62 protein-coding genes (2 of these 62 running past the window's edge) are annotated in these 56,386 nt (G+C 48.0%); 35 read left to right on the top strand and 27 right to left on the bottom strand.

All coding sequences use genetic code 11. The features are described 5' to 3' along the window. Positions 1–683, bottom strand: partial view of an AraC family transcriptional regulator gene (locus tag P2H89_RS10775; protein WP_275826742.1) — the 5' portion only. It extends 322 nt beyond the left edge of the window; 683 of the gene's 1,005 nt are visible here — the first part of the coding sequence; the start codon lies at positions 681–683; the stop codon falls past the left edge of the window. Between the two features lie 95 nt (positions 684–778). On the opposite strand from P2H89_RS10775, the gene P2H89_RS10780 reads away from it, so the two are divergent. Together P2H89_RS10780 and P2H89_RS10785 are read left to right on the top strand one after the other, a co-directional pair. Continuing rightward, positions 779–1,387, top strand: a complete 609-nt coding sequence (locus P2H89_RS10780) for a hypothetical protein (protein ID WP_275826743.1) — start codon at positions 779–781, stop codon at positions 1,385–1,387. Between the two features lie 78 nt (positions 1,388–1,465). After that, complete coding sequence (locus tag P2H89_RS10785) at positions 1,466–2,224, top strand: hypothetical protein (protein ID WP_275826744.1); 759 nt, start codon at positions 1,466–1,468, stop codon at positions 2,222–2,224. Here P2H89_RS10785 and P2H89_RS10790 read toward each other — a convergent pair. The 6 genes from P2H89_RS10790 to P2H89_RS10815 form a co-directional block, all read right to left on the bottom strand. Beyond that, positions 2,194–2,385: a hypothetical protein gene (locus P2H89_RS10790; protein WP_275826745.1), complete on the bottom strand. Its 192-nt coding sequence runs from the start codon at positions 2,383–2,385 to the stop codon at positions 2,194–2,196. The genes P2H89_RS10785 and P2H89_RS10790 overlap by 31 nt on opposite strands. A gap of 40 nt (positions 2,386–2,425) precedes the next feature. Beyond that, positions 2,426–3,142 carry a response regulator transcription factor gene (locus P2H89_RS10795; protein WP_275826746.1) on the bottom strand — a complete coding sequence of 239 codons (717 nt, stop codon included), beginning with the start codon at positions 3,140–3,142 and terminating at the stop codon, positions 2,426–2,428. Continuing rightward, positions 3,114–4,127 carry a histidine kinase gene (locus P2H89_RS10800; protein WP_275826748.1) on the bottom strand — a complete coding sequence of 338 codons (1,014 nt, stop codon included), beginning with the start codon at positions 4,125–4,127 and terminating at the stop codon, positions 3,114–3,116. The genes P2H89_RS10795 and P2H89_RS10800 overlap by 29 nt, the downstream gene beginning before the upstream one ends. 170 nt (positions 4,128–4,297) lie before the next feature. Next, positions 4,298–4,993 carry a LytTR family DNA-binding domain-containing protein gene (locus tag P2H89_RS10805; protein WP_275826749.1) on the bottom strand — a complete coding sequence of 232 codons (696 nt, stop codon included), beginning with the start codon at positions 4,991–4,993 and terminating at the stop codon, positions 4,298–4,300. Then, positions 4,993–6,018: a histidine kinase gene (locus P2H89_RS10810; RefSeq protein WP_275826750.1), complete on the bottom strand. Its 1,026-nt coding sequence runs from the start codon at positions 6,016–6,018 to the stop codon at positions 4,993–4,995. Before P2H89_RS10810 ends, P2H89_RS10805 begins: the two co-directional genes overlap by 1 nt. A gap of 16 nt (positions 6,019–6,034) precedes the next feature. Then, positions 6,035–7,261 (bottom strand): acyltransferase family protein, encoded by a 1,227-nt coding sequence (locus tag P2H89_RS10815; protein WP_275826751.1) that lies wholly within the window; start codon positions 7,259–7,261, stop codon positions 6,035–6,037. Between the two features lie 190 nt (positions 7,262–7,451). On the opposite strand from P2H89_RS10815, the gene P2H89_RS10820 reads away from it, so the two are divergent. The 5 genes from P2H89_RS10820 (at position 7,452) to P2H89_RS10840 (ending at position 11,251) form a co-directional block, all read left to right on the top strand. After that, entirely contained in the window at positions 7,452–8,438 is a 987-nt protein-coding gene (locus P2H89_RS10820) for a pyruvate dehydrogenase complex E1 component subunit beta (protein WP_275826752.1), read from the top strand. Positions 8,439–8,514: 76 nt separating this feature from the next. After that, positions 8,515–8,931, top strand: a complete 417-nt coding sequence (locus P2H89_RS10825; protein ID WP_275826753.1) for a DUF3592 domain-containing protein — start codon at positions 8,515–8,517, stop codon at positions 8,929–8,931. Next, on the top strand, positions 8,919–9,362 hold the full coding sequence (locus tag P2H89_RS10830) for a DUF3592 domain-containing protein (protein WP_275826754.1): 444 nt from the start codon (positions 8,919–8,921) through the stop codon (positions 9,360–9,362). The genes P2H89_RS10825 and P2H89_RS10830 overlap by 13 nt, the downstream gene beginning before the upstream one ends. A gap of 80 nt (positions 9,363–9,442) precedes the next feature. Further along, positions 9,443–9,832 (top strand): DUF3592 domain-containing protein, encoded by a 390-nt coding sequence (locus P2H89_RS10835; RefSeq protein ID WP_275826755.1) that lies wholly within the window; start codon positions 9,443–9,445, stop codon positions 9,830–9,832. 87 nt (positions 9,833–9,919) lie between these two features. Next, complete coding sequence (locus P2H89_RS10840) at positions 9,920–11,251, top strand: alpha-L-fucosidase (RefSeq protein WP_275826756.1); 1,332 nt, start codon at positions 9,920–9,922, stop codon at positions 11,249–11,251. Positions 11,252–11,567: 316 nt separating this feature from the next. Here P2H89_RS10840 and P2H89_RS10845 read toward each other — a convergent pair whose 3' ends face one another. Both P2H89_RS10845 and P2H89_RS10850 read right to left on the bottom strand, forming a co-directional pair. After that, positions 11,568–11,816 (bottom strand): hypothetical protein, encoded by a 249-nt coding sequence (locus tag P2H89_RS10845; protein ID WP_275826757.1) that lies wholly within the window; start codon positions 11,814–11,816, stop codon positions 11,568–11,570. Positions 11,817–12,226: 410 nt separating this feature from the next. Further along, positions 12,227–12,880 carry a DUF4846 domain-containing protein gene (locus P2H89_RS10850; protein WP_275826758.1) on the bottom strand — a complete coding sequence of 218 codons (654 nt, stop codon included), beginning with the start codon at positions 12,878–12,880 and terminating at the stop codon, positions 12,227–12,229. A 209-nt stretch (positions 12,881–13,089) separates the two neighbouring features. Here P2H89_RS10850 and P2H89_RS10855 point away from each other — a divergent pair, with 209 nt between their 5' ends. From P2H89_RS10855 to P2H89_RS10870, 4 genes are all read left to right on the top strand, one after another. Next, positions 13,090–14,253, top strand: a complete 1,164-nt coding sequence (locus P2H89_RS10855) for a sigma-54 dependent transcriptional regulator (protein ID WP_275826759.1) — start codon at positions 13,090–13,092, stop codon at positions 14,251–14,253. An 82-nt stretch (positions 14,254–14,335) separates the two neighbouring features. Further along, the gene (locus tag P2H89_RS10860) at positions 14,336–15,007 is read left to right on the top strand and encodes a hypothetical protein (RefSeq protein ID WP_275826760.1); all 672 of its coding nucleotides are present in this window, start codon (positions 14,336–14,338) and stop codon (positions 15,005–15,007) included. A 37-nt stretch (positions 15,008–15,044) separates the two neighbouring features. Further along, positions 15,045–15,512 carry a CYTH domain-containing protein gene (locus P2H89_RS10865; RefSeq protein ID WP_275826762.1) on the top strand — a complete coding sequence of 156 codons (468 nt, stop codon included), beginning with the start codon at positions 15,045–15,047 and terminating at the stop codon, positions 15,510–15,512. 30 nt (positions 15,513–15,542) lie between these two features. Next, positions 15,543–15,896: a hypothetical protein gene (locus P2H89_RS10870; RefSeq protein ID WP_275826763.1), complete on the top strand. Its 354-nt coding sequence runs from the start codon at positions 15,543–15,545 to the stop codon at positions 15,894–15,896. Here the strand turns inward: P2H89_RS10870 and P2H89_RS10875 are convergent. The 3 genes from P2H89_RS10875 to P2H89_RS10885 form a co-directional block, all read right to left on the bottom strand. After that, on the bottom strand, positions 15,893–16,921 hold the full coding sequence (locus tag P2H89_RS10875; protein ID WP_275826764.1) for a hypothetical protein: 1,029 nt from the start codon (positions 16,919–16,921) through the stop codon (positions 15,893–15,895). The genes P2H89_RS10870 and P2H89_RS10875 overlap by 4 nt on opposite strands. A 171-nt stretch (positions 16,922–17,092) precedes the next feature. Further along, positions 17,093–17,605 carry a hypothetical protein gene (locus P2H89_RS10880; protein WP_275826765.1) on the bottom strand — a complete coding sequence of 171 codons (513 nt, stop codon included), beginning with the start codon at positions 17,603–17,605 and terminating at the stop codon, positions 17,093–17,095. Beyond that, complete coding sequence (locus tag P2H89_RS10885; protein WP_275826766.1) at positions 17,595–18,971, bottom strand: oligosaccharide flippase family protein; 1,377 nt, start codon at positions 18,969–18,971, stop codon at positions 17,595–17,597. The genes P2H89_RS10880 and P2H89_RS10885 overlap by 11 nt, the downstream gene beginning before the upstream one ends. A gap of 194 nt (positions 18,972–19,165) precedes the next feature. Between P2H89_RS10885 and P2H89_RS10890 the strand changes: the two genes are divergently transcribed. After that, complete coding sequence (locus tag P2H89_RS10890) at positions 19,166–19,513, top strand: hypothetical protein (protein ID WP_275826767.1); 348 nt, start codon at positions 19,166–19,168, stop codon at positions 19,511–19,513. Between the two features lie 382 nt (positions 19,514–19,895). Here the strand turns inward: P2H89_RS10890 and P2H89_RS10895 are convergent, their stop codons facing one another. Beyond that, a complete protein-coding gene (locus P2H89_RS10895; RefSeq protein WP_275826768.1) occupies positions 19,896–20,378 on the bottom strand; it encodes a hypothetical protein in 483 nt (160 codons plus the stop codon). Between the two features lie 102 nt (positions 20,379–20,480). Here P2H89_RS10895 and P2H89_RS10900 point away from each other — a divergent pair, with 102 nt between their 5' ends. The 19 genes from P2H89_RS10900 to P2H89_RS10990 all read left to right on the top strand — a co-directional run bounded on the left by P2H89_RS10900 (position 20,481) and on the right by P2H89_RS10990 (position 36,900). Further along, a complete protein-coding gene (locus P2H89_RS10900; protein ID WP_275826770.1) occupies positions 20,481–21,584 on the top strand; it encodes an S-adenosyl-l-methionine hydroxide adenosyltransferase family protein in 1,104 nt (367 codons plus the stop codon). A gap of 173 nt (positions 21,585–21,757) precedes the next feature. Further along, positions 21,758–24,406 carry a DNA gyrase subunit A gene (gene gyrA / locus P2H89_RS10905; protein WP_275826771.1) on the top strand — a complete coding sequence of 883 codons (2,649 nt, stop codon included), beginning with the start codon at positions 21,758–21,760 and terminating at the stop codon, positions 24,404–24,406. A gap of 32 nt (positions 24,407–24,438) precedes the next feature. Continuing rightward, entirely contained in the window at positions 24,439–25,821 is a 1,383-nt protein-coding gene (locus P2H89_RS10910; RefSeq protein ID WP_275826772.1) for a hypothetical protein, read from the top strand. Positions 25,822–25,952: 131 nt separating this feature from the next. Further along, positions 25,953–26,141, top strand: coding sequence for a hypothetical protein (locus P2H89_RS10915; protein WP_275826773.1), 189 nt, complete (start codon positions 25,953–25,955; stop codon positions 26,139–26,141). A 1,272-nt stretch (positions 26,142–27,413) separates the two neighbouring features. Then, entirely contained in the window at positions 27,414–27,920 is a 507-nt protein-coding gene (locus tag P2H89_RS10920; protein ID WP_275826774.1) for a hypothetical protein, read from the top strand. 91 nt (positions 27,921–28,011) lie between these two features. Continuing rightward, positions 28,012–28,902 carry a hypothetical protein gene (locus tag P2H89_RS10925; RefSeq protein WP_275826775.1) on the top strand — a complete coding sequence of 297 codons (891 nt, stop codon included), beginning with the start codon at positions 28,012–28,014 and terminating at the stop codon, positions 28,900–28,902. A gap of 392 nt (positions 28,903–29,294) precedes the next feature. Further along, on the top strand, positions 29,295–29,492 hold the full coding sequence (locus tag P2H89_RS10930) for a hypothetical protein (protein ID WP_275826776.1): 198 nt from the start codon (positions 29,295–29,297) through the stop codon (positions 29,490–29,492). A gap of 446 nt (positions 29,493–29,938) precedes the next feature. Further along, a complete protein-coding gene (locus P2H89_RS10935) occupies positions 29,939–30,130 on the top strand; it encodes a hypothetical protein (RefSeq protein ID WP_275826777.1) in 192 nt (63 codons plus the stop codon). A gap of 319 nt (positions 30,131–30,449) precedes the next feature. Then, positions 30,450–30,620 (top strand): hypothetical protein, encoded by a 171-nt coding sequence (locus tag P2H89_RS10940; RefSeq protein WP_275826778.1) that lies wholly within the window; start codon positions 30,450–30,452, stop codon positions 30,618–30,620. A gap of 12 nt (positions 30,621–30,632) precedes the next feature. Continuing rightward, positions 30,633–31,460: a hypothetical protein gene (locus P2H89_RS10945; RefSeq protein WP_275826779.1), complete on the top strand. Its 828-nt coding sequence runs from the start codon at positions 30,633–30,635 to the stop codon at positions 31,458–31,460. A gap of 52 nt (positions 31,461–31,512) precedes the next feature. Continuing rightward, positions 31,513–32,145, top strand: coding sequence for a hypothetical protein (locus P2H89_RS10950; RefSeq protein WP_275826780.1), 633 nt, complete (start codon positions 31,513–31,515; stop codon positions 32,143–32,145). Continuing rightward, positions 32,142–32,477: a hypothetical protein gene (locus P2H89_RS10955; RefSeq protein ID WP_275826781.1), complete on the top strand. Its 336-nt coding sequence runs from the start codon at positions 32,142–32,144 to the stop codon at positions 32,475–32,477. Before P2H89_RS10950 ends, P2H89_RS10955 begins: the two co-directional genes overlap by 4 nt. A 2-nt stretch (positions 32,478–32,479) precedes the next feature. Beyond that, positions 32,480–32,863: a hypothetical protein gene (locus P2H89_RS10960; RefSeq protein WP_275826782.1), complete on the top strand. Its 384-nt coding sequence runs from the start codon at positions 32,480–32,482 to the stop codon at positions 32,861–32,863. Between the two features lie 13 nt (positions 32,864–32,876). Next, on the top strand, positions 32,877–33,476 hold the full coding sequence (locus P2H89_RS10965) for a hypothetical protein (RefSeq protein WP_275826783.1): 600 nt from the start codon (positions 32,877–32,879) through the stop codon (positions 33,474–33,476). Continuing rightward, positions 33,473–34,279, top strand: a complete 807-nt coding sequence (locus tag P2H89_RS10970; RefSeq protein WP_275826784.1) for a hypothetical protein — start codon at positions 33,473–33,475, stop codon at positions 34,277–34,279. The genes P2H89_RS10965 and P2H89_RS10970 overlap by 4 nt, the downstream gene beginning before the upstream one ends. Before the next feature lie 3 nt (positions 34,280–34,282). Then, positions 34,283–34,840 carry a glucosaminidase domain-containing protein gene (locus P2H89_RS10975; RefSeq protein WP_275826785.1) on the top strand — a complete coding sequence of 186 codons (558 nt, stop codon included), beginning with the start codon at positions 34,283–34,285 and terminating at the stop codon, positions 34,838–34,840. A 45-nt stretch (positions 34,841–34,885) separates the two neighbouring features. Next, positions 34,886–35,089 carry a hypothetical protein gene (locus P2H89_RS10980; protein ID WP_275826786.1) on the top strand — a complete coding sequence of 68 codons (204 nt, stop codon included), beginning with the start codon at positions 34,886–34,888 and terminating at the stop codon, positions 35,087–35,089. An 11-nt stretch (positions 35,090–35,100) separates the two neighbouring features. Then, a complete protein-coding gene (locus P2H89_RS10985) occupies positions 35,101–35,502 on the top strand; it encodes a hypothetical protein (RefSeq protein ID WP_275826787.1) in 402 nt (133 codons plus the stop codon). Between the two features lie 1,050 nt (positions 35,503–36,552). Continuing rightward, positions 36,553–36,900, top strand: coding sequence for a hypothetical protein (locus tag P2H89_RS10990; RefSeq protein ID WP_275826788.1), 348 nt, complete (start codon positions 36,553–36,555; stop codon positions 36,898–36,900). 51 nt (positions 36,901–36,951) lie between these two features. Here P2H89_RS10990 and P2H89_RS10995 read toward each other — a convergent pair whose 3' ends face one another. The 3 genes from P2H89_RS10995 to P2H89_RS11005 form a co-directional block, all read right to left on the bottom strand. After that, complete coding sequence (locus tag P2H89_RS10995; protein ID WP_275826789.1) at positions 36,952–37,200, bottom strand: hypothetical protein; 249 nt, start codon at positions 37,198–37,200, stop codon at positions 36,952–36,954. A gap of 418 nt (positions 37,201–37,618) precedes the next feature. Then, a complete protein-coding gene (locus tag P2H89_RS11000; RefSeq protein ID WP_275826790.1) occupies positions 37,619–38,041 on the bottom strand; it encodes a hypothetical protein in 423 nt (140 codons plus the stop codon). Continuing rightward, entirely contained in the window at positions 38,007–38,315 is a 309-nt protein-coding gene (locus P2H89_RS11005) for a hypothetical protein (RefSeq protein WP_275826791.1), read from the bottom strand. The genes P2H89_RS11000 and P2H89_RS11005 overlap by 35 nt, the downstream gene beginning before the upstream one ends. A gap of 118 nt (positions 38,316–38,433) precedes the next feature. Between P2H89_RS11005 and P2H89_RS11010 the strand changes: the two genes are divergently transcribed. Then, complete coding sequence (locus tag P2H89_RS11010; protein WP_275826792.1) at positions 38,434–38,850, top strand: helix-turn-helix transcriptional regulator; 417 nt, start codon at positions 38,434–38,436, stop codon at positions 38,848–38,850. A gap of 40 nt (positions 38,851–38,890) precedes the next feature. Here the strand turns inward: P2H89_RS11010 and P2H89_RS11015 are convergent, their stop codons facing one another. Continuing rightward, complete coding sequence (locus P2H89_RS11015; RefSeq protein ID WP_275826793.1) at positions 38,891–39,745, bottom strand: hypothetical protein; 855 nt, start codon at positions 39,743–39,745, stop codon at positions 38,891–38,893. 2,148 nt (positions 39,746–41,893) lie between these two features. Continuing rightward, positions 41,894–42,178: a hypothetical protein gene (locus P2H89_RS11020; protein WP_275826794.1), complete on the bottom strand. Its 285-nt coding sequence runs from the start codon at positions 42,176–42,178 to the stop codon at positions 41,894–41,896. Positions 42,179–42,185: 7 nt separating this feature from the next. On the opposite strand from P2H89_RS11020, the gene P2H89_RS11025 reads away from it, so the two are divergent. Continuing rightward, positions 42,186–42,530 carry a hypothetical protein gene (locus P2H89_RS11025; protein ID WP_275826795.1) on the top strand — a complete coding sequence of 115 codons (345 nt, stop codon included), beginning with the start codon at positions 42,186–42,188 and terminating at the stop codon, positions 42,528–42,530. A gap of 609 nt (positions 42,531–43,139) precedes the next feature. Here the strand turns inward: P2H89_RS11025 and P2H89_RS11030 are convergent. The 8 genes from P2H89_RS11030 to P2H89_RS11065 form a co-directional block, all read right to left on the bottom strand. Further along, positions 43,140–44,057, bottom strand: coding sequence for a bestrophin family ion channel (locus P2H89_RS11030; protein ID WP_275826796.1), 918 nt, complete (start codon positions 44,055–44,057; stop codon positions 43,140–43,142). Continuing rightward, positions 44,002–44,571, bottom strand: coding sequence for a hypothetical protein (locus tag P2H89_RS11035; RefSeq protein ID WP_275826797.1), 570 nt, complete (start codon positions 44,569–44,571; stop codon positions 44,002–44,004). Before P2H89_RS11035 ends, P2H89_RS11030 begins: the two co-directional genes overlap by 56 nt. Before the next feature lie 238 nt (positions 44,572–44,809). Then, positions 44,810–46,183: a HAMP domain-containing sensor histidine kinase gene (locus P2H89_RS11040; RefSeq protein ID WP_275826798.1), complete on the bottom strand. Its 1,374-nt coding sequence runs from the start codon at positions 46,181–46,183 to the stop codon at positions 44,810–44,812. A 2-nt stretch (positions 46,184–46,185) separates the two neighbouring features. Then, the gene (locus P2H89_RS11045) at positions 46,186–46,863 is read right to left on the bottom strand and encodes a response regulator transcription factor (RefSeq protein WP_275826799.1); all 678 of its coding nucleotides are present in this window, start codon (positions 46,861–46,863) and stop codon (positions 46,186–46,188) included. A 185-nt stretch (positions 46,864–47,048) separates the two neighbouring features. Next, a complete protein-coding gene (locus P2H89_RS11050; protein ID WP_275826800.1) occupies positions 47,049–47,672 on the bottom strand; it encodes a hypothetical protein in 624 nt (207 codons plus the stop codon). A gap of 115 nt (positions 47,673–47,787) precedes the next feature. Continuing rightward, positions 47,788–50,160, bottom strand: a complete 2,373-nt coding sequence (locus P2H89_RS11055) for a TonB-dependent receptor (protein ID WP_275826801.1) — start codon at positions 50,158–50,160, stop codon at positions 47,788–47,790. A gap of 135 nt (positions 50,161–50,295) precedes the next feature. Next, positions 50,296–51,006, bottom strand: a complete 711-nt coding sequence (locus P2H89_RS11060; RefSeq protein WP_275826802.1) for a LytTR family DNA-binding domain-containing protein — start codon at positions 51,004–51,006, stop codon at positions 50,296–50,298. Next, on the bottom strand, positions 50,984–52,018 hold the full coding sequence (locus P2H89_RS11065) for a histidine kinase (RefSeq protein ID WP_275826803.1): 1,035 nt from the start codon (positions 52,016–52,018) through the stop codon (positions 50,984–50,986). The genes P2H89_RS11060 and P2H89_RS11065 overlap by 23 nt, the downstream gene beginning before the upstream one ends. A gap of 230 nt (positions 52,019–52,248) precedes the next feature. On the opposite strand from P2H89_RS11065, the gene P2H89_RS11070 reads away from it, so the two are divergent. After that, positions 52,249–54,276, top strand: a complete 2,028-nt coding sequence (locus P2H89_RS11070; protein ID WP_275826804.1) for a hypothetical protein — start codon at positions 52,249–52,251, stop codon at positions 54,274–54,276. Positions 54,277–54,344: 68 nt separating this feature from the next. On the opposite strand, the gene P2H89_RS11075 is transcribed toward P2H89_RS11070, so the two are convergent. Then, on the bottom strand, positions 54,345–54,941 hold the full coding sequence (locus P2H89_RS11075; protein WP_275826805.1) for a nitroreductase: 597 nt from the start codon (positions 54,939–54,941) through the stop codon (positions 54,345–54,347). A 226-nt stretch (positions 54,942–55,167) separates the two neighbouring features. Between P2H89_RS11075 and P2H89_RS11080 the strand changes: the two genes are divergently transcribed. Next, on the top strand, positions 55,168–56,386 hold the 5' portion of the coding sequence (locus P2H89_RS11080) for a retropepsin-like aspartic protease (RefSeq protein WP_275826806.1). Its footprint extends 50 nt past the window's final position; only the first 1,219 of its 1,269 coding nucleotides appear in the window; its start codon is at positions 55,168–55,170; its stop codon lies beyond the right edge, outside the window.

Below are 56,386 nucleotides of genomic sequence, written 5' to 3' on the forward strand. Positions count from 1 at the left end.
GTTTCCTGCAAGGCAACTTTCTCGGCAACGATAGCATTGAAAATTCCGAACATCGATTGGTCGCTGGTCAAAAGCGGACTCGATATGTCTTCTTTGGAAAGGATAATACTGTTGGATTCCTTGTTGAACACCACGTCGCAACCCAGCACCCGTCGGTATTCTTCCACATCGCGCTTCGCACTGGTCAATTCAACCCGGATCGGAACGATCTTTTTGCCCGATAAAGTATTGATCGTATTGATGACGGCAGCAATCAGAAATTCATTGGCATGCCGCGCAGGTTCGGGATGCTTCAACACCCACATTTTGTTCTGGTCGATCTCTAATACAGCAACATCCTTGACCAGGTACCTGTATTGAACCATCGGCGAAGCCAGGCGGCCATAGCGCTGCAGCAATTCAAGCCCCTGATCGATATCCTTACTGCTTTGAATGAGAAACCCAACCATGCCATGCAATAGCTTGGGTACACCGGCACCAATATGGAGGCCTATCAAAGGATCACCCGATAGTTTCAGCAGCGGCACCCAGATCAAGGCAGCTTTTTCCCATTCCACCATATTTTCCGAATCATTCACGTCCGCCGGGTCGATGCCCGACATCTCACAGAGTGTATCGAAGGCTGTTCCCAGCGAGGTCGCCGTTTGAAATACCGTTCGAATAGCTGTAGCCTGTAATCCCATTGGCGTAAAATATATCATTTTAGGCAGAAACTATCCCTTTTCCCAACGCAAAAAGGGGAGTGCTTTGCATAGTCAATTTTACAAACAAAACAACCATGAAAGATATATTCCTGAACAGATGGGTATCCGGCAATTTAACCGCCTACATTGTTGGCCTCGGCCTTTTTCACCCGCTGATTGCCCACGGATTTACCGGCAACCACGACAAGTTATTAACGATGCCGCAATTGATCATGCACACGTTCTCCCTGGTATTATTCGTACTCCTCATAATACGCTCGCAAATCGGCATGTATCAACTGGTTGGCGATCCGGTCAACTTTAAGTGGTGGCCCTTGCTGCTGATCAGTCCGCTCGCCTTCTGGCTCGGTTATTATACCTTATACATTCCCTTCGATATCCTGTTCCTGTTTCTCTCAATCGGAGTCATCACGGCCAGGCAGTTTCGCGACTATGTAAAATTCCCAACAAAGTGGATACGGCAGTGCATCGCCATCCATTTCCTGGCGGCATTAACCGGCATTATCGCCGGCCTTGGTGCGTACCTCCTGTTTTATAAGGGAATGCCGGATCTGATCCGCGATATCGCCACCTGGCTCACCATTAGCATACCGTCTTCCCTTGTCATCGCGTATCTCCTCAAACGATGCCTCAAAGAACAGATCCTGATGCCCGCCGAACAGCTTATTCTCCTGGAAGATTAGCCAATCAATTCAAGCCTGAATGTTACCCATCAACGCCCAATCAACGATTAATAAAGCACTAAAAATTATCGTACGGCCATGAATAATAAAATCTATTGCCTGGGGCTCCCTTTCGCAGCAGCCCTTATCATCGTAGCCTGTACCAAAAAGGACAACGACGACAGTATGCCCGGAGGTTCGACCAGGGGTATCGTTAGCGGACAGATCACCGACGCCAGCAACAAACCTTTGAACGATGTACGTGTCACTATAGAACATACCCTATGGCATAATAGCTACCTGTTTGCCCATAGCGACCTGGAAGGGAAATACCAGGTTACCATTCCCGACGATCCCGCAGGCGATTGGACCGCCAAAGCGCAACTATCCAAAACAGCCTATGGCCAGGTCTATAAGTTTGATCTTATGCCGGCCACAACAAATGCCTTCAGGAAAGCCGACGGTGCAGTGCGCAATTTTAAATGGGTACTTAGCGGTAATCGCCCGGGAAATACTGGTTATTATGGCGCCCACGTAGATCTCTACCAACTGGGCATCGATATCGATATAACAAAAGTTAAGCTGTCCTTTACGCCTTATCCTGGTGAAGCATATTTGGTAGATGGTACGCAGGCAGCTCCCTTAGAAAGAGCCGTTGAAGTAGTGGCCGGCTCTTATATGGTAAAAGATATACCGATAGGTAAGTACAAGATCAAAGCCTCCTATGCGGGCAAAAAACTGCTGCTCAACAACCGGCACGAGGACGACGCCAATGAAGAGGTCAAGACCGTGATCTTTGGAAAATATGGCTACCTCGGCGAAACCGACTACAATATCGAGTTTTTCCTTACTGAATAGAATTCTTCCGGCATCCACAACAAGCGCTCTACCGGCAACAATACATCCCGGTCCGGCAGCTTGCGCGTACACCTGACAGGTGAATCGGCATCCCGGCCCGCCGCCGGCACCAGGCATAGTAGCCCGGTTGCCAAAGCAGCTGATACAAATAGCTTTTTCATGGCTAAACTTATTAATGGTCTATACTTTCCCAATCACCAGCTATCCCGCACTCTTCTCCAGCACCGACTGCACCAGTTCCTTGTAGCTGCGGCCGATAGGGATCAGCTTACCGTTCACCTCCACATCCGTGGCTGTAAAAGCATCGATCTTATCCTTCGCCACAATGAACGACCGGTGGATCCGTATAAAATTATTCTTCGCCAGCATCTCTTCGATCTGCCCCAGCTGGAACTTCGTCAGGATATTCTTTGTTTTCGTATAAATGCGGATATACTCCTTCAAACTTTCGATATACAACACCTCATCGAGGTACACCTTCACTTTCTTCTTGCTCACATTGAAAAACAGGTAAGCCCTTTCCGAAGAAGCCATAAAGGAGGCGATGCTCACCGCCGGCACCGGCGATTGCTTCAGCTTATTCACCGCCATCAAAAACCGGCTGAACTCGATCGGCTTCAGCAAATAGTCCACTACATTGTATTCATACCCCTGCAATGCATACTCATGGTAGGCCGAAGTAATGATGATGTGTGGCGGCTGCTTCAACGTACGCAGAAAATCGAACCCCTTGAGTTTAGGCAGGTGAATATCGAGGAAGATCAGGTCAACCTTTTGCTGCTGCAACAGCTCCATGGCAAATATGGCATCACTGGCCACACCCACCAGCTCCAGGAAAGGCACCTGCTTGATATAATCCTGCAAAACCTCCGCCGCCAGCGGCTCGTCTTCAATAATGAGGCAATGATATCGTTGCATCGTTGTTTAGATTAATGGTCAGGTGAACTGAAAAACGGTCCTTCTGGTTGTCTACTTCCAGCGTATGCTCCTGGTACATCAATTCCAGTTGGCGCCGCACATTGCTCAATCCGATATTATCCGTAATCGTCGTATCACCATTCTCTTCTTTCGAATTCTCGATACAGAACTTCAGTAAACCCTCTTTCAATAATACATTGATATGAATGAAAGAATCAAACCGCGTTTCACTGGCCCCATGCTTAAAGGCATTTTCGATAAAAGGCAACAACAATAGGGGAGCAATGTGCTGCGTACTGTCGTCGATATCCTTCTCGAAGCGGATCGTGAGCCGCTCATTGTAGCGGATCTTCTCCAACTCCAGGTAATCCTCGATCATCCTGATCTCCCCGCTCACCGGAATCCTTTCCTTGCGCGACTCGTACAACATGAAACGCAGCAATTTCGACAGCTTCATCACCACATCGGCCGTATCGTCCGATTTCTTCCGCGCCAGTGCATAAATATTGTTCAGCGTATTGAAGAGGAAGTGCGGATTGGTTTGCGACCGCAGGAACTTCAATTCCGCCTCCAGCTTTTCCTGTAATAGCTTTTTCTCCCGGATCCGGCTCTGCCAGCTCATCCGCAAAAACTTCATCGCCACCGCACAGGCCGCCACCAGACTGATATCCACAAACCCATTCAGTAACCTGCCCATCGCAAAAACCCCTTTCTCCTTCCACGGGTTATTCAGCATCACCGGCACCACATAATACACCAGGATCACCCGGTAAAGAATGATGGAAGCAGCCAACGCCACCGTGGTCGCCGCCACCAGCCAGGGAATATCCCGGCTGCGGTTGATCCCCCTGTCTACCCCCCACAACAAAAAATAGGTAAACAGGATCTTGGGCGGTAAGATCCACAACACGGTCTTGAAACCAAGCCAGGTACGGGTGCCGGGGTCAATGTTCGGAAAATAGGAGTTGAACCAGGCATATTCCATGGCCGTTTCATGTATCACATACGCCAACCAGAAAAGCAAGTGTAATCGTAGTCTGTTCTTCACTGTATAAAAATCGTAAAAAAGTACAGGGTAGCCGGCAAAATTGTACTAAACGCAGGTTGAGCCCTACAAACAACAGGGTAGGGGACAACCCCCTCAAACCCAATCCGCTACTTCCGGTAGCCGATCCTTTCCATCACTTCCTCCTTCTGGTACTTCGATACCGGAACCTGGTATTTGTCGATATGCAGGATATTCCCCTCCACCGCGCCAATCGCATCCATATTCACCAGGTACGACTTGTGCGGCTGAATGAACTGGGCCGGCGGCAAACTTTCCTGCAACCCCTTCAGCGTCGAGTGGGTGATCAGCTTGCGCTCCGCCGTATAAATAGCCACATAGTTCTCCATCGCCTCTACAAACAGGATCTCGGCAAACTTCACCTTCTCGAGCCGCGTATCCGTTTTGATGAACAGGTGGTCCTTATCACCGGAGCCAGTCGATTGAAAATAGTCATAAGCCTTATTAGCCGATTTCAGGAAACGCTCAAACGAAACCGGCTTCAGCAGGTAATCCAGCACGTCCAGCTCATAGCCCTTGATGGCATACTGCTCGTAGGCCGTGGTAAAGATCACTTTGGGCGGATTGGTAGCCTGCTGCAAAAACTCCACCCCCGTAACATAGGGCATCTCGATATCGAGGAACAAGAGATCGACGGGCTGCTGGCGCAACAGGCTATTGAGCTGCAACGCATCTTCACAAACACCCGCCAGCTGCAGAAAGTCTATTTTCTCGATATATCCCTGCAGCCCCTTGCGGGCCATTGGTTCATCGTCGGTAATGATACAGGTGATCTTGCGTGGCATCAATCCAGTTTTATGGTTAAGGCAGCCCGGTATTCGCCGGCCGCTTTGTCGGTGGTCAAACTACTTTTGCCGGCATACAACAGCTCCAGCCGGCGCTTCAGGTTCTCCAGTCCAATGCCGCTGTGGGCCTTTACCGGAATGTTTTCGGGAATGCTGTTCACCACCGAAAACACCAGCTTACCGTCCTCCAGCCTGGCATCGATATCGATCTTATACTGTCCGCCCACATACTTGAAAGCATTCTCTACCATCGGCAACAGCAACAGGGGATAGATCTGCTGCCCATTGAGCTGCTTGTCGAAATGAACCGAGAGCTGCAATTTCTCCGACGTACGCACCTGCTGCAATTCGATGAAGTTGGTGAGATACTGGATCTCCTGGCTCAGGGGTACGGTTTGCTGCTGATCGTAGAGCTGGTACCGCAACAACCCCGAAAACTTCTCGATGCTCTTCTTCGCAGCCTGTATATCATCGTCCATCTGAAAATACACCGTATTGAGGGCATTGAACAAAAAATGCGGATGATATTGTGCCTTCAGGAACTTCAACTCCGTCTGCAGCTGGTCGTTGGTGATCTTCTCCAACTGGATCTGCTTATCGATATAGGCCCTCAGTAGTTTATTACTGCGCACTACGGCATAATAGAGGAGGTTGTACAGCACGGGGATCACGTTGATGATCGCAAAATCACCGATCGACAGGCCATCATCGGTCAACGCGGCCATAGGCGTCATCACCACATTCACGCAGACCTCCGTAACGACAAATACCCACAACAACTCCTGCAACACCGTCTTGTAACCCACCCGCACGGCGAGTTGTTTATCAAAATGCCTGAACAGCTTATTGAGCACATAGACCATCACAAACCCCATCGCCACGCTGCAGCCCATTTCGAAGGCATTCAGCTTCCAGGAACGGTCCCAGAAGGGGTCGTACGACAACGTATCGTTGATGAGCCGGATGGTAAAATAGATCAGCAACCCATAGACCGGCGCGAAAAGGTATGTCCAGAACCATTTCATGAGAAGAAAATTACATTTAATTTGCTAATTCAACACCAGGTACTCCTTCAGCCACTGCAGTCCGTTCTTTACCAGCCCTGGGCACCGCCTTGTCTTTCGGCTTCATGCCAAACAGGAACCGCATCACCGGGAATGGTCTGATCAGCAAATGATAGATGCCCATCGATAAAAAGAAGGTGACACCCACCGTGAAAATGTACTTCATACCGATAGTCTCATTTACCTGAACAATATAGTACACCAGTACGAGCATCACCGATTGGTGCAGGATGTAAAAAGGATAAACAGCCTGGTTCAGGTAATCCAGCACGCGATGTCTTTTGTTCATATACTTTTTACCGTAACCCACACCGGTAAGCACCCAACTCCAGGCCATGATGGGGGTGATGGCCAGGTAGGCATACGTGCGCCAGTCACTCTTCCAGTTGGTCAGCAGCTCCCAGGGCTCGATATCGTTCCACCGCAGGTAGTTCAACAGAATGAGCGACAGAAAGGCCACGGTGAGCGACACCCGGCGGTTCCTTTCGATGGCATCCACCATTCCGGGCACCGCCATGGCGATAAAACCCACCAGCAGGAATTGCAGCCAGTAGAAGATATTACACCAGTCGTGGATGAGGTCGTTGGTACCGGGAAACTTCAATACGAGGCTGCAATAGATGATGATACCCGGTACAATAAGGAAGTACATCCGCTTGCCTTGCGCCAGCCACTGCAGCTTGCGCATGGCCCGCTGGCCTTTTTCGCTAAAAGTCCATTTGAACAGCGGCGTAAACAACACATCGTAAATAAAAAGATATAAGATAAACCAGAGGTGGTGCCAGCTGAAGCTGCCGCCGGCAGGGTAGGGCTTGAACTCGAAAACCGTGGCCCAGAACTGCCAGTAGTTGCCGGTATAGCCCTGGGTGAGCCTTTCTACATAGATCTGGGGCGGAACGATCACCAGCATGCCAAACAAGAGGGGAATCAAGAGCCTGCGGAACCGGAGGCCTACAAACGACCAGCCCGATTTGCTGCGGAGCATGAAATAAGCCACAGTGCCCGAAATGAAGAACAACAGGGGCATGCGGAAGCGGCTGAGCCAGTAGTTGAACTCCATCAGCAGGTTGCTGGTCTCTTTATTCTTGATATGCCATTCCCATTCGGCCACGTAAGCCATGGCCGAGTGGAAGAACAAAACACCAAGGATGGCCAGTATGCGGAGCCAGTCGAGGTAGGTTTGGCGGGAGGAGGAAGGGTTCATATTGATTATTTTTTACAAACCTACCAGACGGCACAGGCGGCCCGAAATCCGTTTGACGAATGGACAGTTTTGGGCGGTCTGAGGATTTTTACACCAAGTTTGTTTATCTGCCTCTCAACCAATAATTTTGCGTCGCCCGAAGAACCATTTGATGGACTTGGGAACATAGAAAAATTAAACCAATTACCGGATGGCAAGATTAATAGCATTTCGTGAAGCGCTCCGTGAAGCGATGAGCGAAGAAATGAGAAGAGATCCTAATGTATTCCTGATGGGTGAAGAAGTTGCAGAATACAATGGCGCTTATAAGGTTAGCCAGGGTATGCTCGACGAATTCGGTCCGAAAAGGGTGATCGATACCCCCATCGCCGAGTTGGGTTTCACGGGTATTGCCGTAGGTGCTGCCCAAAACGGTTTGCGCCCCATCGTAGAGTTCATGACCTGGAACTTCGCCGTACTGGCCCTGGACCAGATCCTCAATACCGCTTCTAAAATGCTGGCAATGAGTGGCGGACAGATCAGCTGTCCCATCGTATTCCGTGGCCCCAACGGCTCTGCCGGTCAATTGGGCGCTCAGCACTCTACCGCATTCGAAAGCTACTACGCCAACATCCCCGGTATTAAAGTAATTTCTCCCTCCAACCCATACGACGCGAAAGGTTTGATGAAAGCCGCTATCCGCGACAACGACCCCGTGATGTTCATGGAAAGTGAAGTAATGTATGGTGACAAGGGCGAGGTTCCTGAAACAGAATACATCATCCCCATCGGTAAAGCCGATGTAAAGAGACAAGGCCGCGATGTAACCATCGTTTCTTACAACAAGATGATGAAGGTTGCCCTGGGTGCAGCTGCCGAACTGGAAAAAGAAGGCATCAGCGCCGAGGTGATCGACCTCCGCACCATCCGTCCGCTCGACTGGCAAACGATCGTTGAGAGCGTGAAGAAAACCAACCGTCTCGTGATCGTGGAAGAGCAGTGGCCCATGTGTTCAGTATCTTCAGAGATCGCTTACCGCATCCAGAAAGAAGCATTCGACTACCTCGATGCGCCGATCCGCCGTATCACCGCAGCCGATGCCCCGCTGCACTATGCACCGAACCTCGTAGCAGCAGCCCTGCCTGATGTTCCCCGCACTGTGAAGCTGGTGAAGGAAGTGATGTACGTGAAGAAATAAACGTTACAACTAACAATCGCTGATATTCGATCCCGGAGTGCGAGCTTCGGGATTTTTTTATGTAGTGGTTCGATCCATGCAAGTTCAGTTATATATAATCATATCGTTGCTCTTTGGCGGATTCTTCGTCCTGGCCGTCATATTTCACCATTACTGGCGTCCCTTCAAACTCGTTTGCTTTGGAAAGCAGGCGGAAGGCACTATTGAAGATTTTGTTACGGAGATGTTTGTGCCGTACAGCCTCGAAGAATATGATGTAGACTATCCCGTAATTGCTTTTGAAACGGCTGATGGAAAGAAGGTAAAGGAGAAATACGACACACTCCGCAGCAACCTGGTCAAAGGCGCCAAAGTAAAAGTATGGTATGATCCTGCTAACCCGCAACTCTTCTTCCCCCTGCTCACCCGCACAGATGTCTACATTTTTTGTATTGGGCTCCTCGTTGGAACAGGTATTTTAGTCATAGGAATCTATCAGTTATGGAAGCGATGAACCAGCACCTCTATATACAGTTGTTGTTCGACATACTCATTCCCATGATCGTAGGGCTCTGGGCAATATATTATCTCTCCGAACGCATTAAAGAGGACAAACATGTCTTGCGGAACGGACTGCCCGCGGAAGGGATCGTTTGCGATTTTGACGAATCGGCTATTTCGGAAAGTAGCGAAATGGATCTCAAATACCCCATCGTCAGATTTGTAACTCAAAAAGGAGAGTGGATCACCGAACGGTACTATGTTGCGGATTCCAGGATGAAATTAGGCGACACAATAAAAGTTATTTATGATCCCGAAAATCCCAGTACTTTTTTAGTGGAGGCGCGCAACGCTCCTGTTACCACATACATACTTTGGAGTTTGATAGGAGCAGGAGGTATTCTTTGGGGGTTTTATCAGTTGATCAGGTACCTGCTTACCTGATCTTGATTGCACCTTACAAGGCATGTGATCCTTGGAAATCCCCCGTTCACTCGCTATTTTTAAGCATACGCTCACACCACATGGCAAACAGTTTCCTACTCGGCTATATCTTCAACGGGGCCATACTCGGTATTGGAGTCTTTATGTTTGCCCGGATACTCAGGATGCGTTCCAAGGGCGAAAAAGCTACCGGTACGGTTACGCACGTTGAATACGACAACGATAAGTGGGGCGATGAAGATATCCCCTATCCTGTCATTTCCTATACCACCGTCACCGGACAAAAGATGTCCGAACGTTACAGCCGGAGATCAAACCTCTTCAAACCCGGCGATGTGATCGAGATTTATTATGATCCTGCCCAGCCAGAAAAGTTCGTCATCTATGATTTCGCCGCATTTCTGATTCCGGTAGCTTGTGTATTGGGTGGACTTTTCTTCCTCTATTTGAACATAATAGGCACTCCCTAAACCCCTGCGCAAACCATTGCGCTGATTTGGCCAAAAAACGGCCAATGAACGTTTTATCGCTAACTTCCGTTCCCCAAACAAATCACTATGATCCGACTTACGATTGCCTGTGCAACCGCCTTGTTATTGTCCATTACCTCCATTGCCCAATCAACTTACACGCCCTCACCCCAAAACCTCGAAGCACGCAAGTGGTTCGAAAATGCCCGTTTCGGCATGTTCATTCACTGGGGCGCATCGGCCGTACTCGGCAATGGCGAATGGGTCATGAACAACCGCAATATCCAGGTAAAAGAATACCGCCGCCTCATCGACATCTTCAATCCCACGGCTTTCGATGCAAAGACCTGGGTAACCACGGCCAAGAATGCAGGCATGCAGTACATCACGCTCATCACCCGCCACCACGACGGCTTTAGCCTGTGGGATACCAAGCAATCCGATTGGAACATCATGGGCACTCCCTATAAAAAAGACATCGTAAAACAGATCGCCGACGAATGCCACCGCCAGGGCATCAAGATATTCTTCTACTACTCCCTGCTCGACTGGTACCGGACCGACTACCAATACGAAACCGGTCGCACCGGTAAAGGAACGGGCCGCACCGAAAAAAGCAACTGGCCCAGCTATGTCAATTTCATGAAAGCCCAGCTCACCGAACTGCTTACCAATTATGGCGAAGTGGCCGGCATCTGGTTCGATGGCCATTGGGATCAACTCGAGAACGACCACAACAAACAAGCCGTATCGAAAGTAGACTGGAAATACGACGAGATCTACAACCTCATCCACAAACTGCAACCGCAATGTCTCATCAGCAATAACCACCACCTGAGCCCCATACCCGGCGAAGATTTCCAGGCATTCGAGAAAGACCTGCCCGGCGCCAACACCTCCGGTTTTGGTGGAGCATCGGTCTCTCAACTGCCACTGGAGACCTGCGAAACCATCAACGACTCCTGGGGCTTCAACATCACCGACCGCAATTACAAATCGACTAAAGCACTCATACATTATCTCGTTAAAGCGGCCGGACACAATGCCAATTTCCTCCTCAACATCGGGCCAATGCCCAATGGCGCTATACAGCCCGAGTTCACCGATCGCCTGAATGCGATGGGAGCGTGGCTGAAGACCTACGGCGAAACAGTGTACGGAACAAAAGGAGGCTTCATCGCACCGCAGGATTGGGGCGCCGTTACCGAGAAAGGCAATACCGTGTACCTGCACCTGCTGAAAGCACCCGACGAAAAGCTGTTCCTGAAGATCCCCTACAAGATCAAATCCATCAAAACCTTTACCGGCAAAACAGCTGTGAAGTGCCAGGTGTTGGCCGACAACTATGTGGTGATCGATACGAAGGCAGTACCGAAAGAAGAGTTCGATACGATTCTTGAAGTCGAGACTGCAAAATAGCTACGATTTGTGGGTTATCTTTTTGAGCTTTTTGGGATGTTGTCGTGTGTCGAAAACAGTAATGATTTCGATAGCAGATCGCCTATTGCGGTAATATATACTGTTGTGCTTAGAAAGAGCGTAGGAGCGAATATTTCTCCTTTTATCATAATACCTGAATATGCGGGGATTGAGACTTATGATTTTGTAGAATGCCTCTAACTTGCTGAGGAAATTGTCTATTACTTTTTGATTCCAGTTTTCTTGGAGATAATGGATAATTTCAATAATGTCCTTTTGCGCTTGGGGGGATATAATAACAGGCTTTGGCTTGGGGCTATTTTTTTGACCCATACCGTTGTTTCATGCGTTGGAGAAACGGTCCAAACTCAGCCCCTTCGCCATTGTCAAGCTGCTGGATGCCCTTAGCCAGTTTTTTTTCCAATGCATTTTTATCAGGCTTTTCAACCTTCATCTTCTTTTGATTGGCCAGCTCTTTAACGAGAAGGTAAGCAGATTGCAATTCCTCCTTGTCTAAGCCCTCAAGGCTTTTTGAAATCTTATTCTTTAGTTCAGTCGTAGACATTTATTTGTAAAACCAGTTTGTGGCTTTCTATCATTAAATATACAAAATTCTCAATTAATCGTCGGTGACTGCATTTCACTATAGCATTTGACTTCTGAATTGAAACCAACAAAAATGCCGGCTTACGCCGGCATTGACATTATTGCTTGCTATTGTAGGGTCTTCCGACCTATTCAATAATTTGGATCGCTGATGAACACAACATGAGGAAAGCATACACGGCGGCTAAAAGAATACCACCAACTAAAGTGAGGCGCATTACAGTTTTGCTGACAGACGGATTCTGGACATTGAGTTGAGCCTTCATAGGGACGCTTTTTAGAGATTAAATAATTGTTTTCAAAGGATGATGCTGGGACTAAAGTAGAAATTGGCGTTAAATTTTGCAATAGGACTTTTACGTGATCCATCTACCAGCGTTTTAACTGTTGTTGGGTAAAATCCCACTCCGGCGTTTTTATATTCAATTCATCCCCAGCCTTATACCACGGACTCAAGGACTCATCCATAGGGTTTTTCAAGATATGAATACTTTGGGCCGGCATATAGCTCTGCGCCAGCAGGTAGATTTTTTCGCCCGAACTGTTCACCGCCACATCCATCACCAGCACCGCATGACCCGGAGAGCCACCCTTTATCAACACATCGCCCGGCTGTATGTCCTTAAAAGCGGCTACCTTTTTCAGTTGCTTCTCGAGCGATAAGGTTCCGCACCAGGCATACACCTGCTCCAGGTACTTTTCAAAACGCGGCCGGTCGGCCCCGGGCGGACAACTATACTTCTTTCCATTATTATCAGTAAACCAGATCCGGTCATACATTTTTCGATCATAAAAGAACTCTGCCCGCAACCGCATCACCGCATCCGCACACTGTTGCAGGTCTTTGTTCCCCACCGGCACATCGAGCACGGCATATTGAGCGCCCTGATAGCGCTTCGGTTGTCCATTGTACAGGTACACCGCAGCGTCGGCCTTGAGGGGTACCCTACGCAGCCAGCGGGCAAAAGCGGAATCGCGCCCATCTACCCGTTTGTACCCCGACGGTAACGCAATATCTCCCACACTCCGGAGCTTGCCAGCCCCCGCTGGCACTGGATTTGATGGCGGTTGGCCCGATATCCCCTCGCAACTACCCAAAAACGGCAGGATAATTGACAGAAGGAGGTATTTAAAATAAGCCAGCCGGCGGTCAGTACATATCATTATTTTTGGTTTTAATTTTGGAACGACACACAAGGGCTGAATTTCCATAGCAAAAGACTGTTAAGCATATGTCAAACATATTAATTATCGACGACGAAAAGGCGATCCGGAAAACACTCAGCGAGATCCTTTCTTATGAAGGATACAAGATCGATGAGGCAGGCGATGGAGAAGAAGGACTCAAGAAATTCAAAGAGAAAAGCTACGACGTAGTATTGTGCGATATCAAAATGCCCAAACTCGACGGCATTGAATTCCTCGACAAAGCCCGGGAAGCCAACCCCGACGTACCGGTGATCATGATCTCCGGTCACGGAACCATCGAGACCGCCGTGGAAGCGGTGAAGAAAGGCGCTTACGATTATATCTCCAAACCGCCCGATCTCAACCGCCTGCTCATCACCATCCGCAACGCCATGGACAAAACCAACCTGGTAGCGGAAACCAAAGTGCTGAAGCGCAAGGTGAGCAAGGTGGAGGAAATGATCGGCGAATCGGGTCCCATAGCCCGCATCAAGGAGACCATCGAAAAGGTGGCGCCTACGGATGCGCGTATCCTGGTTACCGGTGAAAACGGGGTAGGAAAGGAGCTGGTAGCCCGCTGGGTACATGAAAAGAGCAACCGCGTATCCGGACCGCTCATTGAAGTGAATTGCGCAGCCATCCCCAGCGAACTGATCGAAAGTGAACTCTTCGGCCACGAAAAAGGCTCGTTCACTTCTGCCGTTAAACAACGGATCGGCAAGTTCGAATCGGCCCATGGCGGCACCCTCTTTCTGGATGAGATCGGCGATATGAGCCTCAGCGCCCAGGCCAAGGTACTACGCGCCCTGCAGGAAGGCAAGATCACCCGCGTGGGTGGCGATAAAGATATCAGTGTAGATGTGCGCGTCATCGCGGCGACCAACAAAGACCTGCTGCAGGAAGTCGAAGACAAGAACTTCCGGCTCGACTTATACCACCGTCTCAGTGTGATCATTATTCACGTTCCATCGCTCAACGATCGCCGCGACGATATTCCTTTGCTGGTCGATAAGTTCCTCGGCGATATCTGCGCCGACTACGGCATTGCCAAAAAGGCCATCGAACCCGACGCGCTCGACGCCCTCAAAGAACACAACTGGACCGGTAATATCCGCGAGCTCCGCAACGTGGTAGAGCGCCTGATCATCCTCTCGGGCAAAACCATTGTGCGGGAAGATGTACAGTTGTACGTGCTGCCGAAGAAATAGTAATTGTAACGCATATATTCAAAGGTTCACCAGAGCGCTGTGGCGGGAGGGTGAACCTTTGTTTTATTAGTCGATAGCTCGCATGAAAAAAACTTCATTTATAATTATATCCTGTACCCTGGGATTATTGCTGCAAGCAGCCGGGCAGGATACCGCCAGGTATTCGCAAACCCAGACATCATTATTTGGAAATAGTTATACGTTCATCAGGAAGAACAAACAGGATAAAGCTGGCCAGTTTTTCCAGCTGTGTATGTCGGATGACGGCATATGTTGGTATGGGGCTGGAAGTTTTACCCAAACCAGGCATAAGATATTCCTGCAATTCGACACCTCTAAGCACCACAACCGAACTGAAATAGTTTACCAAACCAGCCACCGCGACACACTATATGTATATTGGTTTGACTGGTGGCACAACGACCAGGTGCCATTTGGAGTGAGGGCTCCAGGCGATCTCAACCCAAAAACCTATAACGCTGGTTACGGTAGTAGCGTAGTACATATACCCAAAAAAGAGGTCGTTGGAAAGAAGCTGGCAATATTTCCGATGTCAGGCACCACAAAGTTGCTCGACCTGGATATACCCCCTGAAGCCGATGAGATCAGGGTTTTCGCCAATGATACCGCACGCATGATTACGTTTAACAAAACCAAGGAAACACTCAGAAAACGGGAGAATGGCTTTATTACAAAAGGCATGTGGGCAAAAAGCCGCCGTTCCCTATTTGTGCAGAAACCCAAATCCTCTTAGAAAAAAATTACCTTAGTACCAGCTCCGATCTAATCTCATGACAACTGAAATAGAAAGAAAATTCCTGGTTAAACCCGAACTATGGCTCACAGTCAATAAGGGAACCGGCAAACAATACGTGCAGGGATATCTGCTCACCGAACCCGGCAAAACCATCCGGGTGCGGATCGGTGGAGACCAGGGATTCCTGACCATCAAAGGAGCCACCAAAGGCATCTCCCGGAGCGAATTTGAATATGAGATACCCGTGGCGGATGCGGAGCAGTTACTGAAACAATTCTGTGCAGCCCTGGTCGCCAAAACCCGCTACGAAATCGAACATAAAGGCAAACACTGGGAAGTAGATGTGTTTGCAGGCGACAATGAAGGGCTGGTAGTAGCGGAAATAGAACTCGCCGCCGAAGACGAAGCATTCGAGTTGCCCGACTGGGTAGACCAGGAAGTATCCGATGATGAACGATATTACAATGCCTATTTGTCGGCCAGGCCATACAAAACCTGGTAAATCGTCCACCTAAACCTTATCACCAACTATATGAGATCAATCCGTTTCGCATTCCTCATCATCGCTTTATTGTCCGTCTTTAACGGCCACAGCCAGGCTACCCCTGCCAAACAAATCGACTTCAAAAAGGCTAAGGTGTCATTTGTTACAGACTTCAACAACAGCAACGCTACCAAAGACGGTTACTACCTGCGTGGCTACGTCGTCAACATCAGTCCCGAAAAAGGGCGCGAACTGGATGGCAAAAAAATACGGGTGTCCGGCAAAGTAACCGTCGTAAAAGGAGTACAGAATGACCCCAACGGCAAGGACGACATCCAACAGGGCCGTGCCGAAGACTTCCTGTACATCAAAAAGCCCAGGATAGAAGTACTGAAGCATTAGCCCTCCATAAACCCCGACAGCGCGCTGCGGAGCTTATTCTTGATCGACTTGGGGAAGTTCTCCTTTACCCATAGCTTAATGCGCCCCTTAGTAGTACTGCGCGCCAGCTGCCGGTAATGCTCTTCGTGCTTATTGGCATAATAGCAGACCTTCTTCTTAGTGGTCTCATAACCTTCCGCCACCAGGTCGCGCCGGTATCGCTCAAAAAGCTCCTTGAGAATGGGGAAGTCGGTTTCTGTATAGCGGTCTTGCTGATCGGTGAATAGCTTATTACCCGGAATATTGACATTGCTATAGTGATAGATCGCCAGTCCGTAGCGGCCGTTCACCATCACCTTGCTGTTGACACGGGTGATGGCACGCTCCATCAAATTCCAGTAACCAATATTATAACCGGGGTGTTTAACTATTACTACTTTATCGAAGAATACCGGCGCCAGGATGATCCATTTTTGATCATAGAACAATCCCGCCTTCCAATCCACATAACTATAATGTCGCAGGCGATCCCGCCACCAGGTGATGAAACGCATCGTATTCTCATTCACCGTCACGGAAATCAATCCCAGGTTATAAGTACCGGTAGCCAGGTACGAGATCTCATTGGGCGTTTTACCGTCGAAAGGCTGCGGCTGGAGTAGGTGAGGGAAGAGCAGGATATCACCTTCCTGGTGCATGCGACTGATCTCGTCAAGCTTCTCATAGATCGCCATATCCGGATCGATGAACAGGATATGCTCCGCCTGGGGATACTTGCGGGCAAAGTATTCGAGGAAGAAAGGCTTCAGGGCATTCTTAAGGTCGCTTACCCCATAATGGATGGCCATGCCCTCGAGGTCTTCGATACCGGCCTCTTCACAGGGCACCACCTGGAAACCATCGTACCAGGGCGCCAGGTCCAGCTCACGTTTGTCGCACAGTCCGATAAAGAACTCGTAGTCGGGATTGTGCTCCTTCAACGATTTACCCACCACACGGGCCAGCGACAAGAAACTATTGGTACAGATAGTAAAAGCGATCTTCATATAATAAAATTATGCATCTCCCTAAATCGGGGCGAAAGATAATAGAAAAATGAGGGTATTGGAAGTGCAAGCAGGATAAAATGCGGGTATCATCACTTCGCCCGGCAAAACCTACACGGTCTGCACCTACAGACTAAGGTGCCACCTGAAAGGCCGTTCACAAAAGTAGTCCTACTTAAACCGCTTCAGGATCTTCCTGGCGCGCGAATGGAAGGCAGGCGTTTCATGTGGCCAGCGTTCTTCAATGATGAGCTTCAGTTCAGGAACAATATCGGGATATGCAATGGCCAGACGTTCGAGAATCGTAAGCGAAAAGGCCTTGATCGCCGCCAGTTGCTGCGGGTCTTCGATAAAGGCAAAGCAAAGGTTCATCACATCACCCTGGTATGCTTCGGGAATCGTTACATGCTGTAGCGCCCGAACGATATTCCGCGTCACCGCATTGTGCACATCCTTCCGCTCCAGCAACTTCAACAGCTTCCCCAAATGCGGCATCACCCATTCCGGCTTTGCTTCCACACAATAGCTCAGCGGCCAGCCGGCCCTTTGCTGCTCCAGCGGCTCACCTTCCAAAAAGATCTTCATCAGGGCATTGAACCGCTTTTGATCGCGCGAAACATACTGCACGATCTTATCGGCCTGCGCCTTCGAATGCTCGGCTAATATGGTCGCTTTAAGATCCACTGGTCTTGAGCAGTTTCTTACGGGCAAAACCAAACAGGTCTTTATAAGCCTGGAACATGTATTTGAAAATATTGCCAACTTCGATATGCACGTACTTTTTAAGCACACTGATCAGTACAATGGCCGAAATCACATTATAAATGATGGTAGCGTAAGCGGCTCCCATTCCCTGGAACCTCGACAAACACCAAAAGGTGGCAACCAGATTCACCAGCATCAGTGCAACGCTCACATAAAAATTGACATTCGGCTTGCCGATAGCATCCAGCGTATTGCCAAATTGGTATCCCAATGGACGCACCAGGCCGAAAAGTATCGTAAGCTGGAGGATTGGCACCGCTTCCATGAAATTGGGCGCCAGGATCGTAATGATCAGCTTGGGGAACACGAAAATGAAGATGGACATCGGCACTACCAGTGCCAGGATGGTGCCCATCATCCGCTCGAAATAGTATTTCACCTTACCCAGTCCATCCGTCTCCAGCGTCTCCACATTCTTCGGAAACAACACATCGGCTGCCGCCAGCGAAGGCACATCGATCATATTGTTGATCCGGGCCACAGTGTTATAATAAGAAACATACGTTTTACCTTCTGCAGGATTCAATACCGAAGCAGTGATAAAGTGGTCGAACGAACGGGCAATATTCGAGAATACATTGGTACCAAAGATGTATTTACCAAAGTGGAACATGTCTCGCATAATTCCCACATTGAAATGAAATCCTTTTAAACGATAGGGTGCCGTCGATACAAACAGGATGGCCGTACCAACTGCCAGCGCACCCACCTGCAGGTAAAGCAGGTTGATGAGGTTCAGGTATTGGGGCCACACAAAACTTAACAAAATAACACCCAGAAAGAAAATACCCTGCCGCACAAAATAAGCCCAGAAGTTCTTGGAGAACTGATAATGCGCCTGCAACAACACCTCATAATGGTTATAGGGAATCAGCAAAATGAGGAAAGACACACTCCAGTCCAGTAGTGAAACCAGGTCGGGACTCTTCAGTAAATGCCCCAGCCAGGAGCCGCCCAAAGTAAACAATAAAATAGCAAGTAACGTGCAGAAGATATTGATAAGCATAGCAGAAGACTGCACTTCACGCTTCTTGTCTGCGTATTCCGACTGGCCCAGGAACTTGATGGTAGGGTTGCGCAGCAGCCCCTGCTTGATCGTTTCGAAGAGCGCCAGAATGGTGAGGAACAAAGCCCATACACCGTAGGTTTCTACGCCATTGGTCTGTTTGCCGAAGCCCCGCACGAGCACCATAAAGGAAACAGCTCCGAAAAAGAATAGGGAAAAACGTTGTAAAAGGGTGTAAAAGATGGAATGTAACCAGAAAGATGATTTCAACAGCTTCAAAGTGTTCAGGCTTTGGGCGTGAAATTAATATAATAATTGATTGGTGGTTAGTGGAGAAGTACGCAAGATGGATCGACCGGTCTATTTTACCCATATTCGGTCGGGCTAAAGGTTAATATTCAAATGATTTAAATACTACCGGCCGCTTGGAACTCGTTATAGGCTGCTGTACATTTCCTTTTCAATGTCTTCTGATGAATGAGAACTTTAAGATTGTATTAAACTATCTCCTCCTTGGACTCCTTACCATGGTCTACGTTTATTATTGCGGTATACTTTTGGAGGGACACGGCTATGGATATAAGTTCAGAATGATACCATCACCGGTTTGCCTGTTAATATTTGTGTATCCCTTTTATCACTTCAAAAGTATAGTAAGGCATATCGTACCAATAGCCATTTGGACGCTGGGCTTTATGATCGTTTTTAGTGGTGGCGAAGACGCTGCTGCAGCGGGTGCGATTTTGCTATTAGGCGTCCTGGGATACGAGGCATTCAGCAATTACCAGACAAAGAAAGGCGAATCGCAGGAACGTCTTTGACATCCGAAAGACTTAAACCTAAACAGCCGCCACCTCCCGATCCGCTGGCCCGCCAACAGGATGAACAAGCTTTGATCCCGGCCTGATCGACCCTTGGTCACCCTCCGATCAACTCCCGATCACTTCCTGAGTAGCCTTATAGGAAGGGCAAAGGAAGTCCGAGGGAAGTCCGGGGGAACTCCGGGGCAATGGCGAGCCAACAGGGCTCAAATGCAGGCTGAATGCGGATATTTGCCACTACAAAATGGCGGATGCAGTCCCATGGCGGGTTTGCTCGAAATGAGGAAATTCAAAAAGGAGATAGCAGACATAGAAAAAGGCGCGTATTACACCTCAAGTGTAATATACGAAAAAGCCCACAAAACATTGATTTGTTACACAGTTAACTTTTAGCCAACTCCAGCTGCCTGATCCAACGGCGTGTCAACCACAAAGGGATCAATCCAAAGACGCCAAACGAGCAATCGATCACAATATGGAACCAGGGAATACCCCTGATCGGCCCCGCAATCAAGGCCAGCGGAAATACCGCCACACCCGCCAGCATCGCCCATTCGATCACCCACACATTGCGAACAGGATCCCTCCACGGACCAATAAACGCCATCCCGATCACGATGTGCGCAAATGCCAGCCAGTCGTACCCATAAAACAGGAACGGAAATTGCCCGTTCATTGCATCGACACCCAGCCACACCTGGTACAAAAAGTCGCCGAGGAGCGTACCCCGCGGCACCGTGTCATGCTCCATCATCCATTTCAATTCCGTGTAAACCGGAAAAGCGGTAATGCCGCTTAGCATCAGCAGTACCACAAACAGGATGATCATGCGCCGGATGCGGGCCAGGAGTTTTTGTGAAGTCATGTTTAGTACATTTACAAAACGACGATGAGGGCGGGACCACACTGAAACAGTGCGTAAAAAACAAAGTCCTGCAAAGTCCGCCCCCTCCAAGATAATCAGCTTATGAAGAAAATACAATCGATCCGCATCTTTTGGGTTCGTAATCTTATCCGCCAATCGATAAACATCCCTTTGAGGCTCCAACAGGCGGCACCAGGGTCCGCTGAGCGTCATTCCCAAGGGCATCCCCACACAAACCATGTTCAATGGCTGGCCCCAGTTTTCCACAAGGCCAGGCCGACTCGCATCATTACCATCGCCGGATTTTCCATTGTCACGCTCGCCATCTTCCTCACCGACTGCAATTCCCGCCCATCGACGCAAGCTCACAAACCAGCCGTCGTATTCCAGACCGACTTCGGACTCAAAGACGGCGCCGTAAGCGCCATGAAAGGGGTAGCCACCGGGGTTGATGCCGACCTGAAACTCTACGACCTCACCCACGAAATACCGGCCTATAACATCTGGGAGGCAGCTTACCGTCTCCAGCAAACAGCACCTTACTGGCCGGCCGGCACAGTATTCGTTTCAGTAGTCGATCCCGGCGTAGGCACCACCAGGAAGTCGGTCGTGGCAAAAACCCGCAATGGATTATACATAGTAACACCCGATAATGGCACATTAACACTAATCGCCGAATCAATTGGTATAGAATCCATCAGAGAGATTGATGAAGTAATAAATAGAAGACAAAACAGCCAACAGTCCTATACCTTTCACGGGCGCGACGTGTATGCCTACACCGGAGCCCGACTGGCGTCCGGCGTCATCAGTTTTGAGCAGGTGGGGAAACCCCTCGGCGACCAAATAGTTAAGATCCCGTACGAAAAACCGGTCTTAAAAGACGACACGCTCACCGGCGGCATCCCTGTTTTAGACATTCAGTATGGAAATATCTGGACCAATATCAATGATTCGGTTTTCAGACAGTTGAAACTGTCACCTGATAAAAAAATAAAGGTAAAGATCAGCAGGGGAGGGGTCGATTTCTTCAACGGTACCCTGCCATTCGTCAACACCTTCGGAGCGGTACCCGAAGGGGAGACGCTCGGCTATATGAACAGTTTGATGAACTTTTCGGTAGCGCTCAACATGCGGAGTTTTGCCGACTCGTTCCACATCGCCAGCGGGCCCGGATGGAAGGTCGTCATAACACCGGCAAAATGAGGGCGAAGGCTTTCGTATTCAGGGAATTGTTATTCTCCACAATCGTGGAAAAGTGAAGTCAAAAAACACAGTTCGTTAACGGGTTTTCCGCCCTAAATAGGGTAGATTTGCCACCCATCACAGACCGTCGGCCTGACGGCCCATAAAATGGATAAAATCAGCTAAATACAGCTATGGAAGAGAATCTCATACCATCAGAAACGAACGATCAGAACAGGATCGTTCCCGTGAACATTGAAGAGCAGATGAAAACCGCGTACATCGACTACTCCATGTCGGTGATCGTAGGCCGGGCCCTGCCCGACGTACGGGATGGATTGAAGCCGGTACACCGGCGCATCCTCTACGCGATGAATGAAATGGGGGTTACTTACAACAAGCCGTATAAGAAGTCGGCCCGTATCGTGGGTGACGTACTCGGTAAATATCACCCCCACGGTGATAGCTCCGTATACGACGCCATGGTGCGTATGGCGCAGGATTGGAGCATGCGCTATACACTCGTAGACAGCCAGGGTAACTTTGGTAGCCAGGACGGCGACGGACCGGCGGCCATGCGTTATACCGAGGTGCGCCTCGAAAAAATGGCCGAAGCCATGCTCGAGGATATCGACAAGGATACCGTCGACTTCCAGCTCAACTTCGACGACTCACTGAAAGAACCAACCGTATTGCCTTCCCGCCTGCCCAACCTGCTGCTCAACGGCTCCAGCGGTATCGCGGTAGGTATGGCCACGAATATCATGCCCCATAACCTCACCGAGGTGATTGACGGCTGTATCGCCTATATCGATAAACGCGACATCACCATCGAAGAGATGATGAGTTACGTAAAAGCGCCCGACTTCCCCACCGGAGGTATCATCTACGGAATGGAAGGCGTTAAAGCCGGTATGGCCACCGGCCGCGGCCGCGTCGTATTGCGCGGACGTGTAATGCTCGATGCCAAGCCCAGCGGCCGCGAGCAGATCATCATCACCGAAGTACCTTACCAGGTAAACCGCGATGCCCTTTGCGATCGCATCGGCCAGCTGGTAAATGAAAAGATTGTTGAAGGCATCGCCCACGTCAACAACGAATCGAACGAAAAAGAAGGCACCCGTATCGTAGTTGACCTCAAGCGCGATGCCATCGCCAACGTGGTGATCAACCAACTGTACAAATACACCGAACTCCAGACCTCATACGGTATCAACAACGTGGCCCTGGTAAAGGGACGCCCGAAGATCCTGAGCGTAAGGGATATGATCGCCGAGTTCGTGGAGTTCCGCCACGAAGTGATCGTACGCCGCACCGAGTTCGAACTGCGCGAAGCGCAGAAGAAAGCCCACATCCTGCAAGGCTACCTGATCGCACTCGATCACCTCGATGAAGTGATCGCCATGATCCGCGCCTCTGCAACACCCGAGATCGCCAAGGAAAACCTGGTGAATGCCGGATGGGGATTGGATGAGATACAAGCCAAAGCCATCCTCGAACTCCGCCTCCAGCGCTTAACCGGCATGGAACGCGATAAGATCAAGCAGGAATACGACGAACTGATGAAACTGATCGCTCACCTCCAGGAACTGCTCGCCAACGAAGGCATGCGTTACGATGTGATCAAGGCCGAACTGCTCGAGATCAAGGAGAAATTCGGCGACGCCCGTAAAACCGAGATCACTTACCTCGATGATGAGGTTAGTATCAAGGACCTGATCAAGGAAGAAGATGTGGTGATCACCATATCGCACCTCGGTTACATCAAACGCACATCTGCCAACGAATACCGCGCCCAGAAGAGAGGCGGCCGTGGTGTGATCGGCGGAAAGACCCGCGAAGAGGATTACATCGAACACCTCTTTGTGGCCTCCACCCACCATACCATGCTGTTCTTTACCGAAAAAGGACGCTGCTTCTGGCTCAACGTGTATCAGATCCCCGAAGGCGAAAAGACCGGCAAGGGCCGCGCCATCCAGAATATGATCCAGATACCGCCCGATGATAAGGTGCGCGCCATCATCGACGTACGCGACCTGGAAGATAAAGACTTTGTCAAGAGCCAATATATTGTACTTTGCACCAAGAAAGGCATCCTGAAGAAGACCGAACTGGAAGACTTCAGCAATCCCCGCAGAACCGGTGTGAACGCCATTAATATCCTCGAAGGCGATGAATTGCTCGAAGCCAGGATGACCGACGGCAATAGTGAGATCATGCTCGCTGTAAAAAGTGGCCGCGCGATCCGTTTCCCCGAAGACAAAGTACGCTCTACAGGTCGTGGCGCAACCGGCGTAACCGGTGTGGAATTGGAAGACGAAAATGATGAGGTTATTGGCATGATATGTGTCAACAAGGACGACAAATCCCGTACAGTACTGGTTGTGAGTGAAAAGGGCTACGGAAAACGTACCCAGATCGACGAATACCGCATCACCAACCGGGGCGGAAAGGGTGTTAAGACCATCAGTGTCACCGACAAAACCGGACCGCTGGTAGGCATCCTCGACGTAACCGAACAGGAAGACCTGATGATCACCTGTAAAAGCGGCGTCACCATCCGGATGCCGGTGAAGGGCGTGAGCGAACAAGGCCGGGCTACCCAGGGGGTAAAGCTGATCCGACTCAACGAAGGCGACGAGATCGCCGCCATCACCAAGCTCGATGAAGATGATGAAGAAAATGGTGATACCCAGGCACTCGTAGCCGGCGCTGTAGAAGGAGCCACTGAGGGAGAAACAGCCGAAAGCGCAGCTCCCGAAGCATTAAATGACGAGACGCAGGCAACCGGCGGCGAAGAATCGGCATCTGATGAAAATACAGAGACAGAAAACCCATCATAAAACCAACTATCACATTAAACTATAAGCAAACAATGAAAAAAGTATTGCTGACCGGATTGCTGGCCGCTACAGGATTGGGACTCTATGCCCAAAAGCTGGACAAGGCTAAAGACCTGCTCACCCAAAAGAAGCTCCCTGCAGCTAAAACTGAGATCGACGGAGTAGTTGCCGCTGAAAAAACAGCCAGCAACCCCGATGCCTGGTACACAAGAGCCAAGATCTACGCCGCTATTAGCAAAGATTCTTCGCTGAAAGGCACCGTACCCGATGCCCGCGACCAGGTAATGTCATCTTTGAAGAAGTACCAGGAACTGGAAGACGCCAAGGAAAAAGACCCCGCCAAGAGATACATCGCATCGACCATGGACGGCAACTCAGCCCTGATCGACGTGTACTCCGGCTATTCCAAAGACGGTGCTTCTTTCTACAACGCCGGTAACTACAACGATGCGTTGACCAACTTCAAAAAGACCCTCGAAGTATTCGATGTGCTCGCTGCCAAAGGCATCGTGCCCATGAAACTCGATACCACCACCACGCTGTACGCCGGTATCTCTGCCGAAAAGGCCAACAAGCCCGACGAAGCAGCTATATACTACTCAAAGATCGCCGAAGCCAAATGTAAGAGCGAAGGTTTCGTAGAGATCTACAAATGGCTGGCCGACCACTACCGTCAGAAAGGCGATGTGGCTACTTCTCAAAAGTTCTCAGCCCTCGGAAAAGAAGTATATCCCCAGGATTCATTCTGGACTGGCTTCGACCTCGAAATGCTGAGCGAGAAAGGCACCAAGGCTGAGTTGTTCAAGAAGTATGAGGAAGTAATCAAGGAAAATCCCGATAACCATATCTTCCTGTTCAACTATGCAGTGGAGCTGTACAAAGAAGGTTACAACGAAGACGTCACCAAGCGCCCGGCCAACTCGAAAGAGCTGATCGCCAAGGCAGCTGAAATGATGAAGCGCACCCTGGAAAAGAAGCCTGATTACGCCAATGCCAATATGGTAATGGGCCAGATCCTGTACAACCAGGGCGTAGACATCAATACCGAGAATAAAGCGATCCGCCCAACCGGTGGTGCTAAATTGACGCCCGACCAACTGAAGAAGAAAGAAGAACTCCGTTTGGAAGTGGTGAAGAAGTTCGACGAAGCAACTCCTTATTTCCAGAAGGTTGATCAACTGCTCGACAAGCAGGGCAAGCTGAAGATGGACGAAAAAGAGATCCTGAAGAATGCACTGGATCTGATGATCACCATCAACGAAGAAAAGACAGCTCAACTGGAGTCCAAGCGCAATGCTGCCGAACTGAAAAAAGCGGCTGCAGAAGTGAAGACCTACGAAGCAGACATCAAAAAGCTGCAGGATCAGACCACTGCACTCACCGAAAAGTTCAACAACGTAGACCGTAAGCACTAAGCAGAACCCTGTAGCGGTAAAAAACACGCTGCAAGCGGGATTACTGGTAAGAATATTATAAGAGAACCCTCGTTATTACGAGGGTTTTTTTTATTTTTAAAGTAGTTCCTAACCTTTAAACAACGTGAGACATGTCAAGCTACAACGATCTGCTGCTATTAGTGTTTATTCTCGTCACCGTACCATGCTTTACGTACTGGATGGGTTACCGCAGTGGGGAGAAATCGGGCGAGTTGAGAGTGTATAAGGATATACAAGACAAAAGCCACGCCGACATGGAAGCGACACCGGGCTTAACAGACGCACCGGCATCCGCTTAACATCGAAGCTAAAGACCAACCGACAGGCAACATTACACCGAAACTTATTTGAAGGCAAAGTCTCCGCTTTGCCTTTTTTCGTGCCTGCGAGGGCTGGAAATGACGCTTGAAGGCCTGGGCTTTTCTCAAAACCGTCACCACCCGAAGTGCGCCAGATTCGGGTAAACCCGGCTGGGATGCAGATACGGCAGCCACACCAGAGGTCAGGTAGGTTTATTTTAGCCGGGTTCCGGGCGCTAAGTCAGCTTGGAATGGTTGGTTAAAAGACCAGGCTGTGGGGTAGTTTCGGGGGTAGGAAATCGTAAACCGGCGGCTCCCGAAGCCCGAACCAACTCCATCCAAACCCGCCTGAAAGCCCGCCTTTAAATGCACTCATATTCACTGCACATTGCACTGGCCCTCTATGAAAAGTGCGGGTTTTAGGCAACTCCAGTGCCATTACAGTAGGGTACACAGGCTATAAACAGCGGATTCTCCGTGAATTACACACGTTTTAAAAGAGAGTTTCGAATAAATAGGGGACTTAAAAGAGGAAGGAATAGCCGCTATTGCCTTTATTCTTAGGCTTTTGCGACATGGCGAGTATTTTACGTATAAAAGTCACTGTGAATAGAGTTTCAAACAGTGAAATATAGTAACTTCCATTTAGTAGTTCTTTGACTTAGGCACATGAAAGATAGCTGAAAGGAATTTTTGCTATCTCTATCTTGTTAAACATGGATTGAGTGAATACTTGATTCGGGAGATAAGGGAGCTTAGTTAAGTGCAAGGCGACAGCGTTCGCCTTTTTAATGTAGTATGCTATTTAACATAACGTTAAGAATACCACAGCATCAAAAACGCACTTAACTAACTGATTCTCAATTCAAGTTGCATCCATTAAAAAAAACATAAGAGGGTAGAAGGCCATATGTTTTTTAAAGTGGATATGAATAAAGCTTTCCACTGTCTCAATTAGTCAATTTTTCTTTTTATTCTCCTATCGGTCAGGGAACAATTTCCCGACCATTTAATTTCTTTTACAAGCGCCACGTTCGGCGCAAAATTTCCCATCAAAAATTCAAAAGGTTAGTGCAGTCTCATAGGTAGTTGCACTTATCGTGGTTCGCATGTATTTGATTTAGGTCAACTAACGTATACGTATAACTACCTTTAATCCATTCATTTTGAATATTTTAACATTAGTATAAGTGCATTTGCGCTACCGATCGCATCCATTTAAACGTAGTAAAAAGGTAGGTACCTAAATCTCTAACCAAAAAAGATCGGTCTATGAACAACGTTAAGAATGACGGCGCAAAGCCAATCACGCTGCAGGCAGTAGAAAGACAACCAGAGATTACACCGGTTAAAAAGCTAAAACCGAAGCCGGTTAAGGAAAAAGTGGTTTACAAGAGTTCAATGGAACGAATGACGAACCGTGATTGGACTGGATTAAAAAAACGTTTGCGGTACATGAGGGGGCAATTGGACTGCATGTACACTTTTGATTCACACATCTATTTACTTAATCCTGATTTAGCTCCCCCCAAGGCTTTGCAACGGAAAAAGCGAAAGGAAATCAGGCAGCTTGTAAATGCAATAGACCTGCTTTTGGAATTCGAAGGGCTGGTGAACTTGAGGTACTTTACGAGGGAAGACTTTAAGCCAGGCGAAAGGGCACCGTTTACGATACTGGCAAATAAACCCTATACGGTAACCCCATATGCAGCAAAGCATCCATTGACGACAAATAGAAATCCGGTCCCGTTCTGCTATGGTCCCCGAAAGAAATTTTAAGTTAGCAAGCTACCCCCATTAAATTCTGAAATCCGTCCCTTTCTCTTTCCCATTGTCTCTCGCGTTTATTAATTTTTAAATCATACATTTTATGGCATCAAAAAACACAGCGGCTGCCGCAAGGCAGACCGCTAAACCCGTTTTATCGGTAGTCAACTTTGAAAACGTAGATTTTTCAAACTCACAAAATGCGCCGGCTGTTACATCACAGGCTGAAGTTTTGCCACCCGCTCCGGCTGCTATCGTTTTACAAGATGACCAAAACGTCATGCAAAGTAAGCGTTATGTTAGGGGTATAGTAGAGTACATGTCTCCCGCTGAAATTCTGGAGCCGGTCTTGCAACTCCTTAGACAGACCTCCGGCAAATTGATCCTAACCGGAACAAATGAGCTGACCAACGCAAATGCAGACAGCAGCTTAAATGTGTCCTACGGGCGGCTAAACCTCGTGGCCCGCTTTGAAATCGATGCGGAGGTTTTCTATGAAATCGGGGTTCTGATAGCCTACGATTTGCAGATTCCAAAGATCAAAATATACAGCGGGGCCAAGGTTTCCGCGTGTATGAATCTTTGCGTATTTCAGGCGGATGATGTGGTAAAATTTGACATTACGAACGGGGTCAACCTGCAAATGGTTCAAACATTTCTCACGCAGTTAACGGAGAGGATCGCCAATGTTAGCCGGATCGTACAAAGGCTGAAGGGCGTACCGATCAGCCCGGAGGCAATGGATACCCTAATTGGCCGGATGCTGATAAAGACCACAGAAAAGAAGCTGGCGCACGGTACCACCTCGATATTGTCAGGGCTTGACACCATGACCGATGACAGGAGCAAATACTATTACAAGCAGCCCAATTTTAACGCCTGGCTTTTTTACAACGCCTTTACCGAATACATGGAAAAGCGGGTTAATTTCTTTGATATCCCAGACAAGGCGCGGGACGTATTCAGCCTGATTTCAGAAAATTGCCTTTCCTAAAATCTAAAACCTTCTGCGGTCCGTTTATTCTGGCAGGAGAGTACTATTAGGGAATAATTCTGAAAGAATTCATAGGTTAATGGCATCTGTATATTCCAAATACCCGGCTTATTCAGGCCGGGTTTCTTTTGGGTCGATCGATTTAACGGTAAAGTGTTAGTCAATAAACTCTATAGCTAAAAGTCATTATACTTTTACTGTAGGTTAGTTTAATATGCCGTCATGACGCAGCCCGGCTCTTTTGAGCCGGGTTTCTTTTTGCCTTTTTTCCTCCCGATCCCAATATTTTAACAATTTTTATTTGGAAACCGCTATAATTCGTTTGTATATTTACGTTAGTTCTTTACAAGCGGACAAAGGCGGATTATCGCCCAATCTTCAAAATGTTTTCTATGACGAAATACTACAACGTCATAGCCAAAAACAAAAACGGAGCCTTTGCGAAGTATCGCAGGGTTTCTACGCCTTACCGTCTGGCCGACTATCTTTCCCGTAACAATTTCCTGTACGCTACATATTATAATAAGAGTGACCGCTCAAAGGCGGGTTACTGGAACAAGCAAGACGGCTTGGTCTTGGATCGCTTGTAACTGGCTATGACGCTAAAAAACTGAGGTATACCACCACCTCATGAAAAACCACCTTTCACCCCGTCCGGGTAGGACAATACACTACTAAACCCCGCCGAAGGCACCATTTTTCGACTGCAATGCTCGGCCACTGACACGGCCATGTTTACATAAACAAGACGCTAAAGAGGCTTAAATAGGACCACAGACAGCCAGCCACCTGTAGGCACTGGCTGAACGTTTTCACGTTTCCCCACGGCCCGCTTCGGCGGGCCTGCGGGGTCTAATCAAGGCAAAAGCCCTCAACGGAGCGTCGCAACGAACGCCCAATCCAGGATCGCCAGCCTGCTAACAAAACTTGTTGCTTTCGGCTTTATATCGGACACAGGGTAGGGGATAAGTTCTATAACATATCCCATCCGGTGACACTAATGACACCAAACACTCATTTTCTAACAATTTTCAAAATGGCTAATCGTGGTTTTCGCATTCTCGGACTGCCGCTAATTTGGGCACTCCTGATAGGTGTTGTTGTTTTTATCCTCTGGAAACCGATCACGGCGCTATTTAAAGGACTTGCGCAAAAATTCAAATCTCCGGAACAGACAGCGGCCGAACCGGCTGCGACAACAACGGAAACTGAGATCAAAAATTCTTAAAAACATTAATCTATGAGACGTAGTAGAAGGAAGATTATCCCAAAATCAATCTTCAGAAGATTGCCGACCAGAGTCAAAAAAATGGTCTCTCGCGTGGCTCGTCGCAGGCGTCGGTATTAAATCACATTTGTAAACAAAATCAAAAATGGCACGAAGGAGAGTGAAGCTGCTAGGTATGCGCTTCAAACCGATTGTTCTCATTGCACTGGGTGTAGGAGTATTATTATTTGGCAAAAAGATTTGGGCTATGATCCAAGGTATCATAAAACCTCCTACCCAATAGCCCGTTTTTAATCCGTACTTATTTATCTATTGAACAATGATTGTCAAGACAGGTGAAACCCGCCAAGAAGTATTAACGAGCGGCACCTACAATGGTATTCTGATCAATGTTACCCTATTCGCAGCACTGGTAAATAATCAGCTAAATGCTGCCGACTGGAATCCTGCAACCGTTCAGGTCAAATGCATCCTGCAACGCGAAAAGTAGCAGCATTTCGTAATGAATGACAACCTGCAAATTCTGGGGCTGTTTAACACAGTGATGAAAGGGGAGTATGAATTCTACAATGGCATGGACTACATATTCCCTGCCGTTGGAACAAAGAACATACGTCAGCACATGGTTTTCCTGTATTTCGGAATGCCATTACGTATCAACCTCGGGGATGTATTAATTACTGAAGTTACCATCCCCACTTCCGGTACATTTTCTTCGGACTGTGATCTTTCACTGTGTAATATAGAATTTACCGCTAACCCCTCGATTGGTTACGAAAGGGGCATTCCTTCGACGGTGAGTGAAGTAGTCCAGGAGAATAGCACAAAGCAGACTTTCAATCCCGGAAACCTTGTCACAGACCTATGTCTGTTGAATTTCGACAAGAATGATTTTACTACTCAGGTAGTGCAGACGTTGAACGTTTCCTCCGACCGCTGGAACTGGAACGGCAATTTTAATCAGGTGTATCTGAATCATACCCTGCAATACGGTTTTGTACCGAACTACCGGTACGGTTCTGTTTTACCTATTGCGGCCTCCGATCCTACAGGCCGGGTTTTCCGTGGCAATGACCAGTACCCGCAAACCTTCTACCTGTTCGGCGGTAAGACTGCAATGGGGAGGCAGGAGATTAACAAATGCCGGGTGGATATTTCCTTTAACGGAACACAGGTCGCGGCCTCTCAAAACTACCTTGTTTTCCGGCGCTTTATTACCTCAAAGAACATCATTCGCACCAGCGAATTGAGGGCGTATAAACACGCCGAAGAAAACCTAAAAGATGTTCCGCAAAGTCTCAGCGGCAACATGAACACAGGGGCTATATAGGTTTTAATGGTGAATGAAGGAGGTGCAAGCCTCCTTCTTTAAATTTCATGCTATGGACCCCGCGATGATTCAGGCGGCTATTACCGCCCGGAAGCAGCTTGTTAACCTGTTCCCGGAGCAAAGCACGGTTGGCCGCTTTATGAGGGCTTTCGATTCGGGCGACAATCTTTTTAGTTCCCTCATTAAAGGATGGAGCACCATTTTCAAGGGTAAAAAATACCGGTCAGGTCAATACCTGCTAGGCGAAAAGTACATGTTGTACGTGCTGGGCATCGATATTCACGACCGCAAAAAAGTACCTGATGAGATGGTAGGGGAGGCAATGGACTTCTTTTCCGCCCTGCTCTCGACCCCGATCACCACTTACGAGGCATTGGAGGAACTACAGAAAGATGTCGAATTGTACAGGAAAAACCGCTCGGAGGGAAAAGACACGGATCTACTTACACTTCAAAAAGCAAAGGATTTATTGAACAAGCTGCCCTTCAACGATATCAAAGGTGCTTGGCAAAGTCCGCTGCAAAGCTGGGCGGAAAGTGACACAAGCCAGGCGGGCATCATGTCAACGGTAGAAACGGCGCTCGGTATTCCTCCCGGAGTTGGTCTTAAAGGATGGATTATGCCCGTAGTCGGTATAGTCGTATTCCTCATTTTCATCAGGCTACTAAAATCAAAGAAAAGATGAGTGGTTTAGCGCCCTCCTTGGTTACTACAGGGCTGATTTCCGGCAGCATCAATACAGGGCTTATCAAACTCCCGGAAATAGGACAAAGCATTAGCCAGATCGGTACGGCCAAAACCCCGGAGACTAAAACAGGTGGTTTCTGGAACTTCCTCGGGAATCTGGTTAACAGCGGAGCAAGTATTTTAACCGGCGGCAAATCTATTGATCTGTCGAAAACCATTAAACTCCCGGAGGTAAAGGTCGATGCCGGGGTTAACTCAAACTCGCTGATTAAAATCGGCGTGTTTGCGATTGTCACAATAATTATTCTCAAAATCTTCAAAGTCTTTTAATCATGCGTCCCTATGATATGCTGCATGGTGTCGTGGAGAAATTCACACCCATCCCAAAATCTGAGGCTGCGGCACTCCAAACACAAGCCGTTACAGAATATCACAAAATCAAAAAGGATTGGGAGGAGATTCTATCCCATAATTCGGAGGAGGCAAAAAAAGCCGCTGACGATGTGAACTACGTCGCACAATACAGGCCATTAAAATTGAAACATAAACTGGTGAGCTTTTTTGAACGCTGGTACGTGCAGTATGCTATGGCCGTATTATTCATATTCCTGATTCGTGCAATACAACGGTGGCTGACTGATGCGCCTGAAAGCGAAAAGGAGGATGAAATGGACGTTTTTCAGGAGTTTCTGAAATTCAAACGAATGAACAATTAACCCTCGGTTGGTTATGCACAAGTATTTAAAGTTAGGGGGGGGCGGAAGATTTCCGCTCTCTTTTGTTTTGATCCTTGGCGGTCTGGTGGTGCTGGTGATCTGGCTTTCGAAGTCGGGTATTTTCAAATCACTGGGCGACGGCCTGCGTGGCCTGCTTGACCGGCTTAACCTGCTTTCCTCGAATATCAGTGACGTGGCCGGGTACGGATCAGTTGATCAGGCGACGAGCGTCAAGGGGCAGGTAAAGGCAATGGAAGCGGCGGCAAAAAAGAACAGGATCGAGCCGACAGCCTACCACATCGCAAAGGCCGGCGAAATCTGGGAACATATGGATTACGAGGTGCCTTTCGCTTTAATGAGCAATGATCTTCCCAAGGAAAAACAGGAAAAGATCATGAACATTTTTATCAATACTACGCTGGAAGATCAGGCAAAAATCATTCTGGCGTATGGTGAAAAAGCTGTTCCTGCACGCCTTTGGTGGTATCAGGTTCTATACAAGGACACCTCCGGCACTTTAAAGGACCATGTTACCCGGTATTTCACAGACAAAAATTCCCATGATGTAATGCTTCATTACATCAATTACGCTTTAAAAACCTTCCTACAATGATTAATCCGCAAGAAAACCCGCACCTCCTGACGCAGGACTATTTTCAGGAGCTATTGGAAAAGATTTTCCCGGGTATGAAGGTAAATGACATAATCCCTTTTCATCATCAGGGATTAGCGTCAGCAATGATTAACAACAGGAGTATCTATTATGGGTACTGGACTTTTCCTTGCAGTAGCTATAATACAGAATTGAGCCATATAAAGTGCGCCGGTTCTCCGGATAAGATCGTATTAGGTCCATTCCCTAATGGTGGTGTAACTGCCGGACTGGCGTTTGATTATTCGTGGTTTGGGTTGGCAAGCTACGTGCAGCATTCGGCCACATTCAACAGCTTCAGCATGACTTTTAGTGGCTTCAGGGCCACATTCGATAACACACCTGCGCCACCACCGGCGCCGATTCCAGAACCCATTACGACGGAATATGAATATACTTCCCAGCCTCCAGGTGTATTTGAAGAAGGAATGCTCAAATACCAGTTTCAGGTACAAGGGGTGCCGAACAGTACGCTTCACATGAATTTGGATGGTACATCATATTTCGGTAATGACATTGGTTCATGGAGTGTACGGTATCAGGGTGGGGGAGATATGTTTCCCCCTATTGCGCTCTCCCAGTTTAATACTAGCCCGGTTGTAGGCTATGACGTGGAATTGAATAGTAGCGGATTGGCAAATATGGAATTGCGCTTCTTTCCTTATCCCGGATTTGGCTTTGCTGGCGTCTATGGTAACATAGTCAGTGCAACGGCTGGAGTTCCGGGTTCTCCGCTAATCACCTTTGAATATGGTAATATCTGATGTATGAATGAAATTCAGGTAAAAATTTACAGTGCGTCGCAAGAACGACTCCTGCGTAAATTTTCTGCTGAACAGTCGGAATTGCTGGCAAGATTTATGGTTGCGCAGGCGGCGCACGAAACCGGCAATTTTACGTCAGACGCTTTCAAGCGTAACAATAATACCGCAGGATACAAACCATTTCCCTCCAGTATTTGGCAGGTATACCCAAGCCCAGCAGGGGCCAATAAAACCTACGCATACTTTTCTTCAATAGAAAATTCATGCTATGAAGTTGCCGACTGGCTGGGACGTAGGGAAACGGCCTTTAGCAAAGTCAAGACCGTGGCAGATTTCGCAGCAGCCCTGCGAAGCAATAATTATTACACGGACACAGTTGGGAATTACACGTCTGGTCTGTCGTTTTACTTCAGCTCACTTTTTAAAGAGGCTGGCGCAGGTGTTGGTGCTTTATTTTCAGGACAGGACAAAAAAATCGATCTGTTACCAATTTTAGCGACGACCATCATCACTTTTGTCGCCTCTTATTTTCTCCGCCAATTATTTAAAAAACGTAAATAAAGACCTGTTCTCACACAGGTCTTTTTCTACCTCAATCTATTTTTTATGACAAGAAATGAGCGTTACACCGTAACGTACCTAAAGCTATTGGTTGCAGGTGATCGCTTTCGTTTTGGCAAGCTGGATTTGCTACACAGCGTAGAATTTGCCAATGGGCAGGGTGTAGAAATCTACAATATGATTACGCGGCAAAAATGCTTTTATACGAAAGCAGTCTGCAATAAAGAAAAAGTTCTCAAAATCCTCTAAATCTCAAAATCATGACAGCACTGAATTTCCTGAAACACTTTAAATCTAAAAGGTATACGTCTGAGATGCTCAACAATATAGAGCATGTCTTAACCTATTGCGAAAATACCCTCCAGCACAAAACCTATATGACAGCCAGCGACGAATACGACCAGCGGCTATTGTGGGCGTTTGGCCAGGCATTACACTTTTACGGGTGCAATTTCCAGATTGGAAAATTAACCCAAGCCAATGCAGCTTATGAACGCTGGGTTTCTACGGTAGGGGTGCCGGAAGTGGTTGTAATAAATGAGATAGCCGCCCGTATGCTATCCTATTTGCACAATAGCGTATACGATATCCGGTATTACAGAAAACTGATAGGGGAGTTCACCTACTACCGATACATAAAGGAGCTAAAAGAAAAACATTGACAGAAAATCTTCTATATGATAGACACCATTGTCCTACGGATTCACAACGTCAAAAAATATGAAAAAACATACAACTATTTCTTTAACGCAAAAAAGTCGGGTATCACTACGGCTTACGTGGATGAGGATACGGGAGAATATTTTGAAAATAGGGCGCATCTGGCTACTGTCTTTAGTGATACTCTTCGTTCTATTCCTCTTGTTCATCGTAGCTCTATTTTTCTGCCTAGTTCTCACTACAGCGTATCCTACTGTATTAATAGTACAAGGGATTATTTCGAGTTTAATTTCTCTATTCCTAAGTATATCTGGTCGACGAACCTGATGCAGTTCATTTCCTATTACGACGAAAGCCCTACCGGAACTTGGTCCCTGTTAATCAAATTCCTTGACGATTTCTTCAAAACGACGTTTCCCGAAAAAATAATCCCGGAGGATGTGGAGATCCACAGGCTGGATATCTGTTACAATCAGTTTTTTCCTACAAAGGAGAATGCCTTGGAATATCTGGAGCATCAAAAAGACCTTGTTAGGAAATACGCGCGGGCGGACTACAATACATACAGGCCGGCGACTTACCGGACCTCGTGGGAGCTGATCACAAAGCGGTACAAGTTCAAATGTTATCATAAGGGGACGGAGTTTCAGGTACACGACTATAAGGAACTGATTAAGGACAAGTATTCGAACCCCCATAATCTGGATATTCAGTTTCTCCAGGACAATGCCGACCGGATACTGCGGTATGAGCTGACTTTGAGGCATACCTATTTCAATTACCTGTTTGAGAAGATTTACTTTGAAACCGATACCCGGTCAGACTATTACAATTATGGGGACAGCCGGTATAGGAGCGTATTTAAGCAATGCTTTGAGGCTGCAATAAAAGTTAAAGGAAAGACTGAATTGGAGCGGTTCTTCAGTAGGAGTAAGCACTTTATGTTATCAAGCGTTCTGGATTTTACGGATAACCCGATTACCGTATTGCAATCGCCTCATGTAACATTCAACCGGACGTTTTGGAACTGCTGTTATGATAAATTTTTCGATATGTTACACAAATTCCAGCTTAACCGGTTATTGTCGATCCATGAGGTGGCAAAGAAAGTGGACGATATGAACGAAACAGCGAGGCTTAAAAACTCCCTGCGGCGTGGTTTCGGGAAGGAAAAAGACAAACCCCGACTGATCGCTTATGCAATGCTGGCGCAGTTTGTACCGGTGGACGACCTAAAAGGGTACATGAACAAGCGGACCTTTTTGAGGATGAAAGCGGATTTAAAGGACTTGGGTATAGGAGATACCAGCCGGCTAAATAGCCTTTCGATGCCGGAGCCCAGGACTGACTATTGGGACTACAAAATGACCTTTGGTGGCTACCATTTCAAATACATTTAAAGCAGTGCTTACTTGCAGCGTAAGCGGTTTATACTAATGTGCCGTCACGTTTCAACGTGATGGTTTGTTTTTTGACGGCTTAATCTTAACCCGAAGCAGCTTTTCCTTGGGAATTTTTGTGTATTGGGCAACGTAGTTGATTGCCTTCTTTGTTGTGAGTGGGTTATTGGCCTTGTTCTGGGCCAAATACAGGCTAATTGTAGTCGTCCGCCGATCCAGAAACCCTGCCATATCCTCAATAAGTGAAGGAGAGGCGATGAAGGCGTAATAGGCCGTTTGCGTTAGTGTTTTTTCTGCCATGTTCATGATTTTAAAGGAAAATGGCCGTACACAAGTTACAAAGTGACGGCCATTTGAGTACGAATTAAAATTGACCTTACCTCCTCCTAAGAAATATTTTAAGTAAAAGGCCGCCCGTAGAAACGGTTGCCTTATGGGGTATCCCTGTGAATATTCGTAAAGAGGGGATACAAAATTTGTAGTCTATTAGAAAGAAACCCCGATCTGTCTTTTTTAAAAGGCCGCCCGTGGAAACGGTTGCCTTTTGAAAGGATTTCCCATGAAATCCTGCTTACTGTTCATTGCATAAATCCCAAGCAGTCTTTTAAAAAGGCCGCCGCAAGGGCCAGCGGCCTTGGGTTACAGGGCTGTAGTTTTCATCGATTCCCCCAATGAAATCTATCAATGAACCTGTAACCATCTTCTCATTACCTTAACCTTAGAGCGTTGCCTTTCTATCCTGTGCTTGTCCTTTTACTATATTGAATGAGATTATTATGATTTGATTGTAATGGAGCTTCGTGTCCATCGAAATAATTTGAATTGCCCCCAAAAGCGTTAAGGGGCTATTTTCCGGATTGGTTTTAAGCATTGTCCTAATCTTTCCTTCCGGTAGATTGAGACTTACTGCAAGTCTTGAAACAAGCGGTTCATTTATTTTCCGAATGGCAGCAGTTGAAAGCCGAAATCTGGGGAAATCTATCTGGCCACGTATTATTAGGGCTGTAGCATAGTCGTTCGTTGGATTAAGTTGATCCAGCCGGATTTCCTTTCCATTGAGATATACAATGTGGCGGCGTACTTCTTCTAATGAATAATTGAATTTTTTAAGCCGCATTGTCTGTCTGCTTATTGCTGTCATAAATTGTCTTACGTAATAGAACTGATACCCGTAAAATAAAATTCAGCGTTTCACGACGGAGCCTTGGGCTTATCATAGGATTTTCAGGAGGCATTAAGGCTATGATAAGCGTACCCAGCCTGACTTCGCAATCTTTTTGGGTGAAATCCTTCCGAAATAGTTCTATAATTACACTGGCCTCTAAATCATCTTGGCCGGTGGTAAGGAGACGTAAAATTTCTAAGTCAAATTTGTCCATTTCGGTTACACCTTCCTTATATTTGTTGTCAGTCATTTATCAGGTTCGTTGACAAATCGAAGGTAGGTTTGGTAGAGAACAGCAAAGAAAAACTGGGTATACGAAATGTTCCTATTGAGAACAAATTGTACATTTAAAAAATCAAATCTTACTTATGGTAAAAACAATCAGCAGTCAAGAATTAAGGACTAAAATCGGCCACAACCTAGCAACCATTCGGGCATTCAGAAACAAAAAACAGGAGACTGTAGCTGACGAAACCGAAATAGCCAGGACTACACTTAGTAAAATAGAAACAGGGCAGCATGAGGCTCTCACTTTGGATACGCTTGTACAGTTGTGTAACTACTATGGTACTACTTTAGCTGAGGTTTTTGATCTTGGTTTGACGACAGTATATAACACAATGCAACCAATTACTGTAAATAGTGGAGGTACGGCAAATCCAACTAACTTAAAGAAGATCGAGCATGAACTTGGAACAGGTTATGAAGTGGCTCTCGACCTGCTAAAGAATGAAAACGCATTTTTGAGGGCTCAAGTGGAGAAATTGACTGACTCGAAGAAATAAACAGGGTCAGGATGACAAAAAAAAGAGATTTATTATCTTATTAAGGATTTACTTGGGTAAAAGGAGTGAATTTTAATGAATCGCCTAACATATAGGGTTGCGACGCGCCTTTAAAAAATAATGCCGAATCATTGGGGGATAGGCGTTGTATCATTAATTTATTCTGCGTATTAAGTTCGAAATTCTGCCTAACGAGTAGATCGTTCTGTTTTTGGGTTTTTTCTGTTTGTTTGGCAAGTAATTCATTTTGGGCTTGTGTCCATTGTGTCTCTTCTCGATATGCACGAACCATGTCACGGTCAGACTGTTTCATAGATAAGTACAATGAAAAAATGGAAGTAATAGCAGCAACAAAAGCAAAGGCGCCAGAAACAAAAACGTTAATTCTAGAAATACTATTTGTCCTAATTGTGGATGCTGTTATTTCATCTTGGGTTTTCTCAGATTGATACCTTCTCAAATACGTTTGAGTATTGAGGGTAATGAATCCCGAAGGTAAAAGGCGAATTTCTTTTATGTGTACTTTTTCGTAGGCATATCTTCTTTCTATTACTATATCGCCTTGGGCATATAGAATTTCGAGCGCTGCACTGACTTCTTTAAAGGTGTAAGGGAATTCTGAGATTTCATCGACGTTTAATCTGATGCTTTGAATTGATTTCGGTTCAAAAGGGTAGCCTTTAATTTTTGTTTTATCATTAAGGTATTGAACTAAGGTACCGAAGTGCATTTGTGCACTCCGAATATGAAATTCATAAAAGGGAAATTCTCCTTCATCTTCCTTTCCCAACATGGGTCCGCTTCCTTGTACTAATGCAATTTCAACTAACGAGTCAAGTATTTTATGCATTAGGTAATAAATACCTAAATTTTGAGGTTGTTTAACATTTTTCATAACCAAAGAAGTAGAGAATTGATTGTTTAAAGTGGGTTTACTTTTGCTTTTAAAAATTAGTAGCAAATGCATTCGGAATGTAACAACTAACAAAAACTTCTGGAAATTTTTGTCGTGAAACTGAACAAATGGATGTCATACAAATGATAGCTAGAGTCAAAAGGAATAAGAAAGCAGAAAATTGTAGGAAACGAATAGTTTGCAAAGACAAAGATTGACTGAAGACTTGAAATTTGTCACAGCAAACAAAAAATCTGAGAAATTAAACGTTCGTCGACGCCACACAGTATCAAGCAATTATGTGACAAATGCATTAATACGTTTAAATTTTTAGACTTGGTGTAAGATATTTTTATACTTTTGATGGTAACATTTATGTTACTCCGAAAGGACAAAGCAATGATTCATAAGAACTTGCTATGTGAAATTCAAATTCTTTCGATCTAGATATTATAACATGTATCGGCATAAAAAAATACCGCTACGCCCTTACGGGTTTCGCGGTATTTAACAAGACTACCGATTTGACCGACGACGGGTCCGTGTTACAGCACGGGCCCCTTTTTGTATAGGGGCCTTTTCGGTTTGCTTTGTCTTCGCCAGCTTAGGCAACACCTTTCGATTTTCTTCCAGGATCTCGTCATGATCTCGTTCTGATAATTCTTCCTGAACCTTTTCGAAATTGATCTCAAAATCACAGTTCCACCTTGGGAAAAACAGCCTAAAATAGGCGGTTGTCTTCGAACTTTTCATCCTTTTGTTTTTAGATTAAAAAAAAACGTTATTCGTATTGCATCATACGCGACGAGAATCCCTAAAACAACTGTCAATGAAAAGAACTAAGAGCTGGGGACAAAAGTAAAATGAATTGAAATACAGAATATTTTTTTTTGCAACTGAACCGCCGTAAAAGGTTCCACGGCCAACAAAAAAGCTATTTACCTATCTATATATTACTGATTATAAAACATTTGTAAAGCGTGATTCTGTTTAAAAATAGTTAATCACTCGCGTGTATAAAGTGTTCCATTTTACCCACAATTGGCAAAAAGGGAATAGGGCTGTTATTTCCTGATGATTCAGACTACGCCGAAAGCCCGGGTGAGCAGGGATGGCCGGCGGCAACTGGTTTGCCTCCAGACGCCAGGAGGGAGGCACAAAATAAGCCCAGCGACCACTTTAATTCCCCGAAGCGCAGCGTAGGGGCGAATTTTCCCGCCAATTCTTTGACTTATGTCAAACAAATAATAGGGTATTTGCCTATCCTTTAACGTTGAAATTCCGTATATTACACTGTAGTTCTTTGACTTAGGCACCTGAATGATGGCAAAATTGAGTTTTTGCTATCTCTAACTTTTTGATTTTTGTAACTGGGGTTGGAGTTTGAACAACCAGAAAAATTGAAAAAGGGGCTTAGTTAAGTGCAAGGCGGAAGATTTCGCCTTTTAAATATGAGATGCTATTTAACATAACGTTAATTATAAACAGAAAGCGCAGACAGGTTTATTATAGCTGAAAACCAGTCTGCGCTTGCATTATATACGATTCTGGCAAAGCTTAAGTTCAACGGTTTGAGAATAAATTCTGTGCTTGCAGGATTCGATGCGCTTGAATACATTTACTCAAATTATTACCATGAAACTTAATTCAATGCCCGGAGGACTCGAATGGTTGCTCATCATCCTTGCAATGTTTGGCATTGGATGCTGAGTCAGGTCCGGGTTACTTGTAACCGGCTGTGCATTCAGAAGCCTTCAGCTGCCGTTTTAGGCGGCCTGCAGCCGGCCTCCGGCAACGAGGCGCAGCATTGGCCCACACAGCAAAATCTCCCATAAATTTTGGCAGTTAATTGAAACTGATTGCACCCAAGCTGGGCGCACTACGCTCCTTTTGGCCCCAATGGATGCTCGGGTTTGGTAAACGATCCGGACGGCATACCGGAGGTTCAAATTGGGTCCGCCTGACGCTTTAATTCGATCTGCGGACCGCCCTGCAGCAAATAGCACCGGAATTCTGCCCGGCTTAAGGAGCCAAATTTCGCCCGCCTGACGCTTTGATTCGGTCAGCGGACCGCCCAGCCAACAATATTTGAAGTGTTTTTCGGGCCTCGCTGCTGGCCCATTTCTGGTTTCTCGCTCTATAACTCCATCAGGCGCCTTTTTGAGCCAGGTAAACATCCCAGAGGTCGGCCATGGTTTTGCCAGCCACATTGACCCATAAGATCGGGCCACGCACGAATTCATTGTCTTGCGCCGGATCCAGGTCCTTCAGGAGCTTACTGGCCAGGTCGCTCATCGAATACCGGTTGTTATTCCATTTCAACATTCCGTCTACTATAGTCACTTCGTACTGCGGAAATTTGACGCCGCGGTAATTCTGGAAAATAACCCGCTCGTTTTCTTTCAACAACCCAGCCCTGAGTAGCTCGGGCAAACTGGTCTTGGGTTTCTTTTTGTTTTTAACCGGATTGCCAGCGCTATACTTAGAAATATTAGAGTTTCCGTCCGCTTTTACCGCTGCGGGGTCCAACATCGCCTTGTTATTAGATGAAAACAGGGAGGAATGGGTATTAGAATTAGAATTAGAATTAGAATTTGTTTCTAATGACTTGTCTTTAAGAGTATTAGAATTAGAGCTGCTAGCGTTAGAATTAGAGTGTTGCTCTAATGAGGCAGGCCGTTTAGAGTTTAGTTCTAATGATTTATTAGAGTTGTCGACGTTTAGAGCGGTATTCTTATCTTTTTCTCCCACATTAGAGCTGTTTCTTTCTAATAATTTAGAATAGAAGTCCCTTAGCTCCTGCCGCTTGTCCTGCACAGGCGTAGCACTAGCCTCCTTGGTCATTTCATTAGAGGAAATGGCATTAGAATTATTAGGCTCTACCTTAATATGTTGATTATCAATTGATTTGATGGTAATTCCCAGGAGCCTTTTTATGGTATCCACTGGCTGCTCCTCGTAGGGAATTGCTTTAGACTGTAAGAACCGGTAGGTCTCCTCGTCGATATTGATATTGCGCATCTGGGCCATTTAGACCAAAACTACCCAAGATTAGAAAGAACAAGACCATTACTTATACACAGCACTTACCGGTTTTGGGGAAATCCGGGTGAAAGCCAGGCATTTTAGGCGTAAAAATGAAGGCGCTGAGAATCGCGTATATGAAAACAAACAAGACCTGGCGCCGTATACAGAACCCGGTTAAAGGCGGCCAAAATCGACCTTTTAGCAAAGCTGGGCGACAACCAATACTGGTCTTGCTAGCAGACGGCCGCCAGACTGTTCCAGGCGGCTATACACCGCGACTAATTCGTCGAACCCACCATCCGGCTTCCTACCAACACGAACGCCCGGCATAGACATGCCAGGCGTCATTTATTGTTATGGTGTAAATCTACAAAACGTAAAAGGCTCTCGCCGGACGCTCGAACTCCTGTTCGGGCATCTCCTGGTCGCGGATCATCTGGCGCAGGTCGCGCTCGATGTTCCGGGCGATGGTCGTCATCGGCGTATCCGTGGGCTTGTTCTCGAAAGGATCCTGCAGGTGGATCGCCATCTTTTCGATCAATAAGAACGAAGCCGACACCGCCATCACCAACGGGATCTCCAGGAACCCGAAGTATTCGATCACGCCAAATGGCAACAGCGCTATGAACAGCAACAACGAGAAATGGATATACAAGCTGTACGTGTGCGGGAATACCGTATTCTTGATCCGCTCACATTTGCCCATCGCATCGCACAACCGGGTCACGGTGCGGTCGAGTTCTACCTGCTGGTAACGATTGATCCAGCCATTCTCCAGCGCCCGTTTCAGGTCGCGCCCATGCTGTTCGAGCAATGCTGCCGGCACATTTGTATAATGCCCCAGAGCCTCCATTTCGCGTTTGCTGAGGTATTTGTCGAGCCCCTGCCGGGCCGATATTCCACGTAAACCCTGCCCCAGGCTATAACACCAGGCGATCTGCCGGCGGATCACCCGGTCGCGGAAATAATGTACATCGTCGCCTTCTTCCGCGATATCGGTAAAGGTCAGTATCTGGCGAGCCAGTGTCCGGGATTCATTCACGATGGCGCCCCAGATATGGCGGGCTTCCCACCAGCGATCATAGGCCTGGTTACTCCGGAAACCCAGCAGCAGCGAGATCACTGTGCCCAGCAAGGCCGGTATGGCCAACGGTATCGAGATTGGTAGCACCTTATCGAACTCATGCAACAGGGCAATGATGGTGGTGTAGATCAGGATGACCAATAGCTCATACTGTATTTTGCCGAATATGTAGCGAAAGGGAATGTTCTTCTTTAACAGCATAATTTCTTTCTTTGGTGTAAGTATTTTCTTCCATCCTGAACTCAGTAGCCTCTGGCTGAGGAGCCGTTTCTTCGGCTACTTTGCGTTTGGGCTTGAACTCTTTCATCATCGGTATGCCGCCTTTCTGGAACATCGGTACCGGATTTACGCTGCCGGTATGCACGGCCTGGTACACATAGAAATCGGGACAAATGATGAGGTCTATATCATTGGCATCGACAAAATTCCTGAATACGGCTGCTGTATTACCGTATTGATGCCGGATCACGATACTGCGGATAGCTTTGGGATGCTGGAGCTTGACCCTTTTACAGGCGTTACGGAATGGCTCGGTCACCAGCTCTGCATAAGGCAGCTTCCCCTTGAGGTCGTACAGATCACTTACAAAAAAGGGAATCTCGAATGCATGGAACAGGATGATGTTCAGCGACTCACCTTCCAGCGATTGGGCGGTTTTATCAACCAGTTCAATAGACGCTACAGAAAAGTCTGTAGGGATTAATACATTTCTCATCGTTTCTTTTTTGTATCAACAATTGGTTATCGGATACAAAAGTGCAACGTGGCCATTAGGCTGGCTTAAGCCTCCAATTAGAAGCTGGTGAGATGATGATTAGAAACTGATAAATGACATTAAAGCGCCATAAGAAGAAGCCCTATTTAACATAACTAATTACGGTGGAGTTAAAAGGAGCCATCCGATGATGCTGATCGGCGGATCGATTGGATCGGTTTCCCGCACGGTCCAGAGGTCACCCCAAAGCCGGCACAGTCACCACGACGGTGGTACCTTTTCCCTCGCTCGACTGCACCTTAATATCACCCTTGTGCAGGCGAAGAATGGTGTGCGTAAGGGGTAGTCCGATCCCATACCCTTCATAGTGGTTGGTATTGGTAGCCCGGAAGAAAGGGTCAAAAATATGCTTCAACTCCCCTGCCGGGATGCCGATCCCTTCGTCGACGACCACGATCATGATGCGCTTTTCGGAGTATGTTAGCGACAACAAAACTGATTTATTATCAGAGTACTTACACGCGTTTAATACAATATTACTCAAAGCCAGGTGCAACAGGTGATCACTCCCCTGGGCAGTGATCTGCCGCTCGTCGTCGGGCATGTGGAGCGAAATCTTTACCCGGTTATTGGGCTCTATTTCGTCGGTCGTGTGCTTCACATTCATGACCAGTTCATCCATCCTGATAAGCCCCCACTCCTGCTTCATGCCATCGAAACCCGACTGCGCCAGCTGGAGTAAACTCTTCGTAAGATGCTGGAGTTTCGAAGCCTCATGCTGGATTACCTGTAAAGTTTGCTTGTATTCCTGCTCGGTGCGGAACTTCGACAGGGCAAGCTCCGATTCGCCGATAATCGTCGTAAGTGGTGTGCGGAATTCGTGGGAGGCATTGCTCACAAAATTGTTCTGGGTTTCGAAAGAGGTCTCCAGGCGGTCGAGCATGTTATTAAACGTCTGTGCCAGCTCGGTAAGCTCATCCCCGCCTCCTACTTCCGGTAAGCGCATGTGCAGGTTGTGCGCACTAATGTCCTTCACCTGGTGGGTGATGTTACGTACCGGATAAAAGACTCGCCGGGAAAAGAACAAACCAACAGTAAAAACGACGATAACACCCATAACAAATGTGATAATCAGCGCTTCTTGTAGATTCTTTATTAGCTTCTCTCCGTACACATTTATGGCCGAACTGATCACCAGGAACTGACCTCCCTGTTTATTACGGTACAAAATTCCAGCGTATTCTACATGATCTACAGAGGTGTAAGCTGTGCGTCCGTCGGACTTGGCGATGGTTTGGTAAAAGGTCCAGGGGAGCTTGGGGCCCGGGTCGTTGCTGACACTTTTGGTGGCGCTATCATACCGGAGGATATAAAACTGCTCGTAAGGCAAAGCGGTGAGATATTGCTGCCGGAGCTCCTGGAAGGCCGCGGTGGATGATTCATCCTTGTCCAGGTGAATGCGGGCCGTGATCCTGGCCCGCAGCTCGAGCCGCTTGTGAAAATCATTGAAGGTAAAACGGCTGGCGAAGTAGTACACCACAATACTGAGGAACAGGATGATCCCGGCGGTGACAAGCGTAAAGAGCAAGGCCGTTTTTACCTGGATCCTCATGCCTATTGCTCTTTTATTATATAACCCATTCCAATAACGGTATGAATGAGTTTGCGGTCGTGGTCGTTGCCGAGTTTCTTGCGCAGGTAATTGACATAAACATCCACCACATTAGTGCCCATGTTGAAGTCGATGCCCCAAACATTCTCCAGCAATTCTATGCGCGACAGAACGCGGCCGCGATTGCGAACCATGAACTCCAGCAACCGGTATTCAGTAGAGGTAAGCGTGATCTCTACTCCGTGCCGGATGACATTCCTGGCAGCGGTATTGACGGTGATGTCGCCGATGTGCAGAAGGTCGGTCGATTTGGCGCCACCCGACTTGCGACGGTTAAGCGTCCGCAGCCGGGCTTCGAGCTCAGCAAACTTAAAAGGCTTTACGAGATAATCATCGGCGCCGCCGTCAAGCCCGGCCACAATATTCTCGGTGGTACCAAGGGCGGTCAGCATCAGAATGGGCGTATCGACCCCATCGCGCCGGAGGCGTTTACACAACTCCAGACCGTTGATGCCGGGTAGCATGATATCGAGGATCATGACATCATAGGCACTGGAAATGCCCATATCCAACCCGGATTTTCCGTCGGGCGCTACGGTCACCGCATAGCCGCTCTCACTTAAACCTTTTTTGACCATAGTAGCCACAGACACCTCATCTTCAACCAGTAATATCTTCATGCATTTCCGTTTAAAAAAGCATGTCCGATGGCGGACCTGCTACTGAACCACAGCAAAAATAACTGGTATTGAGGAGGGCAGGAATTAGAAAGTGATAAGAAAATATGGGGTGCTGCGTGTTGGAAAAGCCACCCAATTGGGGTCACTGTTCAACGGTGTCGTTTTGCAGTCAGGGACTGGCGGTTTCAGGCCAGGGCCTGAAACCGATCCACTACGACCGCCATCTCGACGGAGCTATCGTCAACGCCATCCGACAGCAAGCCGCCCTCTTCGGCAAACAAGGTGATCATCACCTGGTGGCCGGCGTTCGGTGGCGGCACACAATTATGGGTGCCGGCTACAGGTGCTGCACCCAATACCGGGTAAGCCACTTGTCGCTGACTCCCCTTCACCAATTGTACTGCATTGTGTAACACCCTGGCACCTGCGCCGGCAATGAGTTTCGATACCGGCATCGTACGGCTTACCTGTCGCCGTATCCGGTACCAGCAATCCTCTATAGAGACATACTTAATATTATCCATGATCGTATCGAGTCCCAACCTGCTCACCACATCCTGCGCACCATCGCCCCCGCCCACCCAATACAATGCCGCTTCATTTCCGATATCCTCCTTGATCGCTTCATGCAATATGGCCTGCTCCGCATACATCAAGGTACCCACCCCATAACCATTCGGCCGATTGACTTTCCGGTCACCAGGCAACAGTCGCTTTCTACTTCGCCAGGGTTCGTGCTGAACGCCCGCCAGCATTTCTACTGCAGGCATAATCATCAATACACCGATAAAAAAGGGAATCTGCTTCATTTTTCACCGTAGGTTTTTACAAAGGCCCCGCGACCAGGCTCATCCTGCCGATCCTAACCTTACCAAACCAACAAAGACGCCGGTCGCAAGGGCCAGTGGTTCTTCTTATTTAATCCTAAAACTGCAAACGATAGAGTATGTCCGGGAAGAAACCCACCTGGTTCACCACCCCTACCTGCTTCATCACCCGGTTATACCGCTGCATGAACGCATTCTCGCGGTTGGTCACGTTCTGGATATCGAGGTAGAACGTGTGCGACAGTTTACGCTTCGCACTATTGAGGCGAATACCAAACCTGGTGTCCAGCCGCAGGTAATCCGAAAACTGCAAGCTGTTGTACTTCGTTTCATCAATCTGTTCGAAGCCACTCGAGTTTGAACGTTCGATATCCACCGGCGTATAATACCTGCCGCCCGACTGTGTTGCCTTGATATCGATCGTGAATGCATTGCGTCCATCGCGCCCCATCTTCCACTCCTTGCCCGCCAGCACATTCACCACTGCCTTATTATTAAAGGTAGAGTTGCGTTCGATGCCGTCACTGCCTTTATACTTTGCATCGAAGATCGACGCCGTCGTAAGCAGGTAATACCCTCTGCTAAAGAACTTTTCGAGGGTCAGCTCTATGCCCGTATTGCGACCCGTTCCGCTATTGACCAGTCCGGCCTTTTCAGGAAAGGTGAAATCGGCCCCACTGTTCAGCACCGAAAAGCCACTCGGCGTGCGCTCTACCGGCGCATTGCTGATCGATTGGTGATAAGCTTCGAGCTTGACCCGCCAGTCGCGGGCAAAGGCCCAATCGTACCCCAACACATAATGGTGCGCCCGGGTAAAGCCGAGGTCACGGTTGCGCTGATCGTAGGTTCCATTGGGGAGGCGCTCCTGATAGAGGTACACAGGCAATGGCTGTTGCTGGTGGTGCAGGCCATAACTAACCGTCAGCGTCTGATTCGATGCCAGGGCATAACTCAACGATGCCCGCGGTTCAATGGCTGATGTTTCATTGAATCCATACCAGATCCCATGCAGGCCAGCGTTGAGCGATAACTTATCCGTAAAGCGATACTTGCCCTGTACATAAGGCTGCAGCAGCCAGGCACTACCATCATAATCGCGAATGGTTTCCCAATCCGGACGGTCCTCGCGCGTTTGGAGGTAGGTATCCAGTCCCTGCAGTTCGGCCAGCAAGCCACCCCTCACGGTAAAGCGGGCATTGATCTTCGAATTGACAAAGGAGGAGAACCGGAGCCCGGTATTCACCGTGCTTTGATCGGTGAGGAACTGACGCTGCGATAAAGAGTCATAATATTTATAGATCGACCCTTCGTTGCTCACATAAGAATAAGAAACAAGGGTACGGAGATAACTGTTGCGGCCGAGATCGAGTGTATGTTTTAATCCGATTACACCAATGCGCGATTTGAAATAGGCATCTTCATCTTTATTGGCGAAGAGATCGGTAGAGTCGAGATCGGCGCCGATCATGTCGATGCTGCTGATGCCCCCCATACCGAACAAACTAAACTTACCCAGCTTACCCTTGGCAAAATTGAGGTGAAAAATGAGGTCCTGGTATTTGGGCACCGCTTCGGTACCAATATCGAACCCGAGCGACTGACCGATCTGCGCAAACGAATACCGGTAACCAACGAGGAAGGAAGAGCCATTTCCTTTTTTCCCGAGTGGACCTTCCAGCATGCCTTCGAGCCCGCTGAACATATTGAGCTGGATGGTCTTCTCAAATTTGTCTTTGTTACCGGTGCGCAGGCCGATGTCGAACACGGCGCCGGTGGCATTGCCGTATTCGGCCGGGAAGGCGCCGGTGTAGAAATCGGAGTTCTTTAGCGCATTCGTATTAAGCGCGCTTACGGGTCCGCCGGTGGTGCCCAGCGTGGAAAAGTGATTCGGGTTAGGAATAGGAATGCCTTCCATACGCCACAATACCGCGGTGGGCGAATTGCCACGCACCACGATATCATTGCGCGAATCGTCGGTATTGGCCACGCCGGCGAAATTGCTGGCGAGCTTGGCCGGGTCATTGCGCCCGCCGGCGTAGCGGGTCACATCTTCCATACTGAATGAGCGGGCGCTGCTGCCGGCAAATTCATTGGAGGCCATTCCCTTCCGGGTTCTTCCTGCGGTTACGGTTACGGCATTGAGTGCTGCGATCTGCTGGTCGAGCGGCACATCGAGCACAACCTGCTTGCCGGAGGTTACCAGCACCTCTGGTATAGTAACCGTTTTGTAACCTATATAGGTAAAGGAAACATGGTGCCGACCGATCGGTACGGTGGGCAAAACAAAGCGGCCGAGCGAGTCGGTGGTGCCGCCGATGCGAAGGCCCACCACGCTCACCGATACGTTGGCGAGCGGACGCTCGGAAGCTTTGTCGATGACGGTGCCCGTAACTGTTTGGGTATTGTTTTGTGCAAGGGATGGCAGGCTGCTGAGCAATGCCAGCAGCAAGGCGACAAGTGAATTTTTCATACAAGGTTGATATTACTGGTATAAAATTGCCGCGTGCTTACTACGTACAAAAACGAAGTATACCAATAACACCAACTCTGCGACATTTCTACCTAATGTGTAGACAACAGCAAAAGGCGTTACCCCTACGAGGGCTCAAATAAGCTTTTGCGGATCGATGATGCGAAAGAGATCGTCGCGATAAGAATCGCTGATGGGTATGATGTGCTGATGAATGTAAATGCGGTTCTTGCGAATAGAAGTTATCTTGTCGACTGAGATGATATAAGACTTATGAATACGTACAAAACGGTTGGCCGGTAACTTCTCAGCAATCGACTTCATAGGTAACCGGGTGATGACAGCTTTATCGCTACCCTGCAGGTAGATCTTGATATAATCTTTAAGTCCTTCTACAAAATTGATCGCATTCACTTCGATCCGCACGAGGTTGTATTCCACATTGACAAAGAAGTATTCGGGTGCTGAATTGACAGGAGCTGGCGTAAGGTAATCGGCCGCCTTATTCACCGCTTTAAGGAAACGCTCGAAGGCTACCGGCTTCACGAGATAATCCAATACGTCGAGGTCGAACCCTTCCAGTGCATAATTCTTATAGGCCGTTACAAAGATCACCAGGGGCCGCGCCGGCATGGTGGAAATGCTTTGCAGGAACTGGGTTCCCGTGATGCCGCCCATCTGGATATCCAGAAAGATGAGGTCTACCGGTTCACGACGCATGATCTCGAGTGCTTCATAAGCATTGAAGCACCTGCCCACCAACTGCAGAAAGGGGATGCGCCGGATATTGTCTTCCAACAACTCGAGCGAAAGCAGTTCATCATCAACAGCCAAACAACGAATCATGCAGTTGTAGTTTTAGCGATGCATTGAAATATACCCCTTCTTTCCGGAGGCTCATGGTATGTTTTTGCGGATACAGGATGCGGAGCCGGCGCTCGAGGTTGACGAGTCCGATACCAGAGGTCTTATCACGCGTATCGTGCACCGCATCATTGTATTTATTATGCACCGACAGGTGCAGCTCGCGCTGGTCAACGAGCAGCCGGATATCGATCTCCGGCTCGTGGATCATGCCAATGCCGTGCTTGAAAGCGTTCTCGATAAGCGGTATCAGCAGCATCGGCTCGATCGAAGGATCGGCTGGCTGTGGTTTATGCACGGTGAACATGATCTTCACATTGTGCCCGAAGCGGAGGGTTTGCAGGTCGATATAACTCTGTATATAGTCTATCTCTTTGGAAAGGCAGACCTTCTCCTGGTCAGACTCATATAGCATATAATGCATCAGGTTGCTGAGCTCCATCAAAGCAGGCTCAAGCTTATCGCTCTTTTTCCGCGCCAGTGCCACCAGGCTGTTGAGGGTATTGAACATAAAATGCGGGCTTACCTGCGATCGCAGGAAAGACAGTTCCATGGTCATACTTTCCTTTTGCTTGTGCTCGAGCTTGAACACTTCCATCACAAAGCGATAGGCGGTGCCAGTACCCATTACGAACAACACGATGAAGAACTTCACGATGATATGCGCCCATAGAAAGCTAGGCGGCTCGGGCAATAATACAGAGGATAGGTACCCCGATAGGCCAGCGATGAAAAGACAGGTAGCAATGGTGATGCACAGGTAGGCCGTGATCCTTTTGCGCATGAGGAAATAGGGGTACAAAATATAGGCGCTGCTGTAACAGGCGATGGTGGCCAGGGCAGTCAATACGATGGAAGGCAGGTTATAGAAATTATAACCGCCGCCAGGAGCGGCTTCCTTGAGAGGCATGAGAAAGATAGGCACCAGTACTATGATCGTGGTAAATAGTACGTGCAGCAGGATGTTCACCAACCTTTTACGGGATATCTGCATCTAATAACAAAAATACCCTTTTCGATCCACCGATGGGCATGGGTTATTGAGTGGGACCGGGATTTTGCGACAAGATGACCATCTGTGTCGACAAGAGCGGGTTTGCCGAAAGCAGGGCATACACGGGGCGTCTGGTGAATGTGGCGGATAGACTTGACCGCCAGACAATTTCAAGATATATTTGTCCGGAACCGCCTACTAATTATTGCATTTATCATTAATATCTTCTAATGAAGTTCAGTTTGTTTTCTCCTCTTTTACTCCTCGTGCTGGCCGGTTGCGCCGCCGAATCGGCCGAAAGCCGACAGGCTCCTGCCGGTACGCATCTTATTAAAGTAACGCCCGGCCGCGACCTCTGGAACATCACGGCACGTAAAAACCCCGAACTGCTGTTCGACAACAGCGTCGCGGAGAACAGCAAGATGGACCAGGAGTATTACATGAACAACGCCTTTGCTTCGCCCATGACCTTTTTCATTTCGTTGGGCGACAGTTGTTACGATAAACTATCCATCGATTATTTCCATGGCTACGGCGCCAGCAACTGGATCATAACTGTATATGACAGCAACCGGGTAGAGAAAGGCACGGCAAAGTTTGGCGGCGGCCGTAATCAATGGGAATTGCTGCAAAGCAATTTCAGCAGCATCGCCTCCCCTATCCGCTTCATTAAATTTGAAACCGTCGATCCTTCTTCCGATGTACGCGAGGTCCGCATATACGGAAATGCGGTGGCTAAGTGCTCGCCGATTGCACCGGCCGTAGCGGCCGTGCAGCTGCCCGATCCTGGCTATCATTTTCAGGGTGGGTCGGCCATTGGCGGCAAGGACAATAACTATATGAAGCTAAGCAGTGGATTACCCTTGTATGGCTCCTTCCGTTCTCCCTCCAATGTTTTCGTATGGGCGCACGATATCAACGCACCGGTTGACCGGCAAACATTCGAGATCGACAAGTACGGCGATTTCGCCAAGGCAACGCTCAACTTTCACAAGCAAATGGGTACGCCTGTTATGCTGTACATCAATGGCGCCAACGTGAAGCATTTGCCCGGCCTGAAGAATGCAGACGATTACAACGCCCTGTCGGTATCCAATAACTTCAAGGATATTCCGCCAGGGTCAGACAGCACAGCCTACGAGCCCTGGACCAAAAACCATGGCCGCATGTGGAAAGCGATCACTCATATCTGGGGCAGCAATAAAAACTCCTCGCTGGGCAGCAGCTATAAGGTATATGGTAAACCAGGTACCAATGTAGGCGCCGGTCAGGACCTCATCAAGGTATTCGAGATCGGTAATGAAGACGATAAGAACTGGCTGGGTACCACGGCCTACCACTCCCCCACGGTTATGTACCAGAAATTACGCGTGGCCTGGGATTCCATCAAGTCGGTGGACCCTGCTGCCAAAGTATACCTCGGCGCTTTGTTGGGGGCAGATACCACCCGTTGGAAAGCGATGTATTTCCTGCACTACTGGCAAAATCCCGGCAAGGCATTCCCGGCCGATGGCTTTTGTTTCAACCAATACATCAATAATAACTATGGTGGTCAAAGCCATGGATCAAATGCCCATGCCGTGAGTCCTGAGCAGTTCCAGGTTACGGAGCGCATTACCGCTTACCGCAATTTCCGCGACCGTTATTTTCCCGGCAAGGGTTTGCGGTGGACGGAGATCGGTTATGCAGTAGGCAACAGCGACTACTTTGTAAAGGCGGTTCCCGGCTTTGCCGATACGCTCGTAACCGCCAATTTCATGCTGCGCACGCTGGAGCGCGCAGCCGCCGTAAACAATGGATTGGAGTCGGTATACAATTACTTTCATACTTCTGATGGGTCGGGCACGTTCGGCACGATGTTCATGGTGGTTGAGAAGTTTGACCCTACCACGTATGCCTATAGCGGGTCGCACCGGATGCCGATCTGGTACTGGTATTCCGCACGTATGAGTGTACTGCATGATTACAAAGGCTGGTCGACGATGGTAAAGAATGGCGACAGCACAGGAGTTACTGTTACGAGGTACGACCATATAAGCAACCCCAAACAGAAAGTGTACTACGTGGTGCGCGGTACTTACGACGGTTCTACTTCGAAGAACTATACGGTAAATGTAGGTAAGGCAGTCAATGCTGTGCTGGTGACGATGGAGTATGGCCAGGAAGAAGGGGTGCGCAAGCCGCTGCCCGTGAAGAATGGTTCGGTCACCGTGCCGGTGGTAACGGAGGGGCCGCAGTATATCATTACATCAGAGTAAATGAATCAACGTTGATAATCAAAGGGGCCCCGCGAAGATCGCGGGGCCCCTTTGATTATTGAATGTCTTTATTTAATCCAGTGTACTTTTTCTTCGATGGGATCACGCTGACCGTCAGTACCGGGCACTTTGATATAGCCGAGGTAGAAGAACCCCATCAGCTTATCCTCCGGGGCAAGGTTGAAGAGGGCTTTGGCTTCTTCGATGAAAGTAATGCCACCGGTGCTCCAATAAGCGCCGAGGCCATAGGCATGAGCCGTGAGGTGCATGTTCTGTACGGCGGCGGCAGTGGCGGCAATCTCTTCCATTTCGGGAATATCGGCATGGCGTTTCATTCCGATGGTAATGATATGTGAACAAAGCAGCGGCACCTGCTTCATTTGTTCGTACTTGCCTTGTTTGAATTTAGGTCCGGCAAACTCCTGGTAGATAGCGGCCTGTTGCTCGGCCAGTATTTTACGCCCTTCACCACTAAAGACAGCGAAACGCCAGGGCTCGGTGCGTTTGTGGGTGGGCGCCCAGTTTGCATTGTTGAGTATTTGCCAGATAATCTCATCCGGTATGGGCTTGCCGGGGTCGAATTGTTGGGTGAAGACGCTACGGCGGGTGCGGATGAGTTCATTGATAAGGACAGCTTTGGACGATATGGATTGAGAGTCGATCATGTGTTTTCCTTTGGGAGGCAAAGATAGCCCCGTAGCGGGTGGAATTTTTACGAGAGCGGGAAAAGCTGGGCGGGCGTGCCAGCTCTTCCTCCCTTCGACGGGCCAGCTTTTCAAAGGTAACGGGCGTACCGCCCCAACTCATGACAGGTTTGCGACAATTCACATATCCTTAACTAATATTCTGGTGTTGTTTAATACTACTTTGCCACCTGAATAACCTTTTATTATGAGAGTTCTAATCGTTGCCGTGGTATTGATGGTCACTTTTGCCCTACACGCGGAAACCACACCGTTGGATAGTTTGCTGGAGCGCAGACAGTATTTCCAGTTGCGCGAGGCGTTGAACAAGGACCACCAAAAAGACCTCCCTCAGCACCGGCGGTTGTACCTGCAGGCCTTTACCCATAATTTCTTCCACGAACTCGAGTCTTCCAATGCTGTTATCGACAGGATCTTCCGGCAATACAGTAGGCAGTTTTCCGATAAGGAGCTAGGCAAACTACTCGGCAAAAGGATCGACAATCATGTGAAGCTATTCCAATATAGTGCTGCACACCAGGCGAGCGAACTATTACTCTCGAAATACGGCCATACGCTCAATGAGGAAGACCGGAAAGATGTGTTGAACTCGGATATCATCTGGAAGGGACTGGTGAATGTGCCTGCCCAGCGAACGCTGGTCAAACAGGATACCCGTATCTACTATTTGCGCGACAGAGCCGGCCTCATCAACGTACCGACCACCTTTCGCGATAGCACCTATGACTTTGTATTCGATACCGGCGCCAATCTTTCGGTGATCACGGAGAGCTTTGCCGCGAAGGCAGGTTTGGATGTGATGAATGTCGTGTTCAAAGTTCGGGCGATCACGGGCATCGAGGTGGATGCGAAACTGGGCGTGGCCAGGCAATTGAAGCTGGGAAATATAGAGGTAGAGAACGTCGTGTTCATCGTTTTTCCCGACAGTGTGCTGTCATTTGCCGGCGGTGCCTATAAGATCAATGGCATTATCGGCTTTCCGGTGATCGAGCAGTTGCAGGAAGTAAGGATCGATAAGGCAGGCTTTATTGAAGTGCCCCGGGAAGCGGTCAATAAGTCTATCCGGAATTTCGGGATCGATGAGCTGACCCCGGTGATCAATATCGGCGTGAATAGCGACCTCTTGCCTTTTACTTTCGATACAGGTGCCCAAATCACGGATCTGAACGAGCCGTTCTATCTTCATTATAAGGCCGATGTAGAGGCTTCAGGTAAGTTGGTCGATATGCAACAGGGCGGTGCGGGCGGCTATGCGACTTCCAAGGCCTGGCGTGTGCCGGCCACCAGGTTCATGGTAGGCGGCGACACGATCACAGTGCCCAACCTCAACGTGAAAACCAGCAGTGCCAATAGCAAGGACCGCTTCTATTACGGCAACCTGGGACAGGATGTGATGTCGAAGTTCA

The organism is Paraflavitalea sp. CAU 1676 (assembly GCF_029223285.1).
Classification (GTDB): domain Bacteria; phylum Bacteroidota; class Bacteroidia; order Chitinophagales; family Chitinophagaceae; genus Paraflavitalea.

Excerpts from the sequence above, each read along its gene's own strand:
- P2H89_RS10865 (WP_275826762.1), top strand. The coding sequence starts at position 15,045 with ATGACAACTGAAATAGAAAGAAAATTCCTGGTTAAACCCGAACTATGG.
- P2H89_RS10925 (WP_275826775.1), top strand. The coding sequence starts at position 28,012 with ATGGCATCAAAAAACACAGCGGCTGCCGCAAGGCAGACCGCTAAACCC.
- P2H89_RS10980 (WP_275826786.1), top strand. The coding sequence starts at position 34,886 with ATGACAAGAAATGAGCGTTACACCGTAACGTACCTAAAGCTATTGGTT.
- P2H89_RS10790 (WP_275826745.1), bottom strand. The coding sequence starts at position 2,385 with ATGAAAAAGCTATTTGTATCAGCTGCTTTGGCAACCGGGCTACTATGC.
- P2H89_RS11075 (WP_275826805.1), bottom strand. The coding sequence starts at position 54,941 with ATGATCGACTCTCAATCCATATCGTCCAAAGCTGTCCTTATCAATGAA.
- P2H89_RS10940 (WP_275826778.1), top strand. The coding sequence starts at position 30,450 with ATGATTGTCAAGACAGGTGAAACCCGCCAAGAAGTATTAACGAGCGGC.
- P2H89_RS10870 (WP_275826763.1), top strand. The coding sequence starts at position 15,543 with ATGAGATCAATCCGTTTCGCATTCCTCATCATCGCTTTATTGTCCGTC.
- P2H89_RS10780 (WP_275826743.1), top strand. The coding sequence starts at position 779 with ATGAAAGATATATTCCTGAACAGATGGGTATCCGGCAATTTAACCGCC.
- P2H89_RS10970 (WP_275826784.1), top strand. The coding sequence starts at position 33,473 with ATGATTAATCCGCAAGAAAACCCGCACCTCCTGACGCAGGACTATTTT.
- P2H89_RS11030 (WP_275826796.1), bottom strand. The coding sequence starts at position 44,057 with ATGCTGTTAAAGAAGAACATTCCCTTTCGCTACATATTCGGCAAAATA.
- P2H89_RS10935 (WP_275826777.1), top strand. The coding sequence starts at position 29,939 with ATGGCTAATCGTGGTTTTCGCATTCTCGGACTGCCGCTAATTTGGGCA.
- P2H89_RS11045 (WP_275826799.1), bottom strand. The coding sequence starts at position 46,863 with ATGAAGATATTACTGGTTGAAGATGAGGTGTCTGTGGCTACTATGGTC.
- P2H89_RS11055 (WP_275826801.1), bottom strand. The coding sequence starts at position 50,160 with ATGAAAAATTCACTTGTCGCCTTGCTGCTGGCATTGCTCAGCAGCCTG.
- P2H89_RS10930 (WP_275826776.1), top strand. The coding sequence starts at position 29,295 with ATGACGAAATACTACAACGTCATAGCCAAAAACAAAAACGGAGCCTTT.
- P2H89_RS10860 (WP_275826760.1), top strand. The coding sequence starts at position 14,336 with ATGAAAAAAACTTCATTTATAATTATATCCTGTACCCTGGGATTATTG.
- P2H89_RS10795 (WP_275826746.1), bottom strand. The coding sequence starts at position 3,142 with ATGCAACGATATCATTGCCTCATTATTGAAGACGAGCCGCTGGCGGCG.
- P2H89_RS11070 (WP_275826804.1), top strand. The coding sequence starts at position 52,249 with ATGAAGTTCAGTTTGTTTTCTCCTCTTTTACTCCTCGTGCTGGCCGGT.
- P2H89_RS10815 (WP_275826751.1), bottom strand. The coding sequence starts at position 7,261 with ATGAACCCTTCCTCCTCCCGCCAAACCTACCTCGACTGGCTCCGCATA.
- P2H89_RS10820 (WP_275826752.1), top strand. The coding sequence starts at position 7,452 with ATGGCAAGATTAATAGCATTTCGTGAAGCGCTCCGTGAAGCGATGAGC.
- P2H89_RS10855 (WP_275826759.1), top strand. The coding sequence starts at position 13,090 with ATGTCAAACATATTAATTATCGACGACGAAAAGGCGATCCGGAAAACA.
- P2H89_RS10990 (WP_275826788.1), top strand. The coding sequence starts at position 36,553 with ATGTTACACAAATTCCAGCTTAACCGGTTATTGTCGATCCATGAGGTG.
- P2H89_RS10955 (WP_275826781.1), top strand. The coding sequence starts at position 32,142 with ATGAGTGGTTTAGCGCCCTCCTTGGTTACTACAGGGCTGATTTCCGGC.
- P2H89_RS10995 (WP_275826789.1), bottom strand. The coding sequence starts at position 37,200 with ATGGCAGAAAAAACACTAACGCAAACGGCCTATTACGCCTTCATCGCC.
- P2H89_RS10965 (WP_275826783.1), top strand. The coding sequence starts at position 32,877 with ATGCACAAGTATTTAAAGTTAGGGGGGGGCGGAAGATTTCCGCTCTCT.
- P2H89_RS10975 (WP_275826785.1), top strand. The coding sequence starts at position 34,283 with ATGAATGAAATTCAGGTAAAAATTTACAGTGCGTCGCAAGAACGACTC.
- P2H89_RS10890 (WP_275826767.1), top strand. The coding sequence starts at position 19,166 with ATGAATGAGAACTTTAAGATTGTATTAAACTATCTCCTCCTTGGACTC.
- P2H89_RS11000 (WP_275826790.1), bottom strand. The coding sequence starts at position 38,041 with ATGACAGCAATAAGCAGACAGACAATGCGGCTTAAAAAATTCAATTAT.
- P2H89_RS10840 (WP_275826756.1), top strand. The coding sequence starts at position 9,920 with ATGATCCGACTTACGATTGCCTGTGCAACCGCCTTGTTATTGTCCATT.
- P2H89_RS10830 (WP_275826754.1), top strand. The coding sequence starts at position 8,919 with ATGGAAGCGATGAACCAGCACCTCTATATACAGTTGTTGTTCGACATA.
- P2H89_RS11065 (WP_275826803.1), bottom strand. The coding sequence starts at position 52,018 with ATGCAGATATCCCGTAAAAGGTTGGTGAACATCCTGCTGCACGTACTA.
- P2H89_RS10920 (WP_275826774.1), top strand. The coding sequence starts at position 27,414 with ATGAACAACGTTAAGAATGACGGCGCAAAGCCAATCACGCTGCAGGCA.
- P2H89_RS10800 (WP_275826748.1), bottom strand. The coding sequence starts at position 4,127 with ATGGAATATGCCTGGTTCAACTCCTATTTTCCGAACATTGACCCCGGC.
- P2H89_RS10785 (WP_275826744.1), top strand. The coding sequence starts at position 1,466 with ATGAATAATAAAATCTATTGCCTGGGGCTCCCTTTCGCAGCAGCCCTT.
- P2H89_RS11005 (WP_275826791.1), bottom strand. The coding sequence starts at position 38,315 with ATGACTGACAACAAATATAAGGAAGGTGTAACCGAAATGGACAAATTT.
- P2H89_RS11035 (WP_275826797.1), bottom strand. The coding sequence starts at position 44,571 with ATGAGAAATGTATTAATCCCTACAGACTTTTCTGTAGCGTCTATTGAA.
- P2H89_RS10900 (WP_275826770.1), top strand. The coding sequence starts at position 20,481 with ATGAAGAAAATACAATCGATCCGCATCTTTTGGGTTCGTAATCTTATC.
- P2H89_RS10945 (WP_275826779.1), top strand. The coding sequence starts at position 30,633 with ATGAATGACAACCTGCAAATTCTGGGGCTGTTTAACACAGTGATGAAA.
- P2H89_RS11050 (WP_275826800.1), bottom strand. The coding sequence starts at position 47,672 with ATGAAGCAGATTCCCTTTTTTATCGGTGTATTGATGATTATGCCTGCA.
- P2H89_RS11040 (WP_275826798.1), bottom strand. The coding sequence starts at position 46,183 with ATGAGGATCCAGGTAAAAACGGCCTTGCTCTTTACGCTTGTCACCGCC.
- P2H89_RS10910 (WP_275826772.1), top strand. The coding sequence starts at position 24,439 with ATGAAAAAAGTATTGCTGACCGGATTGCTGGCCGCTACAGGATTGGGA.
- P2H89_RS11015 (WP_275826793.1), bottom strand. The coding sequence starts at position 39,745 with ATGAAAAATGTTAAACAACCTCAAAATTTAGGTATTTATTACCTAATG.
- P2H89_RS10915 (WP_275826773.1), top strand. The coding sequence starts at position 25,953 with ATGTCAAGCTACAACGATCTGCTGCTATTAGTGTTTATTCTCGTCACC.
- P2H89_RS10825 (WP_275826753.1), top strand. The coding sequence starts at position 8,515 with ATGCAAGTTCAGTTATATATAATCATATCGTTGCTCTTTGGCGGATTC.
- P2H89_RS11060 (WP_275826802.1), bottom strand. The coding sequence starts at position 51,006 with ATGATTCGTTGTTTGGCTGTTGATGATGAACTGCTTTCGCTCGAGTTG.
- P2H89_RS10845 (WP_275826757.1), bottom strand. The coding sequence starts at position 11,816 with ATGTCTACGACTGAACTAAAGAATAAGATTTCAAAAAGCCTTGAGGGC.
- gyrA (WP_275826771.1), top strand. The coding sequence starts at position 21,758 with ATGGAAGAGAATCTCATACCATCAGAAACGAACGATCAGAACAGGATC.
- P2H89_RS10810 (WP_275826750.1), bottom strand. The coding sequence starts at position 6,018 with ATGAAATGGTTCTGGACATACCTTTTCGCGCCGGTCTATGGGTTGCTG.
- P2H89_RS10875 (WP_275826764.1), bottom strand. The coding sequence starts at position 16,921 with ATGAAGATCGCTTTTACTATCTGTACCAATAGTTTCTTGTCGCTGGCC.
- P2H89_RS10895 (WP_275826768.1), bottom strand. The coding sequence starts at position 20,378 with ATGACTTCACAAAAACTCCTGGCCCGCATCCGGCGCATGATCATCCTG.
- P2H89_RS10950 (WP_275826780.1), top strand. The coding sequence starts at position 31,513 with ATGGACCCCGCGATGATTCAGGCGGCTATTACCGCCCGGAAGCAGCTT.
- P2H89_RS11010 (WP_275826792.1), top strand. The coding sequence starts at position 38,434 with ATGGTAAAAACAATCAGCAGTCAAGAATTAAGGACTAAAATCGGCCAC.
- P2H89_RS10805 (WP_275826749.1), bottom strand. The coding sequence starts at position 4,993 with ATGCCACGCAAGATCACCTGTATCATTACCGACGATGAACCAATGGCC.
- P2H89_RS10835 (WP_275826755.1), top strand. The coding sequence starts at position 9,443 with ATGGCAAACAGTTTCCTACTCGGCTATATCTTCAACGGGGCCATACTC.
- P2H89_RS10960 (WP_275826782.1), top strand. The coding sequence starts at position 32,480 with ATGCGTCCCTATGATATGCTGCATGGTGTCGTGGAGAAATTCACACCC.
- P2H89_RS10985 (WP_275826787.1), top strand. The coding sequence starts at position 35,101 with ATGACAGCACTGAATTTCCTGAAACACTTTAAATCTAAAAGGTATACG.